The sequence below is a fragment of the Photorhabdus caribbeanensis genome (assembly GCF_018448885.1).
In the GTDB taxonomy this organism is placed as follows: Bacteria; Pseudomonadota; Gammaproteobacteria; order Enterobacterales; family Enterobacteriaceae; genus Photorhabdus; species Photorhabdus caribbeanensis.
The window spans coordinates 115,343-173,013 of the sequence record NZ_RCWB01000005.1; the positions used below are offsets into that span (position 1 = coordinate 115,343).

Sequence of the window (57,671 nt, forward strand, 5' to 3'; positions counted from 1 at the left end):
GCCACTCGATGGATTATTGGCTGGCTGTGTCGGGGTAAAACGGGCGATAAATTGTTGCCCGACGATAATTACCGTGGCAGGGCTGCGGCAAAAATTTGCCTGTTGGCTGGCATCCAATTGAGCAATGGCGACTGTCCCCATGCCGGGTACCGGGTGGCTTGGAGTAATATATTGCGCTTGAAGTTGCACCTTTTTTTCATCACCGACCATAACGATCTTTTTGCCCTGAATTTGGAGGTGTCCGCTACCCCGGATGGTTGCCGGCCCCAGAATGGTGACTTGTCGGTTGCCAAATAACGGCTCAAATAGCAAAGTGTCGCCATCCACCACCAGTTGTTTGCTCATAGATTCACCTGTACCCGGCCTTCATTAACTTCAAGAGCGCCTTCAATCTGCTGGCTAATTTCGCTGCCTCGCAGGGTGTAAGTGACCTGAATATGCAGGGTATTGGGTACGTCCGTTCTCTGGTTCACTTGGATCTCGCTGATATCGGCGCGGGGTTCATAACGCAATACCCGTTCTTCAATCCGAGTCTGAATTTCTGCCATTATTTCGTCACGGATATTGGCAAACAGATAATCACTCAAGCCGCAACCATAATTTTCACGCATAATTCGCTCGCCGGGTTCGGTGAGAAAAAGAATTTTCATATTTTGGCGAACGTTTTCTGCCCCCTCCGCCATTGTGACGCCGGTCGCTATTTCAGAATGCACGCTATCTTTAATAGAAAAATCTTTAATAGAAAATTGCGGCGGAAAGGCCCAACCCCGACCATAAATATCGGCTAATACTTTTTCGGTTAATGCTTTATTGGCTAATGCTTTGTCTGTCATCTCATGACCTTATTATTGGGTTAGATTAATCTTCGCGCCTTTAATATCAACCCCAGATTTCCCGGAGGCGGACAGCGATTTTTGCGCCTCTATTTTAATTTCTTGAGCATGGGTAATGAGATTCTTAGCGGAATTAAGCGTGATATCTTTATCCTGTTGCAGGGATAAGGTATGTTTTCCGCTATTTAATGCGACTGTTTTATCTTTATGATTAAAGACTAATCCTTGCTGATTTTCTCCCTGTTTAATCACTAAGGTTTTCACCGGATTTTTTTCACTCGGTTCTAACGGCGCTTTGTTTTTAGGATTATGCATCGAGCCTAATATCACCGGGAAGCGAGGATCACATTCAAAGAAACCGATAATCACCTCATCCCCTGGCTCCGGGTAAAAGCAGAAACCACTTTCATGGCTGGCGTAAGGTTTACCTAAACGGGCAAAAAGGGTGCCGTTGGTTAAACTTAAAGCCGGTATTTTGACCGGAATACGGCCCAATGATTGGCTATCTCGCTGGTATTTTTCCACGATCCCGACGTGCAGCTCTTTCGTCTGCGGTATAACTTGCTCTGTTTCCGGTAATAGCCCCAGCGTTAGCCGAGTACGCCAGCCTTGCCGTTGATTGATGGTGTGACTGACGCCGGTGATAATCGCCTGACCATCCATCCCTTGACCAAAGCCGTTTAATGCTAGCACATCGCCTGCTTGATAACGGTTATCGCCTTCGACTTCAAAATTACCGGAGACGTTATGACTTCGGCGGTTATTCAGCATGCCTTGAGCAAGCTGTTTGGCCTGTTCATTGTCCAACGGATAGCTGAAAACCCATTGCCATTGTTGGTTGGTCAATGATGTCAGATTGTCTGTGGCGAGTTGATTGCGACCAAGGCCGCTGCTTTTTGCCTGATGGGCTGGAGATAGCTTCTGTTGGGCGATATCCCAGGATTGTACACTCACTGTTTTGGGGCTGCGTTGGTTATCCCATTGTAGATTAGCCTCAAATAACACCACATCCTGATGGTTGGCTTGCTGGTGGATGGTATGCACGGTTGACCGATTAAGGGATTCTGGAGTGACCAGCGTCACGCTATCGTTGCCGGGCAATAACCAAGTATGAGTCGCCAGCAGCCGGTTTTTTAGGAAAGCCCAGTCATTGCAGCGAAATTGCACCATTTGTTCATGCACGGTTTTAAGCTGAGGGCCTGGCTTTATCGTGACAGGAATACCCGCTTGGCTAAACAACTTCTTGATAATCGCCTCATCACTCTGTTTGTTGAACAGTTGCGAGTGGAGGTTGTGAGTTAATTTTTGCAACGCATGTTTGGCGGTCAAAGTAATGATGCTGTCCTGACCTTTAAGCCCCAATGTTTGCCGCACGATGATCCCTTTAAACACCACGGTTTTTTCGATCTGCACGCTAAGTTGATGATTGGGGCGGCAACTTGCCAGTTCAGCTTGTGCCTTGGCATCAAAAATATGACTGGCATCACCGGCGATCCCTAGCGTGATGTTAGCCGAAGGGATGCCATTAATATGATGGTGAACGGTCAGAGTGATAACGGTAAATTGGCTGAGGGCTTTACCATCTATTTTGAGTGTTATCGCAGGTATCTTCATGCTTTCCCCTGTGCTTGCAACGTTTGTCCGGGGGTAAAGTCATCAAGATTATCCAGACCGTTTTGCCAGGCCAGCGAGAGATAATCAATCCCGCCAGCCAAGGATGCTCCGGCGCCTAAGGCGATCAACGGCAGGGAGAGCATATCCGTGACGTTAACCGCAGTAGCCGGGGGAGATTTTAACTGCTGCTCGGTGGCTTGAATCACAAAGCTTTCATCTGCTACCAGAGATAAAGTAGCGCTGGCCCGCAATGGCGTGGCGTCCCGATCAAACAGGGTGTAATGAATGCTGAGGCCACTGGCTCGACAGGCAAAATAACCTTTGTTTTCCCAACGCATTTTCCCCCATTTGATTTTAAGAAAGTGGGGGACGTGAGTACTGGCATCCACGGCACATAAGGCTTTTAGCGTTGCCAATTGGGTTTCTACCGGGGTGTTATTGCCGGGCATGGTGGCGTCAAATAACAGGACTAATGACAGACCCGCCGGTTGAGATAACACATAGCGGCTGCTTTGGTTGGCACTGTTAATGCTTTCATCCTGCTGATAACGGGTTTGATAATCGAGCTGGATGGCATCGGGGTTATACATCGCCTGTAAACTGCCTACCGAGGTTTTCCCCTCGCGGTCCTTGAAGGCGGTGAGGGTAAGTTTGGACAAGCTGCGTTCAATTAAGCTCATAATGACCTCCTGTTTCGCGCAATGCATCTAATACGGCTTGTTTCACTTTCTCGATTATGCGGGCGTCATCCTGCGCTTCCTGCGCCAGTGTTTGCGGCGCGACCGGGTGACTCGCCGAATCGGTGACTTTGGCCTGAATAATCAGCTCCTTAATTTCAACCGTCATGCTTTCACTCCTAACCAGCGCATATCCTGATAACGTAATTCCAGAGCGTTCACCAGCACCGTATTGCTATTGGCATCAAGGTCGCCGGTAGACCAGCGAACCGGCAGGGCGTTACTTAATGTCCAGCTTGCTACCGGAACTGAATGTTCATTCAGTAGCATGATAACCACATCGGCATACACCGCTTTCTCGCCACGCAGGACGCGATCAAACACCCAAGTCAGCGGCGTGACGGTCATAACACCGCGTTCCAAAACCAAATTACCGTGCTGGATCTTCTCCGCTAGCCAAACGTTTCTGGCATTTTCTCCGCCCTGACTGTGTTGAGTGGTTTGCAGTTCCCGGCTTAAGCCCGATATCCGTTGAAAGGCAATGTCGAGTGGACTGGGGATATTGTTAAACAGAAAACTGGCAATAAAACGGTGTGACACCGATGGGGTGTATAAATTGTTCATATTTTGCCCCTGTTTAATGGCTGATCCCGGTACGGGTATCAAATGTCAGATTCAATTCGATAAATTCCGCCGGAATGAGCAGCGCCAGTTTGATCTTCATGATCATTTTCCCCGCTCGTAGATCCGCCTCACTCATCGATTCATCAACTCCCAGCAACACCTCGAAAGCTTGATCTTCCTGCGTACCCCGCAGTCCGCCATTTAGCCATAACTGACGTAACCAGTTGTAAGCCTGACCTTTAAACTTCATCCAGGTGATGGCGTTATTCGGTTCAAAGACAAAGGCCCGGCCCAGTTGAGTCATATGGGCTTCGATATAGGAAACCAGACGGCGAGTCTGGATATAGCGCCAGGGAGAACCGAGAGTGTTGTCCAGCGTGCGGCATCCCCAGATCCTTGTACCTTTACCGGGGAAGCTGCGAACCAGATTCAACGAAGAGCCGTTCTGATTAAACAGGTCATCGGCGTCAATGTAAGAGCTTATTGGGCTTATTACTTTGGCTAACATAACGTTCGAGGGAGCATGCCAGACGACCATTTGGTTATCGTTACGCTGGATGACGGCGGCCACCGCCGCAGTAGGTGAAAGGACAACAGGCTGATCTTGTTCCTGATAGGCGCTTTTTAGTCGCGGCCAGTATACCGCGCCCCATTGCCGATCATTGTCAGAGAGCTGCGTTAAGCATTCAGCGGCCAATTTGGGATCATCGGGAGCATCCAGCAAGCCCATGATGCCGCGTCGGCACTGGCAGAGGCTAAGTACGGATTGCCAAAATTGTAGCCAGAACTGAGTCTTGTCGTATTGATCGATTTCTGAATCGAGAGTATCCATCTGATTCAGATAGGCAATATCGGGGATCACAATCAGCGTGATAGCACTCTGTGCCGAAATCGCTTGTTTAACCCAATCTTGTTGTAAGGTAGAGCTCAATAATTGAAAATTGCTGCGTGGTTCATCAGATCCTAATGACAGTAGATAGGCTTGCTGACCGCCGTTGTCAAAAAAGTGGCGCACGGAGTAGTACATTAATCCTGTTTTTTTAAACGACCGGGTAAAATCGGCCAAGCTATTGAGCTTGATGGCGGTTTTATCACTGATATGGCTATTTTCAATCGGTTGGGTATAGCCGATAAAAACCGGTACACCGATAAACGCCTCATCTTGTTGCTGGGATATCAGGTTCTCCGTGATGGTGACGCCGGGCTGTGTGATTTCCATTCTCATTTCCTTGCCAGAATAGGCGCGGCGAACCGCGCCTCAGTACAGTTACTGTGTTACATTTTGCGAAAATTGCAGGATGATAAATTCAGCTGGACGGACCGCCGCCATGCCAACCTTAACCACCATTTTGCCTTGTTTAATGTCGTCATCGGACATGGTGACACCTTGACCAATTTGCACAAAATAGGCTTCCTGTGGGCTATTACCGGCTAGCGCCCCTTGTTGCCAGAGTTGATGGAGATAGTTGTCAATGGCTGAGCGGACCCGTTCCCAGGTGGGCTGACTGTTGGGTTCAAAAACGGCAAATCGCATTGCCTGTTTGATATCCCGTTCTGCCGCATTAAATAAACGCCGAACCGGAATGTAGCGCCAGTTATCATCATCTTGCAGAGTACGTGCGCCCCAGACGACAAATCCTTTGTTACTGAAATAACGGATAGCATTGATGCCTTTTTGATTCATGGCGCTTTGTTCATTGTTGCTGAGTCGATCCGCTACATCACTAATTCCGCTGAGAACAACATTCGCCGGTGCTTTCCAAACGCCCCGACGAGCATCGGTAGCGCAGTACACGCCTGCCATGATTGCACTGGCGGGAATGAGATTTTTGTTATCTGCAATTCTTTGTTTTATTGCTTTGATAACTCGTGCATAGAGTTCTGAGTTTTGCCTTTTGAGTTCTGCCAGATGGGTAACTTTTTTATCCTGATAACCTGAAACCTCGATGCTACTCTCCTCTATCTGAATAAGTTGTGAGACTTTCACAGCCGGATAATAAGTCGCGGTTTGTGATTGCAGGCTAACGCTAAGTGCGTTTTTTTTATCCTGATTATCAGCGATAAGGAAATAGCCTTCATTTAATAATGAAGATGTCAGACTGTTATATATTTTGCTCTGGTAATTAGAATCTTGTTCAGGGCAGACGATCAAGGTAATTTCTAAAGCCTGCTTAATTAACTCAGGGATTAATGCCAGCGTATTAGAATCTTCTGGATTAGAAATTGGCAGGATATAACAAGGTCCGCCACCATTTTGGAAATAAAGTTTTAAGGCATCACTGCTTGTTGTGTAGGTGCCGACAGTTATATTGTAAGAATCACTGTTATTGTTATCGTCTGTATAAAGCGTCATCTTTTGGGCGGCAAAAGTTTCTATATTGCTTTTGGCTTTTGTATTATTTTCGGTTTCTGCATCGTCCTTATCTTTTATATGATTTTCTGTTTTTTCATTATCTTCGTTTTTCTCAGGAACGGAAGGGGCAGATGGTGGAGTAGATTCCGTTAATTTGATTGTTACCGACCTAATACAACCCACATGAAACTGATTAGTAAAATCCAACCAGCTACTCACGCGCGTCATTTGTGGCGTTGCGCTGATTTTTTTCGGTGAGAAACGGCCAATAAAAACCGGGATTGCCGTGTTCCCTTGGCTAACGGAGAGAGCCAGTGATGCATCTTCTTCAATATAGACGCCGGGATAAGTTGGTGTAGTTGGCATGTTGCCTCCGATTATTGAGCGATGTTCTGCGTAAACTGCAAGATAATAAATTCGGCTGGACGAACTGCCGCCAGACCGACTTTGACAATCATTTTGCCTTGCTTGATATCGTCATCGGTCATGGTGAGACCTTTACCGATCTGGACGAAGTAAGCCTGTTCGGCTTTATTGCCCATCAAGCCGCCTTGTTGCCACAGGGTGTGGAGATAGTTATCGATAGCGCGGTGGACGGCTTTCCACGTAGGTTGGCTGTTGGGTTCAAATACCATAGCACTCATGGCATTTTTAATATTTTGCTCTGCGCTGTTAAACAGGCGGCGAACCGGGATATAGCGCCAGTTATCGCTGTCTTCAAGTGTTCGGGCACCCCAAACCAGCGTACCGCTCTTAGGAAAGGTACGGATCATATTCAGTGCCTTGCCTTGGTTATATTGTGTTTGCAGATCATCGGTTACTGGGTATTTAGGTTGTAAGCCGCCCTGAATAGGAACATTCGCGGGCGCTTTCCAGACCCCTCGGCTGTTATCGACACTGGCATAAATACCGGCCATCACTGCACTAGGCGGAATATCAATGGCGGTTTTATTTTCTCCCCATTCGGCGGTCAGCCAAGGGTAATAAACTGCGCCATAAGGCGTAGGAGAATAAGATTTGAGCAGTTCATCTGGTTTTTGAGCCGAAGTGATTTGATCTTTTGGGCCATCAAAAATAGCAAATAATCCTTTACCGGGCTGACAAAGTGTTCCTGTCACCTCGTTGATCTCTTCTCCGGCAGCAACCAATAATGTCACATCGTCAAGTTTTGGCACTTGTGTTTCTAACTCTTGAGTTTTGATGAGATAGCAATATCCACCGCCGTTAATAAAATAGGCACGTAGCGAAACGTCAAGGATATTCTTGGGATTAAATGGTTCACCTTTTAGTGCTAAATAGTTCATCCAACTATTAACACGAATATAGAGTTTATCTGATCTTAATAAATTGTTGTTTGCAACAGCAAAGACCGGCACTGCCGTTGCACTGGATCGAATAGAGAGTGCTGGTGAAGCATCCTCTTCAATATAAACGCCGGGATAGGTTGGTACCGTTGGCATGTAGCCTCCAATTATTATGTAATATTCTGAGTAAACAGCGTTAAGCCGCCTGAATGGTGACTCGATCCGCTGTCAGGCTAATTTCCTGAACAGCAACTTCATTGCTGGTGGCATCAAAAGAAGGGGCGGTTAATGAAGTTGGAAAGGCATTTGCCACGTTCCAGGTCATTAAAATTTCAGTGCCAGCTTCGTTAGTCAGGCTGATTGAAATATCTTTTTTCTCGACCCGATTAAGTTGAATAGAATTAAGCCAATCAAAAAGTTTAGTATCACCGGAGAAGACACCTTTACGCAGCGTAATATTGATCGCCTGACGTTGACCGGGCATTTTGTAATAATTGCCGGTGCCGTCTTTATATTCGATAACGTCATGAGAAATATCTAGCCCGGAAACACTGTTAAAGGGGACTTTCTCATCACCAATTGAGACAACAAAGCGGTAAGTAGGGATCGGATATTCAACAGCGATTTGTTCTGGAGTTGTAGGCATAATTTTTCCTTGATTAGTTATTTACGTTTAAAAGATAAACAGAGCGTTGTTGCCTTGTTTTGATTAACACTGAGGTTTTGATTAACACTGAGCTATGGGTATAGCTACCGCAGCAACCTGCCTTGTGGCGGTTATTATCTATGCTGAAAAAATTTATTTCGCGATTATTTAGTTCGCATTTAATAAAGCGGCATGATTATAAGTAATGAATCTTTTGAGGGAATATTAATTAATAGTGTGTGATAATCATTAATTGGTATGGAATTGTTTACTCGTTTTAGGTATTTGCGAGGTTTTATTTGGTTTTAGGGGTAGGGAAATTATGAATGGAGGATTATTTTCTATTTCATCGATTAATTTGTGATCAAAAAAATCGATAGGTAAGTATGATTATACAAATCGCTATAGGAGAAAATAATCTTGGTGATATAAGAGGAAAAGCATCTCTTCCGGTTAGTAAAAAAAAGATAGTTTTATTGTGGTGCTAATAAAATAGATTTTTTACGGTGGTAATAAATAGATAAAATGAAATTATGTTTGAAGTTAGATTATTTCTTTAGGGCGACAGATAATACATCTATTATAGTTTGAAGTTTTAAATAAATATTAATTATGTTCAGGGATTGGTACTTTTTTGATTACTTATTGATTATGAGATTTAGTATTAATTCGATTTAATCGATTTTCTATGAAGTTCAGTAAATAGTTAAATAAGATTCCAAAATAGCGCTACATCTTATGTCATCCATAATTCTATGTATAACAATGGGTTGAATAAGGTCATGTGTGGCAGAATTATGAAACGTTATTTAAAATTGATATTTTTTCATTAAGACAATAATTGGTTTATTATAAGATTATAATTTTTGGTTTTTTTATAAACTGTGATTTTGTTTCCGCAAACAACTCACCTAATCGCGTTCCCCGTGCTCTTAAGGTGTCATTTCGCTCCCTATAAATAAGAACAAAAATGCCGATTGTGAATATCGGCATTTTGCTGTGGAAGAGAAGATAAATTTAATGCTTTAACGCTTCAATTTTATCCCGGCTCAGTCCGGTACTGGTGATAATAATATCCAGGTTGACGCCATGCCGTAATAAGGCGCGAGCCGTTTCCACTTTACCTTTCTCTCGGCCTAGTTCAATGCCTTCCTCTCGGCCTCGCTCAAGCCCTTTTTGTTCAAGCTGTTCTGCAATAGTCATCAACATCGTTTCATGCTCCGGAGATTGTTCAATCAGTTGATGGACAAATTGTGAGAGATCCAGCGTATGTCCATTCAGTAAAAATAAGAACAAAAATGCCGATTGTGAATATCGGCATTTTACTGTGAAAGAAGAAGATAAATTTAATGCTTTAACGCTTCAATTTTATCCCGGCTCAGTCCGGTACTGGTGATAATAATATCTAGGTTGACGCCATGCCGTAATAAGGCGCGAGCCGTTTCCACTTTACCTTTCTCTCGGCCTAGTTCAATGCCTTCCTCCCGGCCTAGTTCAATACCTTCCTCTCGGCCTCGCTCAATACCTCGCTCAAGCCCTTTTTGTTCAAGCTGTTCTGCAATAGTCATCAACATCGTTTCATGCTCCGGAGATTGTTCAATCAGTTGATGGACAAATTGTGAGAGATCCAGCGTATGTCCATTCAGTAAAATATAGTATAACACCACATTGCGCTGTTCGGCTGTATTATACCCTGCATTCAAGAGTTCCACCAATTGGGGGACCCATTCCAGCATGTCCCGGCAGCGGATGTGTTTTTGCACCAGCTCCATCAGGGCAACCCCTTTATGCGTCAGGATCTCTTCATCGCTGAGCGCACTGACGTCCACCAACGGAAACGCCTGACGGTATAAGCGGGCAGCCTGTTCGGGGAGCGTAAAACAATCCAGCCACCGGTTTGTGTAAGGATACGGCCGAACCTCCCCATGATAAAACAGCAGCGGCGCCACCAAAGGGAGTTCAGTATGGCCTTTTTTCAGGTGGGCCGCCATTGCTAACATGGCATAATACATCAGCCGCCAGGCCATCAGCGGGTCAGGAGTGGACTGATGTTCAATCAGACAATAGATATAGCCCTGTCCCCTAGCTGTTTCAACCGAGTAGAGCACATCACTGTGCAGTTGACGTAAATGCCGATCCACAAAACTGCCGGGTTCCAGTTTCAATGTGGCTAAATCACACAACAACTGGATCTCTTCGGGCAGATAAAGGGATAAAAATTCCCTGGCCGTTTCGGGCTGCGTTAAAAAATGCTTGAATAACGCGTCATGGTGAGGCCGTTGTTTTTCTTTCTTTGCCACAATCTGTTTCTCTGTCTTATCAGGTAGTCATTACCACTCATTGCCAAGGTATAGTGTTTCTACCAAGTTACAAAAAACATTGTCTCAGATTTCCTCAGGCAAATCTTTACCGAATGAATTAATAGAAGAGCCTAAAGAATAAAATATCAGAAAAGGAAAAACGATAAAAAACATTATATTTACAACAATTAATTTATGAAAGCCATTCATTTCAATCAGTTTTTAACTTGCATTCGCATAATAATAATCCCTCCTCATCAAAATATCGATTACTTATATTTCCGTTAAAGAGGTATGGTTATGAAGATTTAGAGGAGGCAAGCTCCTCTCTGGTTGTTAATTAATAGATGATTTAAATCTATATTTGTGGAATAGAGTTAAAGCTTCATAATAAAGGCCAATAAATAATAAGGTGGAATTACATCAATGTTATGATAATGTTCAGGAGATGATGCTGTTGCTTGGTGATTATGCCCCTGTCCTCCTCCTGTATATGATGTGTAGGCATAATAATTAAGTCCTTGTGAAGGATTCTTCCATATTGGACTATCTGAGATATCGTAGGGATTATTTATTTGATATTTGGTTTTGGTATCACTGGCGTTACCATAGTTCATTCCATACGAGTTCCAATAAGACATACCGCCAATATGTTTGTGACTAGGTATTTGTGACTCTGTTAATACTGTGTCTTGTACCATGACATTGACTGAAACTGTAATTGGTGTTGTGCTTTTGAAAAAGGTTTTTTCATCGAAGCTGCCACTGGCTTTACTACTATATCCTTTATCATAAAAACTATCCCCGCACATTACAAAACGGCTTCTTAAATCTGGTGTTCCATTATTACCATCACAAAAAGCCCATCCAGAAGGAGCGCTATCACCAGAGAACATCACAATTATTCCTCTGGGAAATATTTTGTTGGGGTCAATATTGACATTGTTTGTATCTGTTAAAATATTTTCTGGTTTAATATTAGTGTCTTCTATATCGGATTGGTTATGTTTTCTTTTCATATTTATCACCATATATAGTATTGAGTTATTATATAATAACTTATGGTTAATTTAATAATGAGGTAAGTGTTTATTAACTTTTATAATATATTAATCCGCCAGTTGTTTATAGATAATCTTTCCTCTATATTTGTCATTTATGGATTGCAGTTGAATATCATTAATTCGTGTTTCTTAATTATTATTAAAAAAATATTTTTTTGAGATAACTATCAGTGCATATAATGATCTTTTCATTTTTTTATAATTTGCTGAAAAAGTTTAACTTATTAGTCTAATATGCATAAGGATTTTATGTTGAAATTAAATTATCACTTGGATTCAAATAATAAGTGCAATATCGTTAATCCATAAGTAAATATGTTCGTACTCCCTTAAATAATTCATTCGGTGTTTCTCCTGTGTTTTTCGGGGATATTATTTAATCGGTTTGCCACAAAATTTATTTCCATAGTAGAGGACTCATTAAAATCGGTTTCCTTTGGAAAGTATTGCCTAATTAACCCATTGATATTCTCATAGATCCCTCTTTTCCAAGGCGAGTAAGGATGGAAAAGTATATTTTGGTTGCTAATTTTTTACCAATGATTTCATGATTTGTGAATTCCAAACTATTATCGAATTTTATGATCTTAACCCGTTGTTTTAATAGGTATAATATTTTTACTGCCGTTTTAGATACTTCTAATGCCTGCCTGTTATCAAGTTTAATAATAATTGTATACAACGCCTTGTGGTCAACCAAGGTTAATAAGGCACTTTTTTATTTTATAGTTATCATTAATTGATATGGGATGCAAGATGAATTTATTAACGATGTTACATATCTACATATTTATATTGTTCTTGTAATTCAGACAAGGTAATTAATAGAGTTGTTTTCTATTTATCTGTATTAATGACTTAATTTTATATTTTTATCTGATCAACTTATGATCATTATATGTATTTCGTTCTGTTATTTAAAACATGAGATTGGTATTATTGTGCTTTAATTGAGTAGTAAATTCCCTATTCCTTTTTTACCGATTCTTCTAGCAATAAATAGCGAGCAAAAATTCGCTATCTGCATTTAAAAAACCTTGGTTAATGAAAGGCTTTTTTCTTTAACAAAGAGCACTCAGTGTTGAACACTGTTGTATGTCCCATTTTTACAAAAATGTGATCTGTGACAAGTTCGGTACAACAGTAAGTCTTAACAACAAATTAATTTTATATATAAAAAATATTTCTTTTTTGTTATTTGTAGCTAATTGACTGAATAAAATGAATTGATTTTTTAATGAGCTATAACATCAATTTTAATCGATATTTACGATTGAAATTAAAATATTTGATAGTTTTTGACGATTGTTTGTGTGATTTTTGAACGATTTAAACAATTTTATTTTTCAAATTGTAACTCATAGGATTAATTTCAACATGAAATACTAAAATGTTTTAAATATTTTTATGTATGTTATTATTGTGTTAATGTTTTGTTTCATTTGGTGGGTATGTGAGTGGTAATGCGTCTCTTATTTTGATTTTGGAGTGATTAGCATGAATAAGAAAGTCAATGTATTGCGTGGCGTCAGGCGTCAATCGGGTTTTACGCTGATTGAAGCATTGGTTGTGATGATTGTCGGCATTGTGATATTGGCCGCAGCCGCAGCCGGGATTGGTAAGTTGTTCCGGGCTTCGGAAATCTCAACCGAATCGTCGAATATTACTCAGATGGCCGCGAATTTGAAGTCAATTAAAAATGGCGCCAAAGGCTATGACAGTTTGGATAATAAGATCGCCATTAATTACAAAGTCGTTCCCGCCAATATGACTCAGGATGGTAAGACCGGGATTATTTTTAATAGTTGGAATGGCAAGGTAATCATTTCTCCGGGCGATGCCACCGCTCAAACCTTTAAGATTGAGTATCAAAATGTGCCTGATGAGGCTTGCCAGCAACTTTCGCTGAAATTGCGGGTTGCTGGTTGGTCGAAAATGGCCGTTGGGAGTGGGAAAGGACAACAATCTGGTACAGAAATTAAACCAGATTCGACTTTGGCGCAAATTGAATCGGCATGTAATGCCAATGATGCAAATACCGTGACGCTTGTTTCTGCCAGTTAGGACATGGATTTTAAGACATTGATTGTTTTGATGTGATATGTGGCTTGGCAGGCTTGGTGAAGGCTTTTCAAGCTGCATTTTCTTAGTGATGGAAACAAGCCGGTTTCGCTGGTTTTGTTGTTGTTCTCTTATCCAATGCGGTTCGTTGTGTGCTGAATCTGCCGGGAGATCATCATGATGATAGGGTGGTTGCAATCTTCTACCGGGTGCTTGGTTCTGGCATCCGGGTTGTTAGGGTTGTGTGTCGGAAGTTTTCTTAATGTGGTGATCTGCCGCTTGCCGATGATGATTTTCTCCGAAATCAATAGCGAGTCTGCCGACTTTAATCTCTGTTTTCCCCGTTCCCATTGTCCACATTGCAGCCACGTGTTAGCGGCCCGCGATAACATTCCCCTGCTGAGCTATTTGTACCAGAAAGGGCTTTGTCGATACTGTAACGGTACGATTTCTATACGCTATCCACTGGTTGAAGGCGCGGTAGCGTTACTTTTTTCTTTACTGGCTTTGTATCTGGGGTGGAGTTACGGGTTGTTGGGGTTGTTAGTGTTGAGTTCGATGTTGATCGCACTGGCGATCATTGATTTCGAACATATGTTGCTGCCCGATCAACTGACGCTCTCTTTGCTGTGGCTAGGGTTGCTGTTCAATCTGCATTCTGCCGGATTTGTGGCATTACCTTTGGCCGTCAGTGGCGCGGTTTGTGGATATCTGTTTTTCAGGCTGGTGGCGTGGATTGCCCGGCAATGGGTCCAGCGTGATGCGTTGGGAATGGGAGATGCTAAATTTCTGGCGGCGCTTGGCGCCTGGTTGGGGGTGGAAGCGCTCCCATTAATGATTTTGCTCGCAGCAAGTTTCACATTAATAAGTTATCTGGCGATTTGGCGACTACGCAGCATGAAAACGGCGCCACAGATACCTTTCGGCCCGGGTCTGGCAGTCGCGGGATTGATTATGGCGCTTTTCAATAGGTAGCCAGGCATAAGTGGGTCGCAGTGTCGTTCCCTTGGCGGGATCGCTTTTGGGGTAAATAGTTTATCGGATGGAGTAGATTTTCTTACTTACTATTAAGAAGGACTATTTATGCATGATGATGAGTCTGTATCTATATTGATGATAAGCCGCCATGATGCAGGTTTCACTTTGCTGGAAGTGACTGTTGCACTGATAGTACTGGCATCAATGATGGTGGTTGGTGTGGTTTATCTCAACAGACAGAGTGACATGCTGGTGAATCAGGTTATCGCCGGGCAGATCCAACATCTTGGTGATGCGGTGGTGGATTATGTTAATGATAATTATGTCGCTCTAAGCCGTGGACCCACTCCAGCACCAATTAATTGGGCAGAGCTGCCCTCCTATTTACCTCCGGGGCTTGACCAGAATACGGTCAATCCGCTTGGTCAGAAATATGATGGCGTATTACGCGTTGTCATGTTGCCTAATGGCAAAAAACGTATTGATCCGTTGATTTATACCATTCCAGCAATGGCTAATGGAAAACAGCCAAATGTTGCTAAACATTCGATGAAGATTGCGCAATTGATTGGGGTTGGCGGCCTGTATCTGGATTATAAAAATCGGGATCATCGTAATCCGGCCACTTATTGGAATAGTTATGGTCAGGTCAATGCGCCTGAGTCTTTTACTGGCTTTTTCAATGAACAACCCAAGGAAATTGGCCGTATTTTTTATGCTCCCTTCATGCGGGATGCGTCAATCTATGGTCCAGGAACATTGGCGGGCGACTTGCTTCATCGCCAAAAAATAGGCGGGCATCCAGAGTGGAATAGAATGGAAACCAGCATCAACATGGGCGGTCATGGTCTTGAGCAGGTGAATACGCTGTCGATGCAAAGCCCCGGACTAGTTAATGGTGTGAATAAGATCGCCTTCTCTGCCCGCTCTCAGGGAAAACCCTCCTATATTGAACAAAATAGCGATGGTGAAGTGGTTATCAATCCAGAGCATGGCACGTTGTTTATCCTTGATGGTAATGCTAATCCCGGTAGTAAAGGGACTTTAGCTGCCGGTGATATTCATGCAGATAATAACGTCGTTGTTGGCAATAATTTAGTGATCAACACTCAAACTGGAAATCTTGTCGGTGGCAAGTGCCCTGCGTTAGGTAATTTGTCCATGAGTAAGCAGGGGGAACTGCTGGTGTGTCAGGGAATTAATGTTGATAAGTCAGATTTGGAATGGCGAGATGCTAGTGGAAGCAGGCGGTTATTGGCGAATCCAGCGGTAATCAGCAGTGGCTATTGGCTGGCATCGGGAATGTCGTCAGGGATAACAAGTAAGAGAGATACTTATTATGTTAGCGGTGACGGTAAAGCAAACAGTCGCAGTCAGCCTTTTTTTAACAATTCAAATGCCCCTGTGTTAGTCACCGTCTCTACACCTCCGATTGCTAATAATTATCGTATGCGTTGCGTGTTGGCTGTGTATGAAGCGGATAAAAATGGCAACAACCAGGAATCTGATTTACCGCTTGTTTTTCAACGATCTGGACTAGGGGATTATCCAGAAGTGAGTTCCAAGGTAAATCTAAAGAATACAAAAAATTGCATAGTGTCGTTCATTGCTGGACCACATCGCAAATATAACATTGCCAGCGTGTTCCATTCTTCTAAAAACAGTTCCCATATTTTGAAAATTCATAACTGATAAGCAGCATCTTGTGCATCTGATGATTTGGCGTTAACCAATCTAGAGTAATAGGAGAACATAAATGTGGCCGTTAGCGATTGTTGGGATTGCCGTTGTATTTATCATGCAACTGATTTTTGGTGAGTTGTTATATGAAGTGCGTATGCAGTCAGTGCGCACTAAGACTGATGTTGCCGCGTTGTTTCGTAGCTATGCTTCAGCCGGTGTGCAATTGCTTAATAATCATTCCGTTGGCGTGATTAAGAGTCGCAAGATGCGGCAGGCATTGACCACTCTACATATGACGTGGGTGAATACCGATGCTTGGTGTGACAACGTTGCCAGCCAGTGTCTCTGGGGGGGATTTATTTCAGGGACTCATGTCTATATTTTCCGCAAAAATACCTTCTCCGGCGACAATGGGTTGTTGCATGGCGCTTTCGGAGAATTGCTTAAATGGAGTGCTGAACCTGATCAGATTGGTTTTAAGCAGGGTTCCAGACTTATCGACGGTAGAGGAAAACGGGTAGAGAGCCTGCTTGCCAGACGATTACCGGATGATGTTCGGAAGTTTATATCTGACGGTGCGCTGGTGGAAATACTGTAGTTGTTGGAAATATTAGTTGTTGGAAATACTAGCTGTTGTTTTGCAAGCGGGCTTTCTTTGGGCCACTAGGCTTTGTTAATAGGTTGTTTGGCTTACTTTTTTTCTTTTTGGAAAGATCGATGAACAAAATAATCACATATGTTTTTACGGTACTTGTTTGTATGTCAAGTGTCGCCGTTTATGCAATACCGATGCGTACACCCGTTCCTGTAGCGGCGGTGTGGACAGCAACTCCGGGACAAACTCTGCGTGATGTTACACAAGAATGGGCGAGTAGGTCTGGCTACCAAGTGGTATGGGATGCTTCCTATGATTTTCCTATCCGCGCTAGTCTGCGTTTTAATGGCACGTTTATCCATGCGGTAAGCGAGTTGTTCGAAGCCTACGCGATGGCGAATCGTCCTTTCGTTGTCGATATTTATCAGGAACAGCGGCTTGTTCATGTACAGGCTCAGGGGTAATAACATGCATATCCAGTTTTCGACGTTTTCCAGATTGATATTGTTGCCCTATATAGTGACTGGCCTGGCAGGTTGTGCAGCAATCTCTAATGTTGATCGGCAGGCCGATACTGAGATGGCAAATGCTACCAGTATTATTAAGGAGTTACGCAATACTGCCGCCATGACGGCTGTGCATGTTCACGAGCATGGTTATTGGGTATCGACTAAGGAGATTCCATCGAAGAAGGAGGGGGAAACGGTTTCCTGCATGTTGACTCTGGCGGAGGCTGAGCCGATGACGTTGAGTCAGTTTGCGGAAAAGATCAAGCGTATCTGTGGCGTGCCGGTGCTGATCAGTGCTGATGCACGGTTTGCCGCGTCTCCTAGTCCGGCATCAGAGGTGAAAGAAAATGGTCAGGAGCAGCAGGAGGTTGTTGTCAATTCGAACCCGCAGTCAGTATCTGAAAGCGGCCAACCAGAAGAGATGAAAATAAACGTGCATTGGCATGGCTCCTTGGCTGGTTTACTTGATTCGGTCATTTTGTCATCAGGATTGCATTGGAAAGTACACAATGGAGCAGTGCATATTTTCAAAACAGAGACACGAGTGTTTCAAATATATGCATTGCCGGGTACGGATGCATTATCTTCCAGCGTGACAGCGACGACCAATGCCACGTTCGGCGGCGGCTTAAATGGCAGCGATAGCGGTAACGGCAACAGCGGTAGTTCCCAAACTCTCGCGACTTCTTTGACCCGTTCGGTTATGGATGAGATCCAAAAAGCGGTGTCAAATATGCTAACGCCCGGTGAAGGTAAGTTAACTTTATCGATGGCGACGGCATCATTGGTGGTGACAGATTCACCAGAAGTACTTGATAAAATTAAGGATTATATTGATCAGCAGAACAAATTATTGACAACGCAGGTGGTGCTTAATGTCAAGATCCTTAACCTGACGTTCGACAGGGCTGATCAGTATGGCGTTGATTGGTCACTGGCCTATAAAGACGCTCATATCGGAGTGGGTGGCGCGGGCAGCGGTGTTACCGAGGGGGGGGATATCAGTACCAATATTCATATTCTTAAGGGGCCATTTAGTGACAGTAATTTACTGATCAAGGCATTATCGACCCAAGGTAAAGTCTCTATCGTGACTCAACCTTCGGTGACTACACTGAATTTGCAAGCGGTACCGATGCAGGTTGCAACCCAGACCGGTTATGTTTCATCAACTTCTAGTACTTCAACGCCACAAGTTGGCATTTCAGTAGGGATCGAGCCAGCGACAGTGACGACGGGTTTTAATATGTTGATGCTGCCTTATGCAATGGCCGACAAGCAAATATTGTTGCAGTACAACATTAGTTTGAGCGATTTAAAGAGACTGGAGAAATTTGGCGAGAAAGCGACCGGTCAGGTGCAGTTGCCGACAATAGATTTACGCGCATTCAGTCAGAAGGTGAGACTACATTCAGGTGAAACACTGGTGCTATCAGGATTTGAACAGCAGTCAGATACCAGTGATCGTAGTGGTTTGGGTAGCCCGGATAATCAATTCTTGGGTGGGAGCCGTCAGGGCAAAAGAAACCATAATGTGATCGTAGTTATGATTACTCCTATAGTGGTAGATTGAAAAATGGCCCAGACTGAAACAGGCGCAGAGCGCGCTATGCAAATCAAGCTATATGGTAAGACTTTGGTCGCAGGCATCATCTGGCGGCCGCCTGTCACTGTGTTAACACGTTCTCACATCCGTAGAAATGGGATTGCCGCAGGGTTTACCCTGGCTGTCCGGCATCGTGTTGGACGAAGTATACAGGTCGGATATGTACCAAAGGAGGCAGGAGTACCGGGTTGTTATTCATTGGCGGCTGTTCTTGCTAAAGCGGTGGATAAACCTAACTGGATAGGTGCGTTTCATTTGCCTGATGGACATTATGCATTGGTAGCGGTACATCAGGGCGCGATAATGTCAGGACGTGATTTGATCGGCACTCGTGAAGAAATCGAAGCAAAATTGCGTGATACGGTGCAGCTGGTTGAGGGTGCCAATGGGGTGTGGAATGCGATTTATGCGCCGAAGGAGTTTGAATCGCCGTGGTTGGAGGTACCCTTGGCGCAACTGTTGCCGCAGTCCGCATTGAGAAAATCTGTCGGCCAGCTTGAGAGTTTAACCGGTGAAATGTCGAAGTATCAGATTAAGCTCTTTGCCATGACCGCAGGTACTGTGTTCTTGTTAGCTGGCGGTTGGTGGATGTGGCACATCTATAAGCAGAATACAGAAATAAGGGTACCGGATTTATCCAATGAGGTGGTGGAAGTTCCACCTCCGCATCCGTGGCTTGCGCAGCCAACAATGGAGTCGCAGTTCTCTACATGGAATAAAGTTTTAGCCAAGGTTCCCTTATCGCTCGCGGGTTGGCAGATTGAAGTCATTATGCTGGATGCTAATGCGGTTTCTGTGAGTTATCAGCGTCATGATGGGATGCCGATCAATGTCTTTCAGGTTGCTGCTATCAATATCTTCCGGGCTGGCCCGGTAATTTCCAATGGTGGGGAGCAGGCACAGGTATTGATACCGTTTGAGCAGTCGCAGAGTCATGATCAGGAAAATAACGACGATGTGTTGCAGTCGTCAGATCAGGCGCTGGTTGAGCTGATGTCTTATTTTCAGGCGCTAGGTTTGCCGCCCCCAACTTTAACTGAGGAAGCTTCCGTTTTACCGCCGCCTCCGTCCCCTTTACCGGAAGGCGAAACTCGCGTGTGGGCCAATCCTGATTGGCAGACTTATAACTGGACACTGACTTCTCAATTAGCGCCAGATGCACTGTTTTCAGGTAAACCGCTTCCCGGATTGAGAGTAACCAGTGCCAGGATTGTGTTATCTGATGGTTTTCCTGAGTGGAAGCTGAGTGGAGTTTTCTATGCAAAAAATTAGCCAGCTTATAATCAGTCTATTTGTGGTGTCGGTGTTTTCCCTGACATATGCGCAAACATCATCTACTGAGTTACCGGCAGTTCAGGCGAAGCGCCATGTTGCACAGAAGCCTGAATTGCCAGCGGTAACTACTGACAGCGTTGCTGCGCAACTGGAAAAGTTACAGACGGATTTGATGTTACTTAAAGCTGAAACCGCAAGGGCAAATGCTCAGGCTGAATTCGATAAAATTTCCAGAATGGTGAATAAGAGAGATGCCATTAGTAATGGCCTGCCCTTGGTTAAATCAATCTTCGGGCGCAATGGGATTCTGACTGCTACGCTCCGGCTTCGATCAGGGGGCATCATGGATGTGAAAGCAGGTGAACAGTTGCCGAATGGCTATAAAGTGGTCCGCATTGATACCGGGGGAGTGACTTTCTCCAAACAGGGGCGATTCTATGAGGTAGGTATTACGGCTACCAATGATGCATCGTTGCTGGATAGCCTTGACTTGATGGTTGCGCCGCCGCTGCCGTTAAGCCGTTAATGACTGATGGGGGGAGATATTTATGGAAATAACATGCTCCGATCTGTTGAGTATGGTCAGGCAGGGGGCGAAAGTTTTATCTGCCTTGAGCGGTGCGCTTGAAATAGAGTTATCTAACCGCAGTTTGATATGCCTTGTTGAGTTACCTCAGCAGAAAGGGCAATGCGTACTTGCCGTGTCTGCTTCCCACCGGCTTGATCCCCATGTGCTGGCCTATGAAGAGACGGTCAAAAGACATGGCCTTATCTATCAGACTGTCACTTGTGGCATGGGGAGCATATTGGAATTGTACCGTCTCAGTAAGAGCGAGAGTCATGGACTGGGAGGGACTGAATCGGATGTTCAGCGTTATATCATTCGTTTAATCGGCGAAGCGACTGAGGAACGTGCGTCAGATTTGCATATCGTTGCTCGCCGTAATTATTGTGAAATCCGTTGCCGTATTGATGGTTATTTGCGGTCAATAGGGCAACTGCGGCCGGAAGAAGGGCTGCGATTATGCGCGACTATCTACCAAAGTATGTGTGACGTGGCAGAGCCGACTTTTAAACCGATGCAGGCGCAGCGCGCGCGAATGAAAGATGAGTTTCTCGCCGAGTGCGGACTTTCCGGGGCGCGTATTAATACCCGTCCGCTCGATCGCGGCATGTTGATGGTGTTGCGATTGTTGTATGCGGACAGCCCCGGTACGGTGTGCACCTTAAGCGATCTCGGCTATTTGCCGGAACAGTGTCAGATACTGGAAGAACTAATGGAGCATCGGGCCGGTGTGGTTCTCTTGTCTGGTGCGACCGGTAGCGGAAAGAGCACCACTTTGAAAGTTGTGATGCAGAAGATGATAACCGAGCAAGCTGGCATTCATCTGTTGACCCTTGAAGATCCTCCCGAATATGAAATTGAAGGTGCTAATCAATCGCCTATAACCGGAGATCGAGGTGATAGCATGATTGTCGAACAGGAATGGGCGATGGCAATTGCTGATGCAATGCGGCTCGATCCTGATGTGATTATGGTCGGTGAGATACGCGATGCAGTGACGGCAAAGATGGCATTTCGTGCAGCAATGACCGGACATCTTATTTGGACTACGATACATGCAAATGATGCTTTAGCGATCTTGCCCCGCTTGCAGGATGAAGCGGTGATGGAGTCGCTATTAATGGATTCGCGGCTGGTGATTGGTTTGGTTAGCCAAGCGCTGATTCAGGTGTTATGTCCTCATTGTAAAGTTCCCCTGCGAGGGCATGAGCAAGAAGTCTCCGAGCGTCTGTTGAAACGTCTAAATCTTTATTGTCAGCCGGAGTCGGTTTATCTACAGGGGGAAGGTTGTTACCATTGCAAACAGTGCGGTACCTTGGGCCGAACAGTAGTCGCTGAAGTGATACGCACTTCTCCTGGTTTAATGCAAGCTTATCGAATGGGTCATCATCATGAAGCGACTCGATATTGGATCTCGGAGATGGCGGGATTAAGCAAGATCGACGCACTTATTCGCAAAATAAATGACGGAATAATCGATCCCCGTGCCGCAGAACGTGTGATGGGGCCGATTATTCCTGCGATCCATCAAATAGAGTGAAATGCTATGTCCATGACTGATTTTGTTGAAAGCCTGAACTATCGATTTGCGAAGATCCAGTTTGGTAAGAAAGCGCGAATTCGTTTTTACGGGCATCTGATCATGATGCTGGAAAATCGTATCATGCTGATTGATGCATTACGTGAAATGTATAATATTGCCAGCAACGAAGGCCATAAACCCAACAATGGTTGTGCATTGGTGTTAAGCAGTTGCTATGAATCTGTCAGTCAGGGCAGTACTTTGGCGGAGAGTTTACAGCGATGGATTGGCCCCAATGAAGTCGCGGTTATTGCTGCGGGTGAGCGTTCCGGCGACATACGCAGCGCTTTTATGGATGCGATCGCCATGATCGAAGCGGGTAGCAAGATCCGCAGTGCTGTTATTGGCACATCTATTTATCCACTGATACTCATCGGGATGATATGTGTATTGCTGCATATTGTGGCAGGTAGTTTGGTGCCCAAACTGGCCGCTGTTTCTAAGCCGGAAACCTGGGATGGTGCGGCTTATACCCTTTATTTGATGGGAACATTTGTCAATGATTATGGATTTTATTCGCTGATATTTCTGGTGATATTGATCATTTTATTGTGGTTGTCACTATCCTTTTTGGGGGGGCGATTGCGAACGGTGCTTGACCGGTTTCCGCCGTGGTCACTGTACAGAACCATTCATGGTAGTATGTTCATACTGAATGTGTCATTGCTGATCCGTTCAGGGATGATGTTGCAATCGGCGCTGGAATTGTTGTTGGAACAGGCGGGTTCCCGCTGGCTGTATGTGCGTATCGCGGCGACGCTCGAACATATTTCAATGGGGGCTGGTTTTGGCGAGGCATTGCGCGATACCGGCTACCGTTTCCCGGATGATGAGGCGATTAGTTATCTGAGGTTATTGTCACGATTGCAGGGTTTTGATCAATCAATGGCGAAATTTGCACGGCACTGGTTGGATGAAACGATCGTTAAGGTTCAGATAGTGACACGTGGATTCTTGTTGGCTTCAATTCTTATGATTGGCGGCATGTTGATGCTGGTGGTGACGGCGGTATCAGGCATTGAAAACGCCATTGAACAGTCGTTATCTATGCCATCTGTTTAATATGGGGGTTAGCGATGAAAATCAGGCAGAACATAGAGACTGGAACCAGTGAAATTCAAGGAACAGGCGGTGAATGTCGTGAGAAGGTGTTGAATGAGCTGAGAAAAGCTTGCGGGCCGATTATCCTCCAGCGCTTGATGACAAAGGCGTGATGGAAATAATGATGAGAATATAAGAATAATAATGATAATAAATTTATCTATAATTCATTATTTGATTCTATTAATGGAATGTTTGTTATTTTTAAGATAATGATATTCCAGGTTAAATGATTAAATACTGCTGAACATTGATGTTTGTAGCTAAGAATGATAATTGATTTTTAAGTGTAAAAATACTTTGAATTGTGCACAGGATCTCGGAGAGTTAAATATAATAATATAAAACGAATAAAGGTTCTGTTTTCCTTTATTTTTCTTAAATGATTGATTTATATTTAATTTCATTAATATTATTGATTTTTAATTATTTTCATTAATTGTAAATGAATTATCTGGATATTATAAATGACAGAATTAATAGATTTACAAACGCATAATTCCCTTAAGTTTTTATGGCCCGGATAGTACAGAGTTAAGGCTATGTAAATTTGGAAAAAAAAACCTACCAAATAATCCGGGCATGGATTTTTATTATATTTTTTAGACAAAGATATTCTGGCCGATACGATGGTAAATAATCGATTCTGCCTTATCAAGTCTTTATTTTTCAAAAAGAAGTTCTCACTGGTTTACCAAAACCAAACTCTATTCTTGAATCGACGCAATATTACCGAAAATTCTTTGCTAATCGTTTATTCAAGTTATCTGGCGGTAAAGTGAAAGCCTCTTTATTGCGTACTACTCAAAGAGTGTGTAGTACCTAATTTTATTTTTCCCTGGTGTTGCGCAGATTTTGTTATCGGGAATAGCACTCGCTTTATTGGCGGTAAAGTTTGTGCAACCCGAAGTACAGTTCGAAACAGTATTCGCTTGATCATCGAACGATCGGCTGCATTTAACGCGGTACGTAATGAAATCTCAACGGCTTCATTAGCATATGCCCGCATTTGTTGTTCATAATCTGAAATCGCCTTGATTAAATCTTCATGATCGGATGCTACCCGAGTCAGGGTCTGGGTGAGCAAAAGTGCGTCTCGAAGCGCTGTGTTTGCCCCCATTCCTACCATTGGCGTCATGTTGTGAATAGCGTCGCCAAGCAGTGTGACAGCGCTGGAACGCCAGGGTAAGAGGTGATCCATACTGCGTAACGGAATCACAGAGATGTTTTCCATATCACTTTGTTTAATCAGGGTATGCAGATTTGGGTCCCATGAAGCAATGCGGGAGCAGATCAGGTCACACAGAGATTCCGCAGGAAAATCAGTAATCGTATTCGGATAGCTGTTCGTTGCTGCTGCATAGGCCCACATGACAAAATCGCCAATTTCTGTCGATGTGGCCTTTACCTGGGTATTGATTGGAGCACGCCATAGAGAGACAAACAATCCGCCAGGGCTTTTAGGTACGATGTTGTTGGGAGAACCATCCAGCAAATATGGCGGCAATGTGTCAGCAAGAGCTTGGGTAAGGCGCACACGTCCAACGGTGAGCGTGACGCCAATATCAAGCCTTTTTATCGCCGGGAGGTACTGCTTGCGTACTTTTGAATTGCTTCCATCTGCACCGATAAGAACATCGACATCTTCGTGGCTTTTATCTGTGAAAAAAAGTCTGACTTTACCGTTTTGCATGTGTTCATAACGCTCGAACGTTTTGTTCCATTGAACGGTATCTGAGAGGCCCTCGTTTAGTACTTCTATAAGTTCAGATCTGCTGATTGACATCCGATCCTCGGTAATGATTTCCCCATCCTCTTGGTGAATATCTCTCTGAGCTGCGAGAAGGAGACGCAGATGTTCATCATAAAATCTTGTCTGTCCACCAACAGGCTTTGAAATCTTTTTAAAGGTTAGCCAGTTGGCTTCTGGGAGGCATTCCTGCATTGCTTGCTGGCCGAAAGTATCGACGTAAATTCCATAACCGGGAAGTATGGATGATGTAGCAGAGCCTCGTTCATAAACTTTCACTTTGATTCCGTTTTTGCGCAAGCCATGTGCCAGGCATGCTCCACCAATCCCTGAACCAATTATTCCAACGTTCATTTCTTTTTTCTCCATAAGTAGTACGATGTGATTCTGAAAGAATCATGGTGACTGTAGCTGGCCAGGGCCATTTGATCACAGCCATCGGTTGTGTTACTGCTATAGTCTTAATAATAGTATACCGTACCGTTCGGTACCAATAAAAATTTAGGTTTTTACATGACAAATACACCTAAAGCCCAAACAGATCACAAAAGAACCCGTTCGTACTCTAGAATTTCAGGAGAACGAGTTAACGAGCTGTTAAAGATTGCTGCTCAGGTATTTGCAGAACGGGGTTTTGATGGTGCCAGTATCAATGAGATGGCGAGACGTGCTAATGCTTCGAAGGGAACCTATTATAGTCGATTTCCTTCCAAAGAAGAGCTGTTAGTCGCTGTTGTTAGGCAGAGAATAGAAGAGGTTGAGGGCGGTCTGGACAAGACCATGAATCCTGAACCAGATATTGGGAAAGCGTTAACCATTTTTGCAGAGGAAGTTTTCACGGTAATTCTTTCTGAGGCAATGATTGCAAATTACCGGGTGGTCACTCTGGAGGCCCAACGTTTTCCGCAACTAGGTAAAATCTACTATGAAAAAGGGGTCAAGAAGATAGTAGATTTTCTTGTCGAATATTTGGTACGAAAGGTGAAAGAGGGAAAATTGAACATAGTAGACCCAAAAATCTCCGCCGAGGTGTTTATCGATGGCATCATTGGAACGCCAAGGCTTAAGGCTACTTTGGGCATTGGTTTACCTACTCCAGAGGAAAAATCTCAGAGGATTGCCATCGCTGTTCAGGCATTTCTCGCTGCATATGGTACAGCCTCATGTGATAGCACTTCTTCATCATGATAGTCGCGTTGTTGTAGTGAACAGATGTAGTAAATCAGAAATTATCGTAGGAATGGCGTGAATTGAGGGCCTGCCTGTTATCAGGTGGGTCTCTCAGCTAATTAAGAAAGCGGTTTGCATCCCTTGAATTATAGACGAGACGCTTTGGCGTCTTTTTTGCTCTTTTGTGTTTGGTTAGCTGGCGACGGCTTATTATATTTCCTTTATAGATAAATAGTTTACAATGTAAATAACTTGTTGTTTTTCTTTGATTAGAGTCTGAATTTGTCATAATTAAAATTAACTCATGAGAATGTTTTGAAGGTGGGTATGTTGATATGGTAAAAAGAGCGATAAAGCCACTGTGTATTTCGGTTATTTGTAGCACATCGATAGTAGCTGGATATGCTTTAGCTAATCATCAGAGTAGGCTTATTGAAGGTGATATTCAAAATCTGTCAAAAATGCAGGTTGAAAAGATATCTGAGACAACCACACCTGAACAAGTACAAATTCAAACTGCTACAATTTCAGAAACAGAACGTCGTAAAGTGTTGCGAAGTTGGATACCAGCACAAATTAAGCCTGTTTTCTTTGACCAATTGGTTAGTTTGTACTCTTCCAATCAGATGCAACCTTTGTGGCAAGATAAAATCGCGGTTCAACGTTTTGAACAACAACTTTTAGAACTTGCATTGGCCGGGTTTCAGCCGCAATTTGGTCAATGGCTAGCTGAACTCAATGATGCTCAATTGAGCCAAATGGGACGTGATCTCATCTTATCGGATGCCATGCTAGGTTATTTACAATTTGTCTCAGATGTCGATCATCAGGGCCAAAGCTGGCTCTATCGCGTTACACCATACAAAATTATATTACCTTCACCAGCAGTTATAGGTCAGTGGCAGCAAGCTATTATTGATCACAATGTGGCCGCTTATGTTGCAGCATTGGCGCCTCAACATCCTCAATATGAAAATATGCGTAAGGAGATGATGAAACAACTGGCTGATAGTGAACCGTGGCCACAGCTTTCTGATAAAAGTGCGCTAAAACCGGGGCAGAGTAGCTCTGATGTCGCTGTGTTGAGAGAAATACTTATTCGTCTTGGGATGTTGAGCGAACTGACAGCTCAATCAGATCATATCTATGATCCTGAATTGGTGACTGCGGTAAAAAATTTTCAGCGTTGGCAAGGGTTGGCGCCGGATGGCGTAATTGGTAAACGCACAAGAGATTGGCTAAATACTTCACCTCAAACTAGAGCAGGTTTGATAGCGCTTAATATCCAGCGCTTACGTGTTATCCCAAGCCATGTGTCTACGGGAATTATGGTCAATATTCCAGATTATTCATTGCATTATTATCTTAATGATCAGGAAGTGTTGGGCTCGAAAGTGATCGTTGGTCGTCCAAGCCGTAAGACACCGATTATGAGTAGTGTGCTGAATAATGTGGTGATTAATCCTCCCTGGAGTGTGCCAACTAGTCTGGCAAGAAAAGATATCGCACCTAGAGGGCTTGATGATCCCGGATATTTTCAACGGGGAGGATACGTTATCTTTTCAAATTGGCGTGCTGATGCCAGTGTCATCGATCCTTATGCTATTGATTGGAACGTGATTACGCCTGCTAACTTTCCTTATCGAATATGGCAAGCTCCGGGGCCGACTAACTCATTAGGCCGCTATAAATTTAATATGCCAAATTCGGATGCTATCTATTTGCATGATACGCCGAACCATAGCCTGTTTAACAAAGATATCCGAGCTATCAGCTCTGGTTGTGTACGGATTAACAAGGCTTCAGAATTGGCAAATATGTTATTGGGAGATGTAGGCTGGACTCAAAACAAAGTGACGGATACCGTGAAACAGGGCAATACCGTTTATGTCAACATCCCACAGCGTATTCCTGTTTATTTGTATTATTTAACTGCCTGGGTAGATGAACAGGGAATTCCTCAGTACCGTACCGATATTTATGACTATGATAATAGTGTGAGACAAGGTTCCCAGTTTTTGTCAAAGTTGTCACCTTTACAAAACTAAATGCAACTAATTTTTGTTATTAGTTGTCATACTGACCAGTGACCAGTGACCAGTGACCAGTGACCAGTGACCAGTGACCAGTGACCAGTGACCAGTGACCAGTGACCAGTGACCAGTTGCTTGGTGATTTATTTTTTCCATAATCTGAGTAGATGTTTCTTCATGGATATAATTGATCATAATCGCCGTAAGTGGCTTTGTGTGGGGGCTGCTACTTTAGGCTTGAGTTTTTTGCCGGGGCATGTTTTTGCGACTCTGGCCACGCCGCGCCCACGGATTTTACGTTTTGACAACTTACATACGGGTGAAACGATTAAAGCCGAATTTTTTGACGGCTATCGTTACAACAAAGAAGAGCTGGCCCGTCTGGATCATCTGTTTCGAGATTATCGTCAAAATAGAGTTAAGACTATCGATCCTAAATTATTTGATCAGATTTATTTGCTGCAAATGATGATGGGGATTAATAAACCTGTACAACTCATTTCTGGTTATCGTTCACTGATAACCAACAATCAGTTGCGCAAGCAAAGTAAAGGCGTGGCTAGACAGAGTTACCATACTCGCGGGCGGGCGATGGATTTTCATATTGAAGGTATTGAGCTTAGTCGTATCTGTAAGGCTGCTCTGAAAATGAAAGCGGGAGGGGTAGGATACTATCCACACAGTAATTTCGTTCATATTGATACAGGTCCCGTCAGGACATGGTAATCTGGTAAGTAACTATTTTGTTTTGACTATGGAGTAAATGAAATAATGAAATACCAAATTATTCCTGTTACTGCTTTTATGCAGAATTGTACCCTTATTTGGAATGAAGAGAGTAAGGAGGCGGCAATTGTTGATCCGGGGGGAGAGGCAGAGAAGCTGATCGCCGAGATAGAACGCCGTGGTTTGAAATTGACCCAGATTTTATTGACTCATGGTCATTTTGACCATGTTGGTGCAACCGTGGAAGTCGCTAAACATTTTAATGTGCCGATCTACGGACCTCAGCAGGAAGATGCTTTCTGGATTGAAGGTTTGCAAGCTCAGAGTCGGATGTTTGGCATTGAAGAGTGCTCATCATTTGAACCTGATCGCTGGTTAAATGAAGGCGATAAGCTGCGAGTAGGGGGCGTTGATTTATCTGTATTGCACTGTCCGGGGCATACACCAGGGCATGTTGTGTTTGTAAATCATGAAGATAAGCTGATTTATATGGGAGATGTTCTGTTTAAAGGGGGAGTTGGGCGTAGTGACTTCCCACGCGGTAATCACCAGCAGTTAATTAATTCAATTAAAGATAAACTTCTGCCACTTGGTGATGATTATGAATTTATTCCAGGGCACGGGCCAATGTCGACGCTAGGTTATGAGCGGCAGACTAATCCATTTTTACAGGATGAAGTACCAGGTTGGTGATGTGGCGTAGCGTTTATATTTAATAATAGTGTCAATTTGAGGGCTGGCTGATAGTTGTTTGATGGCAACTATAACTGATTGGAGACTTCAATCAGATTTTGATCCGGATCACGAAAATAAACGGACATAATGGCTCCGTTTGCTCCGGTACGTTTAACCGGCCCTTCAAGGATTTCAACTTCATGTTGTTGCAAATGTTGAATAATCTCATCCATAGACGATAGGCTGATAAAACATAAATCAGCAGAACCGGGCAGCGGCGTTTGAGCTTTAGGTTCAAATTCCTGCCCATATTCATGTAAGTTAATTTTTTGGTTGCCAAATGACAGCGCGATACGGCCTTCACCAAAAGTCACAATAGACATACCAAGAACACGTTGATAAAAGTGGCTACTGCTTTCAAGGTCTTTAACTGTCAACACCAGATGATCAAGCCGCTCTATTTTCATTTTGATTTACTCAATAAGATTAATATCGTAATTGTGTTGGACGTTGAATCTTCTGAATGGTAAAAGCCGCTGAAATGCAGCGACTTTTTCGTAATAAGGAAAATGTTAACTTAGAGTACCGCAACAATGGCTTCACACAGTGGAGCCATGTTTTCCAACGTCAAACCGGCGACGTTAATACGACCGGAACTGACAGCGTATATGCCAAATTCCTCACGCAGACGTTCTACTTGTTCTTTTGTCAGGCCGCTGAATGAGAACATACCATTTTGGCTACTAATAAAGCTGAAATCCTGTTTTGCCCCTTTTTCTTGCAAAGTATTGACAAACAGTTGACGCATACGCTGAATACGTTCGCGCATGGTGGTCAGTTCCTGTTCCCAAGCCGCTTTCAGATCTTCATTTGATAAAATGGTGGTGACAACAGATGCGCCATGAGCCGGTGGGTTGGAATAGTTCGCACGGATGATCGCTTTAGCCTGGCTGAACGCTTTTTCTGCTGTATCGCTGTCACTAGCAACAATGGTACAGGCGCCGACACGTTCATTGTACAGGCCAAAGTTTTTGGAGTAAGAGCTGGCAACAATCAGTTCATTGTGATTTTTCGCAAAAATGCGCAGGCCCTCTGCATCTTCATTCAGGCCCTTGGCAAATCCTTGATAAGCGAAATCAAAAATAGGCAACCAACCTTTTTCCGCAGACATTTCTGCCAGCTTAGCCCATTGTGCCGGGGTTGGATCGATGCCTGTCGGATTGTGGCAGCAACCGTGGAACAGAACAACATCACCAGCCTGAGCTTCGGACAGGCTTGATAGCATGCCTTCGAAATTCAGCGCGTGTTTTTCAGCGTCATAGTATTTATATTCACAGACTTCCAGGCCAGCGGCGGAAAAAACGTTTTTATGGTTTGGCCAGGTTGGGTTGCTGATCCAAACTCGTTTAGCATTAGTCTGTTTGGCAATGAAATCCGCAGCGATACGTAAAGCACCTGTACCGCCAGGGCTTTGTGCTGTGCGGGCGCGTTTATCTGTGACGACTAGGTGATCTTTGCCAAACAGTAATTCTTGAGTTACGCGGCCAAATTCGGTTAAACCGCTAATCGGCAGATAATTCTTTGTTGTTTCGTTTTCCAGTAAATATTGTTCAGCTTTTTTAACACTGGTCAGAACAGGGGTTTCTCCTGTTTCATCTTTATAGACACCGATACCAAGGTTGATTTTATTTGTACGAGGATCAGAACGGAAACTATCGGCTAAGCCAAGAATAGGATCGGCAGGCGCTGCGGTAATTTTCTCAAACATGTTTGTAATTCCAAAGCTCAGAGTTAAGCCCAAAAGGGTAGTCAGGTTAACGCTGCTAAAACGGTTTGCCAACTATTTGTCGCAAAAAGAAGATAATCTTGTGAAGCAGTTTGCGGAGTGAGAAAAAGAAGGAAAACATAAGACTAAAAAAGCAGCACATAAGCGCTGCTTTCTCTTAATGATGTTTAACTTGTTCAGCTAAATCTATTTACCAACGGTAATTAGAATTGGTAAATCATACCTACGCCAACAACGTTGTCAGTGCTGATACCTGTCTCTTTGGTGAATTCATTGCTATCCAGCAGGTTGATTTTGTAATCAACATAGGTAGTCAAGTTTTTGTTGAAGTAGTAGTAACTACCAACGGAGATATATTTTACGAGATCGCGATTGTCGGATTCTTTTCCATCATGATCAAGGTCACCGAACAGATTTTTACCTTTGGACTGAACGTATGCCAGAGATGGACGTAAACCGAAGTCGAACTGATATTGGGCGGTCAATTCGATGTTCTGGGTTTTGTTAGCGACGCTTTCCCAGTTTACACCATCAACTTTTCCACCAAAACGAGTCATGTTACGGGTTTCACCGTACATGGCCGCCAGGTAGATGTTGTTAGCATCGTATTTAACACCAATGTTCCATGCTTCAGCGCGATCACCCAGCGCGGTAGAACCTTTAGGTGTTTCTTTGCCACTTTTTGGATCTATAGAAGTACTATAGGCAGTTTTTTGCGCAGCAGTACGAGCAGAATTAGAGTATGCACCACCGACGCTGATACCGTAACCTACGTCATAGGTTGCAGCGAAACCATAGCCATCACCGTTGTCCTTACGGTTGATACGGCCATTAGCCGTGTTTTCACTGTTTTCACCCTGATATTGCAGAGCAAAATTCAGACCATCAACCAGACCGAAGAAATCGGTATTGCGGTAAGTCAACAAACCAGTAGAACGGCCAGTCATGAAGTTATCAGTCTGCGCCATTGAGTCGCCACCGAATACTGGCAACACGTCGGTCCAAGCGTTGACTTCATAAACCACACCGTAGTTACGGCCATAGTTCATTGAACCGTAGTCGGACAGTTTCAAACCAGCGAAAGCCAGACGAGTTTTAGTTTCTTCGTCAGTACCTTCTGCACGGTTGCCTTTGATATTGTATTCCCAACGGCCAAAACCGGTCAGTTGGTCATTAACTTGAGTTTCGCCTTTAATACCCAGACGAGCGAAGGAGTTATCGCCATCTTCGCCGCTTTTGTTGTTAGCGAATTTGTGCTGGACTTCAACTTTACCATACAGATCCAGTTTGTTGCCGTCTTTGTTATAAATTTCAGCTGCATTTGCTGCGCCAGCAGCTAACAGAGCTGGGATTACTACTGCAAGAACATTGCGTTTCATCATTTATTATTACCCTCATTGGTGTTATTCGGACACCTGCCACTGCCAAAAATAATTCTTTAAAAATTTACGGAACTATTTGTGAGAGTTTAGTGTCGTCTGTTTCGCTGTCAAGTGTTTCATTGGTTGTTATTTTTATCCACTCACAAAATGCGATAAAAAAGAAAATTTTGTAAGAATGTGAAACAAAGTGTTTCAAAATGTAAATGAGTGATTGTTTTTTGAACTCTGGTTGGTCCAGTTGATCAAAAAATTGAAAAATGAATTGTAGTCAGTAACGGAAGAAAATTACCTGTTTATCTTAATAAGATGAGTAAAATATGATGATTATTTCATCAATTATATCTCTTATATGTAACTTACTGATATGCTTGTCGATGTGTTATATGCCATTTTTTAATGGATACCTAATAATGGTTATTCTTGAAAAAAGTGGCGCTCACTTTAAGTGAGCACCATAACATGTTAATTGGCTCTCCTATTAACCTGCCTAATTTGTATCTAATCTGTATCAGACTGTTAGAATTGATATACCAAACCTACACCTACCGCGTTATTTGTGTTGACATCGAGATATTTGGTGTAAAAGTTGTCACGTACTAAGTTGATTTTATAATCAACATAAGTGGATAAATTTTTGTTAAAGTTATAATAAGAACCAATAGAGATATATTTTACCCAGTCCTGATGGGTGAAAAAAGTTGTTCCTCTGGATTGAACATATGCCAGAGATGGACGCAGGCCAGAATCAAACTGATATTGGGCCGTTAATTCAATATTGCGGGTTTTTGCGGAGACGAAATCTTGGTAGCCGAAAGAAGTCATATTGTGAGTTTCGCCATACATGGCGGCCAGATATAGGTTGTTTGCATCATATTTGGCGCCAACGTTCCATGCCTCAGCTCTTTCACCGCGAGCGACAGAGGTAACGAGCCTTTCATGTGTAATAGGTCGGTCAGCATTGGAGTAGGCTCCCCCTACGCTGATACCATTGCCGATATCATAAGTAACAGAGAGGCCGAAGCCGTCGCCGTTGCTACCACCATTGGGCTTAATGAGATCATTACCGCGCTTACGGATTGAATTGCGGCCGTTGTTGCTGTCTTCGTCGTTCTTACCTTGGTATTGCAGGGCGAAGTTCAGGCCGTCAACCAAGCCAAAGAAATCCGTATTGCGATAAGTCAAGACACCGGTAGCTCGGTTAGTCATGTAGGTGTCAGCCTGCGACATGGAATCAGCGCCGAATACTGGCAGTACGTCGGTCCAGGCATTGACGTCATAGAGAACACCGTAATTACGGCCGTAGTCTAGCGAACCATATTTAGCCAATTTTAGACCAGCGAAGCCCAGGCGGGTTTGATTACCTTTGGGATCGTTTGCCTCAGCTTTGTTAGCCTGAATATTGTATTCCCAACGACCATAACCCGTTAGTTGGTCATTGATTTGGGTTTCACCTCTGAAACCCAAACGAATGTAGCTTGTATCACCATCTTCACTATAGATAGGGTATTTATCTGATCTTTGGGTAATTTTAGAGAATTGATGACGCGCATCAACTTTGCCATAGAGATCTAATTTATTACCGTTTTTGTTATAAATTTCAGCGGCATTTGCTACACCAGCAGTCAACAGCACCGGAATGACCACGGAAAAGATACTACCCTTCATTATTGTCACCTTCATTTAGTTACAATTGTTAATTACCATCATTGGCGTTATTCGGACATCTGTTACTGACAGAAATAATTCCTTTAAGAAACTCGTTGAAATTATTTATGAAAATATCGTGTTGTCCGAGTCGGGGCACAGTTTTTCATTAGCTGTGGATTTTATCCATCATTAAAGTGATACAAAGTGATGGTTTTTGTAATAAAGTGAAAATAATATATTGCAAAATGTAAATGAGATGGAGTTTTTGATCGTATGTTGAATTGGAAGCATAAAAAAGGCCAGCTTTTGCTGGCCTTATACATAATTATTTTTTAATATTTTCTTTACGCACTCATTAGAAGTTTGCGCTTCTTGGCGTGCGAGGGAATGGGATAACATCACGTACATTTGGCACACCAGTTACATAAGCAACCAGACGTTCAAAGCCTAGCCCGAACCCAGAGTGAGGTACGGTGCCATAACGACGCAGATCACGGTACCACCAGTAATCTTCTTTATTAAGCCCCATCTCTTCCATACGTTTATCCAGCATATCCAGACGCTCTTCACGCTGTGAGCCGCCGATAATCTCACCAATGCCTGGTGCAAGTACATCCATTGCCGCGACGGTCTTACCATCGTCGTTCATTCGCATATAGAAGGCTTTAATATCTTTTGGATAGTTTTTGACGACAACTGGAGCTTGGAAATGTTTCTCGGCCAGATAACGTTCATGTTCTGAAGAAAGGTCAACTCCCCAGAAAACTGGGTTTTCAAATTTCTGGCCGCAGTTTTGCAGAATTTCAATAGCGTCAGTGTAATCAATCTGAGCAAAGTCAGAATTGATAAATTTTTCCAGGCGGGTGATAACATCTTTATCTACCCGTTCAGCGAAGAATTGTAAATCATCAGCGCGCTCTGCCAATGCGGCTTTGAAAACATATTTCAGCATATTTTCAGCCAGTGAAGCGGCATCGTTGAGGTTGGCAAAGGCGATTTCCGGTTCAAGCATCCAGAATTCTGCCAGATGGCGGCTGGTATTGGAGTTTTCAGCGCGGAAGGTTGGACCGAATGTGTAAACTTTGCTTAATGCACAAGCATATGCTTCACCGTTCAATTGTCCAGATACGGTCAGAAAAGCTTCTCGGCCAAAGAAATCTTGGTTGAAGTCCACTTCACCTTTGTCAGTTAACGGCAGATTTTGCAGATCCAGCGTAGAGACGCGGAACATTTCGCCAGCGCCTTCTGTATCAGCCGCCGTGATCAACGGGGTGGAAACCCAGAAGTAGCCATTTTCATGGAAGAAACGGTGTAGTGCTTGAGCAAGGGTATGGCGCATACGAGCAACGGCGCCAATCAGGTTGGTGCGTGGGCGCAGGTGAGCGACTTCACGCAGGTATTCAATACTGTGGCGTTTAGCGGACATTGGATAGGTATCAGGATCTTCAACCATGCCGATCACCACGACTTGGGTCGCTTGTAGTTCAAAACTCTGCCCTTGACCTGGGGAAGCAACGACTGTCCCTGTCACTTCGACAGAGCAGCCGGTAGTTAAATACAGAATTTCATCCTGATAATTAGGCAAATTATTATTAACGACGGCCTGTAATGGATTAAAGCAGGAACCGTCATAGACGGCGAGGAAAGAGATGCCAGCTTTAGAATCTCTCCTTGTACGTATCCAGCCGCGAACGGTGACTTCACTATCAACCGCAACCCGGCCTTGCAGTACGTCGACTACAGGCGCTACGCTCATAGATTTCTCTCTTCTTTATATATCAGTTCAGGTTTGTGAAATTGAATATCCCCACAAGGGGCAACTTGTTCTATGTTACTTGCCCTGTTTCAGGAAACAAGAGGAAATCATCAATTTAAACGGTGAAATAGGGGGGAAAGGCGCTTTTCAGATGTGCTGCTGCGTTATATGCCAGCAGCACAATGGTATTTTGGCATGAAACTTGGGTTAACAAGCTTGTTTAACCTGAGGTATATCAAAAGCTGCACGTAGCTTGTTAACAAACTCGTTATCTTCACAAATGGTTTTGCCAGGGCTGTCAGAAAGCTTTGCGACTGGTTTGCCATTACATTCAACAAGTTTGATGACGATGTTCAGTGGATTAACCCCTGGAATATTACAGGTGAGCTGCGTACCGATACCGAAAATCAGGTTTATTCTGTTGTGGAAATGACGATAGAGCGCTAGCGCTTTTTGGAAATCCAAGCTGTCAGAGAACACCAGTGTTTTCGTCATTGGGTCGATACCCAGTTTTTGATAGTGGGCGATGGCTTTCTCGCCCCATTGAACGGGATCGCCGGAATCATGGCGTAAGCCTTGATAACTTTTAGCGAACTGGACATCAAAGTCCCGTAAGAAAGCATCCATTGTAATACAGTCGGTTAAGGCGATACCTAACTGGTTAGGATATTCTTTCAGCCAACTTTGTAATGCTTCTCGTTGGCTGTTAGCCAGATCCGGACTGATTTGCTGATGAGCTTGAAACCACTCATGCGCTTGTGTGCCGACCGGAGGGAGCCCAAGCTGTTGTGCAAGTTGATAATTGCTAGTGCCAATCAGGTAAGGGAAATGCTGTTGCAGTTCACTGACGATAGCATGTTGAACACAGTGTGAGAAACGCCGACGTGTACCGAAATCCATCAGTTTGAAACTGGATAGATCGATTCCTTCATTCTCAGCATTTTGATAGAACAGTTTGATCAACTTGCGTAGCTGATTAACTGCATTTTCCACGGAATTATCTGGTGAGCGATAGCGATGAACTAATTCACTAATTAGCGCCAGTAATGGAACTTCCCACATAATGACTTCATGCCATAATCCTGAAATACGAATAGCTAATTGGCCACCCTCTGTAACAGAAATATTGACTTGCTGTGGGTCAAAACGAAAAGTTTTTAACCAATCCAGATAATCAGCCTTGAAAAAAGGCAGACTGGAAAGGTAATTCAATTCAGCATCGGTTAATGCCAAATCAGCCATCATATTAACTTGATAACGTAATTCTGTGGCATATTCACCTAGCCGTTCATCACCGCGGCAGCGAAACTCTGCAACAACAGGCATATGGCTGTAGCGGTGATACACTGCTTGTTGCATATGAAGCTTATAAGCGTCAGTATCAAGCAGTGATTTTATAATTGGAGTAGCGTCTAGTGTCATAGCGCGTTATGCATCCTCACGGAGCGTATTCGTATTAGCTAAATCGATAAAGTGGGAAGAGTATACCGGGATTATTTTGTTATTGAAGTCACATAACATCATATAGTTCACCAAAATATCGAAGCTAAACAGGGCCTTTGGTCAAATGTTATCATGTTATTTGATCATTAGGTGATGACAAGCACCAAAGAATAAACATATTTCTTACACAACATCATACTCGTTCTTAATGAATGTTTAACGTCAGAAGGTGCGTTATTCACTCTTGAAATTCAACCTCTTTCTATGGCAGCGTAGGGCCTAGTATTGAATTAATTCCATCAGGCATGAAACAAAAAGGTTTCTTATGACACAACAGCGACAAGCTAAGTACCGTCGGGATTATCGCGCTCCCGACTATACGATTTCTGATATTGAACTCGATTTTAATCTTGATGCCGATAACACGGAAATCACTGCAATCAGCCAAATAAAACGTCTGAGTCACGAAATAACGCCATTAGTGTTGGATGGTGAAGGCTTGACACTGAAAAGTCTTCATGTGAATGGTCAACCGTGGGCGCATTACCGTGAACAGGAGGGAACGCTGGTCATTGAGCAGTTGCCGGCTCAGTTCACTTTGAAAATTGTCAATGAGATCCATCCATCGAAAAATACGGCGCTGGAAGGTCTGTATGTTTCTGGTGATGCGCTTTGTACCCAGTGTGAAGCGGAAGGGTTCCGCCACATTACTTACTATCTCGATCGCCCTGATGTATTGGCTCGTTTTACCACGCGTATCACAGCCGATAAAGCCAAGTATCCGTATCTGCTTTCAAACGGTAATCGGGTTGAGCGGGGAGAAACCGATGATGGTCGTCATTGGGTGAAATGGCAAGATCCATTCCCGAAACCATGTTATCTGTTTGCTTTGGTCGCGGGTGATTTTGACGTATTGCGCGATAGTTTTACGACACGTAGTGGCCGTGAAGTTGCATTGGAGCTGTTTGTTGATCGTGGCAATCTCGATCGAGCTGATTGGGCAATGACTTCCCTGAAAAATTCTATGAAGTGGGATGAAACCCGTTTTGGCCTTGAGTATGACCTCGATATTTATATGATTGTTGCGGTGGATTTCTTTAATATGGGCGCTATGGAGAATAAAGGGCTGAATGTCTTTAACTCCAAATATGTGCTGGCAAAATCTGAAACTGCGACTGATAGAGATTACCTTAATATAGAAGCTGTGATCGGTCACGAATATTTCCATAACTGGACCGGGAATCGCATTACTTGTCGCGATTGGTTCCAATTGAGTTTAAAAGAGGGGTTGACGGTATTCCGTGATCAGGAATTTAGCTCTGACCTTGGCTCTCGTTCGGTAAATCGTATTAATAATGTGCGTGTTATGCGTTCGGCGCAGTTTGCGGAAGACGCCAGCCCAATGGCCCATCCAATTCGCCCGGATAAAGTGATTGAGATGAATAACTTCTATACCATGACGGTGTATGAGAAGGGCGCGGAAGTTATTCGTATGATTCATACCTTGCTAGGTGAAGAGCAATTCCAGGCAGGAATGCAGCTTTATATTCATCGCCATGATGGTAGCGCTGCAACATGTGATGATTTTGTTCAGGCAATGGAAGATGCGTCAAATGTGGATTTGTCACTTTTCCGTCGTTGGTATAGCCAGTCTGGTACACCGGTACTAACCGTTCGCGATGAATATGATGCAGAAAAGCAGCAATATAAGTTGCATGTCAGTCAGATGACGCCGCCTACCGCCGATCAAAAAGAGAAACAGCCGCTGCATATTCCTCTGGATATTGAGCTCTATGACAATCAAGGTCATGTGATTCCGCTACGTTATGATGGTCAACCGGTTCACCATGTATTGAATGTGACTAATGCAGAGCAGACGTTTGTATTTGATGATGTGCCATCGCTGCCGGTTCCCTCTTTATTACGGGAATTCTCAGCACCAGTGAAACTGGATTACAAATTCAGCGATCAACAATTGGCATTTCTGATGAAACACGCGCGTAATGCGTTTTCACGTTGGGATGCGGCTCAGTCGCTGATGGCAAACTATATCAAATTGAACGTCATCCGTTATCAGCAGAAGCAGCCGATCGAATTGCCAATGCATGTGGTGGATGCTTTCCGTGCGGTGTTATTGGATAAAGATATTGATCCGGCTCTGGCGGCCCATATTCTGACTTTACCATCAGAAAGTGAGATGGCGGAGCTGTTTGCGATTATCGATCCTAAAGCGATTCATGAAGTTCTGGATGCAATTACTCGTACTTTGGCTCAGGAAATGGCTGACGAGTTTGCGGTGGTTTATAACGCTATCAATATCGGTGCATACCGCGTCGTTCATCAGGATATTGCTCAGCGCTCTCTGCGTAATATTTGTCTATATTATCTGGCTTTTGGTCATCAAGAGCAGGCCGATAAAGTGGTATCAAATCAATATCATCAATCTGACAATATGACTGATGCACTGGCGGCATTATCTGGCTCGGTGCTGGCAGAGTTGCCTTGCTGTGATCAACTCATGGCGGAATTTGATGATCGATGGCATCAGGATGGCCTGGTGATGGATAAATGGTTTAGCTTACAGGCAAGTAGCCCGTCGGCAGACGTTCTGGCTAATGTACGTAGTCTTTTGAATCATCGTTCATTTAGTATCAATAACCCAAACCGGGTGCGTGCTTTGATTGGAGCATTTGTTAATAATCCAGTTGCATTCCATGCTGAAGATGGCAGTGGTTATCAATTCTTGGTGGAGATTTTGACTGATCTTAACAGCCGTAACCCACAAGTTGCTTCCCGTTTGATTGAACCGCTGATTCGCCTGAAACGTTATGATGAAAAACGTCAAAACATGATGCGTAGTGCGTTGGAACAGTTGAAAGCATTGGAAAATTTGTCTGGTGATCTGTTTGAAAAAATTATCAAGGCATTAGAAAGCTGATAACTATTTTATTGGATTATCAAGTTATCGGGCTAATGGTTATTTAGCCCGATATTTTTTCCAATTTATTCTCTGGATAATCAATTTCTTGTTGCAAGCATTGGGTTGGAAGTAAAACGCAGTGGTCAGTATTTCATGGTAAAACTGATATGTGGTTAATTTTTATGTCTCTATGGTATTATCGTTAATTAAAGGGCAACTTTAGAGGATAAAAGAATGGCTTTACTTACAATGGATACACATACAGCAGTTAAGGCATTCAAAGCGTCTGGTTTTAACGATGAGCAGTCTGAAAAAATCGTTGAAGTTATTACAGAACTGCAAAACATAAGTGTTGACACCAAAGCAGATCTAACAGTTGCTACTGAGAGCATTAAAACGGATATTGGTACTATAAAAACAGATTTAGATTGGATTAAGAAACTGACATTAGCAGTTGGTATTGCTGTTGTTATTGCGGCATTGAAATACATTTTTATTGGTTGATGCTTGATACCTATAGTATGAAAATTGCTCAAGATATTAAAGAGCATCCATTGGTTTGCTCCCCTTTGTAGTTGTTCGAGAGAAGCTAAGTATCTTGGGCAAAAATGTCAACGATTGTAGTCACCAGTGTATTCTTGTTATACCAATGCATTTTCCAGACTTTCACGCGCAACATCTGGCAGAGATTTGTGCCTGATTAGCATATTTCTGTAGATTCATCCCATGTTATTCGGGTACCCTACCTGCCGAAATATTTTGTGGGGTTGAAAATGGGCGTTTTTAGCTCAGAAACCGCCAAATGGTATCTGAATGTGTCATGTGTAGTTTTATCTTTGTAGTTTAATGTTTATAAATTAATTAATGGGTTTAGAATTATGTGCTACCCACTAGTCAGGAAAGCGTTGTTCCAGCTTGATCCGGAACGGGCACACGAATTAACCTTCCGCCAGCTCAAGCGTATTACCGGTACTCCTTTTGAGTTTCTGATTCGCCAGTCAGTTGCGACAAAGCCTGTTACTTGTATGGGCCTGTCATTTAAAAATCCCCTCGGTCTGGCTGCGGGCCTTGATAAAGATGGAGATTGTATTGATGCATTTGGCGCAATGGGATTTGGTTTTATTGAAATTGGCACCGTAACCCCACGCGCTCAAGCAGGAAATGATAAGCCGAGATTATTCCGTATCGTTGAAGCAGAAGGGTTAATTAACCGTATGGGCTTCAATAATCTTGGTGTTGATAACTTGGTAGAGAATGTCAAAAAGGCAAAATATGGCGGAGTTATTGGGATCAATATTGGCAAAAATAAAGACACGCCAGTAGAGCATGGAAAAGATGATTATTTAATCTGTATGGATAAAGTTTATCCTCACGCGGGTTATATCACAATTAATATCTCTTCACCTAACACACCAGGCTTAAGAACACTGCAATACGGCGAAGCGTTGGATGATCTATTATCTGCGATTAAAAATAAACAGGGTGAACTCCAGCAAAAATACCAAAAATATGTCCCTGTTGCGGTAAAAATTGCACCGGATCTTTCTGAGGAAGAGTTGATTCAAATTGCAGATAGTTTAATTCGTCATAATATCGATGGTGCTATTGCTACTAATACAACGTTAGACAAGAAATTAGTTGAAGGGCTTAACTATTGTCAACAAGCTGGTGGGCTAAGTGGTCGGCCGGTTCAGTTACGTAGTACAGAGATTATTCGTCGGCTCTCTCAGGAATTAAGCGGTAAAATTCCCATTATCGGTGTTGGTGGAATAGATTCACTTGTTTCCGCCAGAGAAAAAATAGCCGCTGGGGCTTCTTTAATACAGATTTTCTCTGGATTTATCTATCATGGTCCAAAATTAATCAAAGATATCGTCAATCATATCTAAATCTTGCTGTTAATTTATCATTGGGGGTTTATTTTTGCCCCCAACTCATCTATATTTGCTCTGAACATCTAAATTTTATCTGTATCTTCACGTGTCTTTTAATTGTGGCAGGGCTTATTTCACTGAATAGCGGGCAAGTTATTTACAATCTGTTTGGCGATGTAAGTTTTTCTGGCATAAAAGGATAACTCATGAACATTAAACCCGATGACCAATGGCGCTGGTATTTTGATACTGACCATGACCGTGTAATGCTCGACCTGTCTAATGGTATGGTTTTTCGTTCCTGTTTTCCGGCGAAGATGCTGACACCCCATGCAATGGGAGAAACTTCGTTTTCTGTAGAAGATGCGACGCTTTATTATTGTTTTGAAGAACAGACACGCCGAATTAATATTTCAGATGAATCCAGGGCTGAATTAATTCTTAATGCGTTAGTGGCTTTTCGCTTTATTAAGCCACAGATGCCAAGAAGCTGGTATTTTTCCCGTTTTGCCATGATAGAAAAGCCGGTACAAGGCGAGTTAATTCAGGTACGGCTCCAGGATTGCGGAACAGATGCTGTATTCTTGGTCGTAGAAGCCGGGGATAGCGCGAGCCTTTGCCTGTTAGCTCAATCGCAATTAACGTTATCCGATCGGGTAATGAATTTTTGCGATCCAATTAAGATTATGAATGATCGATTGATGCCATTTGTGGAGCCTGTTTGTATGCCGATTTATGGCACTGCGGTTTGATTTAGGTTTAAGATCCCATTGTTCCCTGATTGCTAAAAGTAAAACCATTTTTTGAAAATAGAACGGCAAATCAGAAGATAATCGCTATTTTTAATTGAGAAAGTTGTTTTTTATCATCTGAGGAAATTTTATCACATTCACATCTTCCCATCTGATTATGAATAAGTCGCTCTTTTCCTGTTTCCTTATTATCACAGAAACTTACCTATTATAGTAATCGCTATAGCTTACTCGTTTGAAGTTGGTGTGAAGAATAGATAAGAAATATTTTAATAATTCCCTCCCCTCTGGATAGCATTAGCTTCGAGATGGGGAGGAGAGAGAATGAAGTTAATTAGCACGATTTTCGAAGATTAATTGTTCTGCATGATAGGATATTGCGGCCAATGCGTCGTGACTGGCGTAATCATCTTGGACGATTTGTGCCCGTTGTTTAAACAAATTTGTCCGTAGCATATTTTCTACTGTTTGCTTAAGTTGAGATTCTGTCGGTTGTGCTGTATCCAGATTAATACCGCATCCAGCCCATACAACGCGAAACGCTGTTTCCTGTTTACCTTCCCCTGTATCGGCAATGAGTACTGGTGTACCGTGGTTGAGAGCGTAATTAATGGTTCCATAACCCCCGTTGGATATTAGCAATGAAGCTTTTGGCAGCCAGTGCTCAAATGAGATAAATTCTTCGATACGTGCGTTGTCAGGTATGTTCTCTGGCTGTATTTCTATTGAACTACCACCGGTGGTTGCTAATACACGCACAGGTAATGTAGCCAGTGCACGCAATGTGGGGAAAATTAACTGGTTTAGATCAGTATTAGACATGGTGCCCTGAGTGACTATAACCAATGGGCGTGGATCATCTTCTTCCCATAATTGAGGTGATTCTGTTATCGGAGCGGGGTTGGGGAGAGGGCCAATAAAATGGACTGTATCAGGCAATTCTTCTCGTGGGTACTCAAATGCCAGGGTTGAAAGTTGCAAAAAGCGATCAGAACCCAAAATCACTTCATCATTGAAAAATCGGGTTAACGTAGAACATCCCGACTGTGCTAATGCGTCATTGAAGCTATTCTGAACTTCGGTTATTAGTTGTCGTGTTTCCTCACCTACGAGTTGTTCATGTGTCAACTCTGATGGTAGTAATGCGGGTGGAATACGTGGCCCCCAGAAAATTGAATCTTTCGAAGAGTAAGCCAGAGGCGTTATGCCAATGATGATCACGGGAAGGCGATGAGCTTTTTCTTTTTGCAGCAGTGGCAATATGCCATAGAAGCAGTTCTCGGCTATAAGTAGTTCTGCTTGCTGTTCATGGATGATTTGTTGTAGTTGGCGGTCGAGGAATGGGATTGGGGTACAGAAGAAATCTTTAAACGCGAGCGCCATTTGCAGATTTCCCGGAGGAAGGTGTGCTCGGTCAGGAAAACGTTGTTTTAAGTGGCGGTAATCAAAGTCTATCTGTTCATCAAAGGGGATAAATGTTGCGTTTAAATCTTCTACCTGTTGGCGAAATAATGCGCCGGTGAATACAGTTACCTGATGTCCTTGTGCTATCAGTGATTGAGTTACCTTTAACATCGGATAGACATGCCCAGGTGTTGCGACCGCTGCAATGACAATACGTGCCATAACTGACTCCTTTGTACTGTTTTGATTTAATTACGCTAGCTAGCTCCTGATTCAGAGGGTGATCATTTCATAACTACTGTTACAAATTCATTGTAGTAATAATAATTTGTTATGACAATAATCACTATAATTTATTTTTTTATGAAGTTATGAAATAGGTCGATTTCCTTCCCTTTCTAGTCTGTGTTAGCACCAAAACGGGGAGGAAAAACGAAGGTATCTAGGGTTTAGTGACTGCGGCTTTATTCAAGAATTAACTGTTCTACGTGATGGGATATTGCTGCTAATGCATTATGTTTTGCGTAATCTTTTTGGACAATTTGCGCACGTTGTTTAAACAAGTCTGTGCTCAGCATATTTTCCACTGTTTGCTTAAGTTGAGATTCCGTGGGGCGTGCTGTATCCAGATTAGTGCCGCATCCAGCCCATACAACACGAAAAGCTGCTTCCTGCTTGCCTTCTCCTGCATCTGCAATGAGTAACGGTGTCCCGTGGCTGAGAGCATAGTTGATGGTTCCATAACCTCCGTTGGATATTAGCAGTGAAGCTTTTGGCAGCCAGTGCTCAAATGAAATAAATTCTTCAATGCGTACGTTTTCGGGTAGATCTTTACTCAGTGTTTCTACCGATCTGCCGCCGGTGGTTGCCAATATACGTATCGGTAATGTAGCCAGTGCACGCAATGCGGGGAGAATTAACTGATTTAAATCGGTATTGGAGATAGTACCTTGAGTAACTATAACCAATGGACGTGGATCATCTTCTTCCCAAAATTGAGGTGATATTGTTGTCGGTGCAGGATTGGGGAGGGGGCCAATAAAATGGACTGTATCAGGCAATCCTTCTCGTGGGTATTCAAATGCCAGAGTTGAGAGTTGCAAAAAGCGATCAGCGCTGAGAATCACTTCATCGTTGAAAGGTCTGGTTAACGCAGAGCTTCCCGACTGAACTAATGCGTCATTGAAGCTATTCTGCACTTCGGCTATGAGTTGCTGGTTGGTTTCATCTACGAGTTGTTCATGTGTCAGTTCTGGCGGTAATACTGCGGGTGGGATACGTGGCCCCCAGAAAATTGAATCTTTCGAAGAGTAAGCTAAAGGTGTTATGCCAATGACTATCACTGGAAGACGATGGGTTTTTTCTTCTTGCAGCAGGGGTAATATGCCATAAAAGCAGTTCTCGGCTATAAGCAGATCTGCTTGTTGTTCACGGATAATTTGCCGTAATTGACGGTCAAGAACTGGGATTGGAGCTGAGAAGAAATTTTTGAATGCCAGTGCCATTTGTACATTTCCCGGAGGAAGTTGAGCACGGTCAGGGAAATGTTGTTCTAAATGACGATAGTCAAAATCTATCTGTTGATCAAAAGGGACAAATTGCGCGCTTAAAGCTTCTACCTGTTGGCGAAATAACGCACCGGTAAATACAGTTACCTGATGTCCTTGTGCTATTAGAGATTGAGCGATCTTTAACATTGGATAGACATGTCCAGGGGTTGCGACCGCTGCAATGACAATACGTGCCATGACTTACTCCTTTGGTGTTTTGTCTGGGTTACTTAAGCTCCTAAATTAGAGTGTAATCATTTTATGACAGTAGTTATAAATTCATTATGGTAATAATTAATTCATTATTGTAATAATGAATTCGTTATGACAATCACCATTGTGATTGATTTCTTTATGAAATTTATTGATTTCCTCCCCCCCTTTTTAAGCGGTGTTAGTGCCAAAATGGGGAGGAAGGATAGAGGAATTGGCGTTCAACGTGCCAATTTATGGCACGTTAGTTTGATTTTGATTTAAATATCTATTCTTCGCTATTATTAAGAATAAGGTTGCTCTTTGGAATACAAGAGCAAGCTAAAATATGGCCGTCATTTTTAATCGCCGTGGCTTTTAAAGGAGAAACCTCGCCCTTAATTAAAGAAATTTTACAGCATCCACATATTCCTGCCCGACATGAATAGGATACTCTAATTCCTTGTTGTTCCAGTTGTTCTAAAATGATTTGTTGATTGTTACCTGTAAAGGTTTTTCCGTTATATTCAATAGTAACAGACTGCTCATTTATTTTTGGTAAATCAACATCTTCGACTTTTTCGATACTGCCATATTTAAGCGGATCTTTTTTAGCTAATATAGTGACATTATCTCCGATTCTAATAATACCACTTGAACGGGCAATCAGATTCTGACCAAAATCGACATCACCATTTTCTGCTGTACGGAATGATTGTAATGTCGTTAATGGCTCTCCGTTAGGATTTTTAATGCCTTTATCAATGCTGACGGTTGTCAGAATACAGCGGCTACAGGGTTTGGGTAAATCAAAAATAACATCGCCAATTTGAATTGATTGCCAACTGTCTTCTGCAAATGCTTCCGCACCGGTAATAACAATATTTGGGCGAAATTGCTCTAATTTAATACTGGCCGGACAACGTTGTTGTAATAAATGAAATGAAGCTTCATTAATGAGTAGAAATGGATAACCATCAGCAAATGATAATGGAATTTCAGGGTGTTTTTTTACCTTGCGGCTTAATTCATGGCTTAACCAGCGCAATTGCACTGGAATATCAAAGAAACCACTTAACCATTGATTAATTGTGTCTGGTGCAATTAGGGCCGTAAAATGGTTGCCCCATACTTCCGTAGGCTGCTGTTCAGGTAGGAAATCACTGTAAAGTACGGTGGCATTTTCTCCGTTGGGCGCACGCAGATAAATACCGTTATTTAACATAGCCGGAGTAAATAACAACATCTGAGGATATTTACGGGCGGTAATAAAAGTCCCGTCTGTCGTTGTAACCATAAAATTGCGATCAAATATAAGACCGCTTTCACTGACTAATGCATGGGAGAGTTGCAAACCACGCATAGACTTTACCGGGTGGGTATACAGGCGAGACAGAGTGATCATCCGTTAATCTCCATGAAACATTTTTTACATGCTCAACTTTATGACATGTCACTTGGATTAGCTATAATGCGTAACAATTTTCTTTTTGGTGATATGTAACATGAACTCTCTGTTTGCCAGCACGGCGCGTGGATTAGAAGAATTATTGAAGAACGAACTGGAAATGCTGGGAGCGCAATCATGCAAAATTGTGCAAGGCGGAGTTCATTTTCAAGGTGATGGCAAGGTGATGTATAAAAGTCTGATGTGGAGCAGGCTGGCATCACGTATTTTGCTACCGCTAAACGAATTTAATGTTTATAGCGACTTAGATCTCTATCTTGGCGTTCAGTCTATCGATTGGAGCCAGATTTTCTCTGTAGACAGTACTTTCTCTGTGCATTTCAGTGGTACAAATGAAGAGATACGGAATACTCAATATGGCGCACTCAAGGTTAAAGACGCCATTGTCGATAGCTTTATTCGTAAGTTGGATCAACGCCCCAATGTGGCAAAGCAACAGCCGGATATTCGCATTAATGTTTTTTTGAATAAAGAGAAAGCCAGTGTTGCGTTGGATTTGAGTGGTGATGGTTTGCATATTCGAGGTTATCGCGATCTTGCAGGTCAAGCCCCACTGAAAGAAAATCTGGCCGCTGCGATTATTCTACGTTCAGGTTGGCGGATTGGTACTCCAATGGTCGATCCTATGTGTGGTTCCGGCACATTATTGATTGAAGCCGCAATGATGGCGGCTGATCGTGCTCCTGGGCTGCATCGTAACCACTGGGGATTTATTGCCTGGTTGCAACATGATGAAGAGATTTGGCGTGAGGTGACTACAGAAGCGCAGATCCGCTTTCGTAAAGGTCTTCAGGAGACAGCTTCTCGTTTTGTTGGTTCTGATATTGATCGCAGAGTGCTGGATATGGCTCGGTCAAATGCTCGTAGAGCAGGGGTTGCACAGTTGATAACTTTCCAGCAAGGTGATGCCAGTCGTCTGGAAAATCCGTTACCAGAAGGCCCAGTCGGAACAGTGTTAAGTAATCCACCTTATGGTGAGCGCTTGGAAAGTGAACCTGCATTGGTTGCACTACACAGTTTATTTGGGCGGATAATGAAAAGCTGTTTCCCAGGCTGGAGGCTGTCTCTATTCAGTGCATCGCCTGAGTTATTGAGCTGTTTGCAATTACGAGCTGAACGTGAATTTAAAGCTAAAAATGGTCCACTAGATTGCGTACAGAAAAATTATCAGTTGTCAGATAAACCACACTCATCAGAGATGAATGTGGCGGAAGATTACGCCAATCGTCTGCGCAAAAATGAAAAGAAATTAACTCACTGGGCGAAACAGCAAGGGATTGATTGTTATCGTCTGTATGATGCTGATTTGCCAGAATACAATGTGGCTGTTGACCGTTATGCGGATAAAGTGGTGATTCAGGAATATGCTCCGCCGAAAAGTGTTGATGCTAATAAAGCGCGTCAGCGTTTATTCGATGCTATTAGTGCAACGATGCAAGTTCTTGGGCTCTCATCAAATCAGCTAGTACTTAAAACTCGCCAGCGTCAGAAAGGTAAAAACCAGTATGAAAGAATGGCAGAAAAACGGGAATTCTTTCTGGTAAATGAGTATGACGCAAAATTTTGGGTTAATTTAACTGACTATTTGGACACTGGCTTATTCCTTGATCATCGTATTGCCCGGAAAATGTTAGGTGAAATGAGTGAAGGAAAAGATTTTCTGAACCTGTTTGCTTATACCGGCTCGGCGACAGTACATGCTGGATTAGGAGGCGCGCGTTCAACAACGACAGTTGATATGTCTCGCACTTACCTTGAATGGGCTGAGCGGAACTTACAGGCTAATGGATTAACAGGGCGTCAGCATCGGTTGATTCAGGCAGATTGTCTCGCTTGGTTGGCTCGGGCCAATGAACAGTTTGATTTGATTTTTATTGATCCGCCAACTTTCTCCAATTCTAAACGAATGGAAGATGCATTTGATGTACAACGCGATCATATCATATTGATGAAACAGCTTAAGCGCTTGTTGCGTCGTGGGGGAACACTGATGTTCTCCAATAATAAACGAGGTTTTAAAATGGATTTTGTTGAGCTGGAAAAAGTTGGCTTGGTGGCAGAAGAGATCACCAGTAAAACCCAGTCGCAGGATTTTGCCCGTAACCGTCAGATTCACAATTGCTGGCTATTACGCCATGCTGGTGAGGAAAAATAATTACTATGTCGTTGATCAATTTATCTGGTGCGTGGTTGGCGTTCAGTGATGCGCCATTACTTGATAATGCAGAATTGCATATAGAAGAAAATGAAAGGGTTTGTCTGGTTGGTCGTAACGGTGCTGGAAAATCGACTTTGTTACGGGTATTGGCAAAAGAGCAGCCGTTGGATGATGGTCAAGTTATTTACGAACAGGATCTGATTGTTTCTCGTTTACAACAGGACCCTCCTCGCGATGTGGAAGGGACGGTCTTTGATTTTGTTGCTGAAGGTGTTCAGGAGCAGGCCGAATATATTAAATCTTTTCATCAGGTTTCCCGTCTGGTGGAGCAAGAACCGAATCAGAAAAACCTCAACCGCTTGGCAGAATTGCAGGAAGTGCTGGATATCCGCGGGCTATGGTCACTGGATAGCCGGATTAATGACGTATTGAAACAGCTCTCTTTACCTGCGGAAGCGAAGCTCTCTTCTCTTTCAGGTGGTTGGTTGCGTAAGGCGGCATTGGGGAGGGCGTTGGTTAGTTCACCAAAAGTCTTGCTGCTTGATGAACCAACTAACCACCTGGATATCGATACGATTGAATGGCTGGAAAATTTCCTGAAAGATTTTCAGGGTAGTCTGGTTTTCATTTCCCATGACCGTTCATTTATTCGCAATATGGCAACCCGTATTGTCGATTTAGATCGCGGCAAGTTAGTGTCGTGGCCGGGTAATTACGATAAGTTTCTTGAAGGTAAAGAAGAAGCATTGCGTGTGGAAGAGATGCAAAATGCTGAATTCGATCGTAAGTTGGCTCAGGAAGAAGTGTGGATACGTCAGGGGATTAAAGCGCGTCGTACTCGTAATGAAGGGCGCGTCAGGGCATTGAAAGCATTACGTATTGAGCGTTCACAACGTCGTGAAGTAATGGGAACCGCTAAAATACAGATGGAAGAAGCGAGTCGTTCCGGCAAAATTGTCTTTGAGCTGGAAAATGTTAACTACCAAATTGGTGAAAAGAAACTGGTCAATAATTTCAGTGCGCAAATTCAGCGTGGGGATAAAATTGCACTGGTGGGGCCAAATGGTTGTGGCAAAACAACTTTACTGAAACTGATGTTAGGTGAGCTGCAATCTGGTAGTGGCCGTGTTCATTGTGGCACTAAACTAGAAATTGCTTATTTTGATCAGCATCGGATAGCACTTGATCCTGAAAGAACTGTAATGGATAACCTGGCTGAAGGTAAACAGGAAGTGATGGTGAATGGTCGTCCTCGTCATGTTTTGGGTTATTTGCAGGACTTTCTGTTTCATCCAAAACGGGCAATGACACCGGTTAAAGCGCTTTCTGGTGGTGAAAGGAACCGGTTGTTGCTGGCGCGTCTGTTCCTAAAACCCAGTAATTTGTTGGTGCTTGATGAGCCAACCAACGATCTGGATGTGGAAACATTAGAGTTGCTGGAGGAGCTGGTAGACAATTATACAGGTACTGTATTGCTGGTCAGTCATGATCGTCAATTTGTTGATAACTCCGTGACTGAATGTTGGATTTTCGAAGGTAATGGTGTGATCAATAATTATGTTGGCGGTTATTACGATGCTCAACAACAGCGTGAACAAACTATATCGTTGCGCCAGCAAAATGAGAAAAAACCGCAAACGGAAATTAAAGTAGAAAAGGTTAAAGAGTCGCCAAAAAATTCTCGTAACAAAATGAGTTACCATTTATTACGAGAATTAGAGCAATTACCATCATTGCTGGAGAAACTAGAAGAAGAGCTTGAGCAGTTACAATCTCAAGTGAGTGATCCTGAATTTTTTAGTCAGCCTCATGTAGTAACCCAAAAAATACTGACTGAGCTGTCGGAAAAAGAGCAAGCATTAGAAGCTGCTTTTGATCGCTGGCATGAATTGGAAACATTGAAAAATAACCAATAGTTAACATAATGAGCAGAATCATACTGCGGAATTTTTCTGAGTATGATTCTGTGGATATTCCCAATTTCCTTACAGGAGAAAAACCTTGTGTTCCGGTAATCATCACCATGAAATGGTATTGTGCCCTCAATGTGATTTGCTGGTGACATTGCCAGAATGGGTTCAGGGAACGAAGGCGGTCTGTCCTCGTTGTAAGACGACATTAGTCACATGGTGGAAAGAACCTAAACATCAGCCAACAGGTTATGCTGTCAGTGCATTACTTATGCTGTTAATGGCCTGCCTGTTTCCGTTTGTTAGCATGAGCGTGGCGGGAATTGGCAGTGAAATTACCTTATCCCAAATCCCTCTGGTGATGTTTAATGAAAATTACGTCAGTGTGGGAACATTCTTTTTGCTCTGTGTTCAACTGGTGCCTGCGTTTTGTATGGTAGCGATTATTCTCTTGTGCCAGGGTGTTGTTATTTCTCAGAAGGTAAAAATCTGGTTGGCCAGGGTTTTATTTCAGATGAAAAGCTGGTGTATGGTTGAAATCTTTCTGGCAGGGGTATTCGTTAGCTTCGTTAAATTAATGGCTTATGGTGATATTGGGTTAGGTTTAAGTTTTTTGCCATATTGTCTGTTTTGTCTTCTCCAGGTGAGAGCATTTCAATGTTTGGATCGCCACTGGTTATGGAATCAGATAGCGCTCGCACCTAAGGTGAATATATCGTTACAGGCGGGAAGATCGGGGTTAGTGCAGGGGGTTCGATTATGTCAGTGTTGTACGGCTATTTTACCGGCAGACCAGTTAATATGTTCACGTTGTCATACTCGTGGACATGCCCGTCGCCGTAATAGTCTGCAATGGACAATGGCACTGATAGTGACGGCTTTAATGCTTTATATTCCTGCTAATGTCATGCCAATGATGGTGACGGAATCATTAGGTAATCAGAGTGATTCCACTATTATGGCTGGAGTGATACTACTATGGAGTGTAGGTTCATATCCGGTAGCTTTAGTCATTTTTATTGCCAGTATTATGGTGCCATCACTGAAAATGCTGGCAATTGGTTGGTTATGTTGGGATGCCAAAGGTCACGGTAAACGAGATTCCGCGCGAATGCATTTTATTTATGAAATTGTTGAATTTGTTGGCCGTTGGTCAATGATTGATGTATTTGTTATCGCAATATTGTCATCACTGGTACGTATGGGGAAATTTATGAGTGTCTACCCCGCAATGGGGGCAGTTATTTTTGCTTTAGTTGTGATCCTGACCATGTTTGCGGCAATGACATTTGATCCGCGTTTAATTTGGGATAGAACCAACATTAAACATTCGTTATATGGCAATGAAGGAGTGTCAAGATGACGGATAAAGTTGAAGACCAGAGTCAGGCTAAAATCGATAAAATTAAAAGTTGGTCGCCAGTCTGGATTGTACCGATTGTCACTGTGCTTATTGGCGCCTGGATATTGTTTTACCATTTCAACCACCAAGGGCCGGAAGTAACGTTGATTACCTCCAACGCGGAGGGCATTGAAGCCGGAAAAACTAAAATTAAAAGCCGTAGTGTGGATGTCGGCGTGGTTGAGAAGGTCATGCTGAGTGATAATCTCAGTCGAGTTATTATTAAGGCCCGGCTAAATGATGGCATGGAAAATCTATTACGTAGTGATAGTGCTTTTTGGGTAGTGAAACCGCAGATTGGTCGTGATGGAATATCTGGCCTTGGTACTCTTCTGTCCGGGGCTTTTATTGAACTTCAACCGGGAACGAATGGGGATGAAGAAGATAAATTTAATTTGTTGGATTCACCACCATTGGCTTCACCTGATGCGAAAGGTATCCGCGTTATCCTAATCAGTGATAAAGCTGGTCAGCTTAATCCGGGCGATCCAGTATTGTTTCGTGGTTATCGGGTTGGTTCTGTTGAAACCAGCGAGTTTGAACCGAAATCGCATCTGATGAGATATCAGCTATTTATTAATGCGCCTTATGATGGTTTGCTGACAACCAATGTCCGTTTTTGGAAAGAGAGTGGTATTACCCTTGATATGTCTTCCCAAGGGGTGCGTGTTGAAATGGCTTCTTTATCAACGCTATTTGGTGGTGGTGTCAGCTTTGATGTACCTAAAGGTTGGGAATTGGGTGAGTCAATTAAGGAAAAAGCTACTTACAAACTTTTTGATAACCAAAGAAGCATTCAAGATTCTTTATATACCGAACATAAAGATTATCTGTTGCTCTTCTCTGATTCTGTCCGAGGATTACAGCCGGGCGCGCCGGTGGAGTTCCGTGGTATCCGTATGGGAACAGTGGCGAAAGTGCCGTTCTATTCCGAGGGAATGAGACAGCGGTTGGATAACGATTTTCGTATTCCAGTGCTTATCTCCATTGAGCCGGAGCGCTTTGAGAAGGAGTTGGGGGAAGGGTTTGATGTTGAGAAGGAGCTGAATAGCATAACCAAACGTGGTCTGCGGGCGTCTCTCAAGTCAGGTAATTTGCTAACGGGGGCGCTGTTTATTGATTTGGATTTTTATCCAAATGAAAAAGAGTGGGCTGGCCCGTATGAAATTGCAGGCTATCCGCTATTGCCAACAATCAGTGGCGGCCTTGCTCAAATTCAACATAAGGTTATTGCTGCGTTAGACAAAATTAATAATATGCCGGTTGAGCCAATGTTTAATCAGGCTATTCGCACTTTGGAAGAGAGTCAGAAAGCGATCAGAAAAGCACAGCAGACTCTTGATGAATTGAATAAAGTGCTGGCAAATCCTGAAACTAAAGATCTGCCGAAAGATATACAGAAAACATTGCAGGAGTTTAATCGCAGTATGCAAGGCTTCCAGCCTGGTTCACCGGCTTATAACAAGATGTTGGATAATATGCAGCGGTTAGATCAAGTGTTGAGTGAGCTGCGGCCTGTGCTGAGAACGCTGAATAATAAGAGCAATGCGTTAGTTTTTGAGGCTAAGCCAATTGAAGATCCAGAACCGAAAAAGGCTAAAAAATGATGAGAAGACTGGCATTAATTTTAGTGATTTTTATTTCTGCTTGTAGCCGTCAGCCAGAAAAAACTTATTATCAATTACCGGTAGTCACAATAGCATCACAAAAGAGTGCTATTGTGCAGCATGATCGCCAATTATGGGTACAACGGGTTATGTTGTCCGATTACCTGTCATCTCCCGGTGTGGTATATCAAAGTAGTGATGTTAGTTATATCAGTGCGGCGAATCACTTGTGGGCAAGTCCACTTGAACAGCAGTTACAGCAAGTGTTGGTAGCAGAATTAACCATAGCGCTGCCACAGCGTTTAGTGTCGGCCCAACCATTGGTTAATAAACCAGATACTTTGGATGTAACAGTAACCAGCTTTCATGGTCGTTATGATGGTAAGGTGATTTTGCAAGGTTACTGGACATTAACTTGTCAGGGGAGTGAGACGAGTGTCGTTAAACAGCCCTTTAGTATAGAACTAAAACAAGAAGAGGATGGTTATGATGATTTAGTTCGCACATTGGCAAAAGGATGGAGTCAGTTGGCGAAAGCTATTGCCAATCAATTAATGTCCCAATCGTAACCCTCAGCCATTCTCCGGGTGTAAGACCTTTACGCTCGGAGAAAATTGGTATTATCAGCATGATAAAAATTTCTCTTTATTATTAATGCCTTATTGATTTTCTCTGTACTAATATAACAAATATTACATTAATATGAATTTCTTGACTTGATTTTCGAAATTTATAGGGGTATTTCTAAATTGTGGTTGGATAAATGATGACCACTGTTTTCTTTCTACTGATCTAGCTTAATGAGGTAAATAAAAGCATGAAGAGACAGAAACGAGATCGTTTAGCACGTGCGTTATCGAGAGGGTACCACGCAGGTATTTTGGGGCGTCCAAGGGAGCATTGTCCCTATTATTCATTAGATGCTCGTTCTCATTGGTTAGGCGGGTGGCGTCAGGCTATGGAAGACAGGGCGATGATGGCTTAGTCTGCCAAGCTGATGTATAGGTTAGGTGAGAAAAAACCTCCATTCCTTAATCAACGTGTATATATCCCAAATTTAATCTGACAGTGACTGATTGCTTATACAGATATCTGTCAGATTGAATTCTATTAGTAGATTTGTTTAACCTATTTAAAACATCATACGACGGATATGTTGATGCATTGAGTGTAGTAAATAGGGTACGTATAGAAGTTAATGTGAATAATGTGCTGGTTTCCTATTTCTTTGTATTGTTCTTTTTGGGATTCCGTTTGCGAAATTTGATGAGATAGAATTCATGGCCGCCAGCTCATACATCCTATTTAACCTCCAATATGGCTGATATTGCGGCCATCAAGTAATTTATCTACTAATGCGAAGGATAATTGCAGTAAGCAGGGTTTGATAAACATTTGTGACGTAATTGAACCTTATAGAGAGGGCTATATTCCGCATCCCCCTGGACTGCTATGGCTACATTTTCATGACTTGAATAGGCGGTTTGAAGCATTGATAAAAGTATCGACCCGGCACTATAAGTACATACCCACCGAAATCCTTGGGCGCGAGTAGGAGTGACTATTTTTCCAAGGCAATCGCCATTAGTGTTAGATGCTTGTAGCATCTCAATGGTACCTTCAATCTTATTTAGCGCTATGGCAGTTGGTGTAACAGTTAATGCTACGATTATGAGCAGTATTTTTCTGATGTTCATACAAATTACCCTTGGTTGTGTTTATCAATAATAATCAAAAATATTAAGCTTTATTAATGTTAAACCTGATATCAGTATGCTTTTATGAGCTTATTTGATATGTCAGGTTAATTTGAGCATAGCACAATTTGTCAATTGCATGCTAATTAGCCAGCAATAAACTAAATGCTTATATTGCAAGCCATTCAGATGTGGTTTCATGTTATTATTGATCGAGGTAGGTTAGAGTTTGATTTTGAATCTCATACTCTAAGATATAACCGAAATTGTCTTTGAAGGACAAAAACAATATCAAGTATTTTTTCAAGCAAATATTTTTTTCAAATAGTATGCTGTTTGCTTGGTGGTGTGCTTTTAGTGAAAAAGGTGAAAAGCAATTAGCCAGTCACCTTCCTTTTCGATATGTTACTGATTATTGATTAGAAAGAGCTGGTATCTTTAAACAAGCCCACTTTCAAATCCGTTGCTGTATAGATGACTTTACCATCTACTAACACTTCACCGTCAGCCAGCCCCATAATCAATTTACGGTTAATAACGCGTTTAAAGTTGATACGGTAAATGACTTTTTTCGCTGTTGGTAATACTTGGCCGGTGAACTTAACTTCGCCAACGCCAAGGGCACGGCCTTTTCCTTCACCGCCTAACCAGCCAAGGAAGAATCCAACCAATTGCCACATGGCATCAAGGCCAAGGCAGCCAGGCATTACCGGGTCATTAATAAAATGGCAGTCGAAAAACCATAAATCAGGGGTAATATCCAGCTCGGCTTCTATGTAACCTTTATCGTAGGTACCACCGTTTTCTGTCATTTCAATGATGCGATCCATCATTAGCATATTACCAGATGGTAATGGTGGCCCATTTTCTCCGAACAGCTCACTACGTCCAGATGCGACAAGATCTTCTTTTGTGTAGGATTTACGTTTATCAACCATAATTATCAGATAGCCTTATATTTAATGTAGGGTAAATAATAGAGTACACTTGTACGCTGAA

The 57,671-nt window shown here is 43.0% G+C and carries 50 protein-coding genes and 2 pseudogenes (1 of these 52 cut by a window edge); 26 read left to right on the forward strand and 26 right to left on the reverse strand.

The window, feature by feature from the left end; all coding sequences use genetic code 11:
* The 14 genes and pseudogenes from EAE90_RS05490 to EAE90_RS05555 form a co-directional block, all read right to left on the reverse strand.
* Positions 1-345, reverse strand: the 5' portion of a protein-coding gene (locus EAE90_RS05490; RefSeq protein ID WP_214052634.1) for a hypothetical protein. Its footprint begins 72 nt before the window's first position; 345 of the gene's 417 nt are visible here — the first part of the coding sequence; it begins with the start codon at positions 343-345; its stop codon lies off the left edge, out of view.
* Positions 342-833, reverse strand: coding sequence for a GPW/gp25 family protein (locus EAE90_RS05495; protein WP_214052635.1), 492 nt, complete (start codon positions 831-833; stop codon positions 342-344). The genes EAE90_RS05490 and EAE90_RS05495 overlap by 4 nt, the downstream gene beginning before the upstream one ends.
* Positions 834-845: 12 nt before the next feature.
* Positions 846-2,447, reverse strand: coding sequence for a phage baseplate assembly protein V (locus tag EAE90_RS05500; protein ID WP_214052636.1), 1,602 nt, complete (start codon positions 2,445-2,447; stop codon positions 846-848).
* A complete protein-coding gene (locus EAE90_RS05505; RefSeq protein ID WP_214052637.1) occupies positions 2,444-3,127 on the reverse strand; it encodes a CIS tube protein in 684 nt (227 codons plus the stop codon). The genes EAE90_RS05500 and EAE90_RS05505 overlap by 4 nt, the downstream gene beginning before the upstream one ends.
* On the reverse strand, positions 3,114-3,293 hold the full coding sequence (locus tag EAE90_RS05510) for a DUF5908 family protein (protein WP_214052638.1): 180 nt from the start codon (positions 3,291-3,293) through the stop codon (positions 3,114-3,116). Before EAE90_RS05510 ends, EAE90_RS05505 begins: the two co-directional genes overlap by 14 nt.
* On the reverse strand, positions 3,290-3,748 hold the full coding sequence (locus EAE90_RS05515; protein ID WP_214052639.1) for a phage tail protein: 459 nt from the start codon (positions 3,746-3,748) through the stop codon (positions 3,290-3,292). The genes EAE90_RS05510 and EAE90_RS05515 overlap by 4 nt, the downstream gene beginning before the upstream one ends.
* A gap of 13 nt (positions 3,749-3,761) precedes the next feature.
* Positions 3,762-4,967 (reverse strand): phage tail sheath family protein, encoded by a 1,206-nt coding sequence (locus tag EAE90_RS05520; protein WP_214052640.1) that lies wholly within the window; start codon positions 4,965-4,967, stop codon positions 3,762-3,764.
* A gap of 48 nt (positions 4,968-5,015) precedes the next feature.
* Entirely contained in the window at positions 5,016-6,467 is a 1,452-nt protein-coding gene (locus EAE90_RS05525; protein ID WP_214052641.1) for a phage tail sheath family protein, read from the reverse strand.
* 11 nt (positions 6,468-6,478) lie between these two features.
* Positions 6,479-7,561, reverse strand: a complete 1,083-nt coding sequence (locus tag EAE90_RS05530; RefSeq protein ID WP_214052642.1) for a phage tail sheath family protein — start codon at positions 7,559-7,561, stop codon at positions 6,479-6,481.
* Positions 7,562-7,601: 40 nt separating this feature from the next.
* The gene (locus tag EAE90_RS05535; RefSeq protein ID WP_214052643.1) at positions 7,602-8,051 is read right to left on the reverse strand and encodes a phage tail protein; all 450 of its coding nucleotides are present in this window, start codon (positions 8,049-8,051) and stop codon (positions 7,602-7,604) included.
* Between the two features lie 1,017 nt (positions 8,052-9,068).
* A pseudogene (locus EAE90_RS05540) lies at positions 9,069-9,347 on the reverse strand (ISNCY family transposase); the annotation flags it as partial.
* A gap of 50 nt (positions 9,348-9,397) precedes the next feature.
* A complete protein-coding gene (locus EAE90_RS05545; protein WP_214052644.1) occupies positions 9,398-10,351 on the reverse strand; it encodes an Rpn family recombination-promoting nuclease/putative transposase in 954 nt (317 codons plus the stop codon).
* Positions 10,352-10,728: 377 nt separating this feature from the next.
* Positions 10,729-11,370, reverse strand: coding sequence for a tail fiber protein (locus EAE90_RS05550; RefSeq protein WP_229000000.1), 642 nt, complete (start codon positions 11,368-11,370; stop codon positions 10,729-10,731).
* Between the two features lie 343 nt (positions 11,371-11,713).
* Positions 11,714-12,133, reverse strand: a pseudogene (locus tag EAE90_RS05555) (IS30 family transposase); the annotation flags it as partial.
* Between the two features lie 779 nt (positions 12,134-12,912).
* Between EAE90_RS05555 and EAE90_RS05560 the strand changes: the two are divergent.
* The 11 genes from EAE90_RS05560 (at position 12,913) to EAE90_RS05610 (ending at position 23,483) form a co-directional block, all read left to right on the forward strand.
* Complete coding sequence (locus EAE90_RS05560) at positions 12,913-13,479, forward strand: type 4 pilus major pilin (RefSeq protein WP_214052645.1); 567 nt, start codon at positions 12,913-12,915, stop codon at positions 13,477-13,479.
* A 174-nt stretch (positions 13,480-13,653) separates the two neighbouring features.
* Positions 13,654-14,451, forward strand: coding sequence for a prepilin peptidase (locus EAE90_RS05565; RefSeq protein ID WP_214052646.1), 798 nt, complete (start codon positions 13,654-13,656; stop codon positions 14,449-14,451).
* 108 nt (positions 14,452-14,559) lie between these two features.
* Positions 14,560-16,146 (forward strand): prepilin-type N-terminal cleavage/methylation domain-containing protein, encoded by a 1,587-nt coding sequence (locus tag EAE90_RS05570; RefSeq protein ID WP_214052647.1) that lies wholly within the window; start codon positions 14,560-14,562, stop codon positions 16,144-16,146.
* A 64-nt stretch (positions 16,147-16,210) separates the two neighbouring features.
* Positions 16,211-16,735, forward strand: coding sequence for a hypothetical protein (locus EAE90_RS05575; RefSeq protein WP_214052648.1), 525 nt, complete (start codon positions 16,211-16,213; stop codon positions 16,733-16,735).
* Between the two features lie 119 nt (positions 16,736-16,854).
* Positions 16,855-17,196 (forward strand): toxin co-regulated pilus biosynthesis Q family protein, encoded by a 342-nt coding sequence (locus EAE90_RS05580; protein ID WP_214052649.1) that lies wholly within the window; start codon positions 16,855-16,857, stop codon positions 17,194-17,196.
* A 4-nt stretch (positions 17,197-17,200) separates the two neighbouring features.
* Positions 17,201-18,814 (forward strand): PilN family type IVB pilus formation outer membrane protein, encoded by a 1,614-nt coding sequence (gene pilN, locus EAE90_RS05585; RefSeq protein ID WP_214052650.1) that lies wholly within the window; start codon positions 17,201-17,203, stop codon positions 18,812-18,814.
* Positions 18,815-18,817: 3 nt separating this feature from the next.
* Complete coding sequence (gene pilO2, locus EAE90_RS05590; protein WP_214052651.1) at positions 18,818-20,119, forward strand: type 4b pilus protein PilO2; 1,302 nt, start codon at positions 18,818-18,820, stop codon at positions 20,117-20,119.
* Positions 20,106-20,648, forward strand: coding sequence for a type IV pilus biogenesis protein PilP (gene pilP / locus EAE90_RS05595; protein ID WP_214052652.1), 543 nt, complete (start codon positions 20,106-20,108; stop codon positions 20,646-20,648). Before pilO2 ends, pilP begins: the two co-directional genes overlap by 14 nt.
* A gap of 22 nt (positions 20,649-20,670) precedes the next feature.
* Positions 20,671-22,227, forward strand: a complete 1,557-nt coding sequence (locus EAE90_RS05600; RefSeq protein ID WP_214052653.1) for a GspE/PulE family protein — start codon at positions 20,671-20,673, stop codon at positions 22,225-22,227.
* Positions 22,228-22,233: 6 nt separating this feature from the next.
* Positions 22,234-23,331 carry a type II secretion system F family protein gene (locus EAE90_RS05605; protein ID WP_214052654.1) on the forward strand — a complete coding sequence of 366 codons (1,098 nt, stop codon included), beginning with the start codon at positions 22,234-22,236 and terminating at the stop codon, positions 23,329-23,331.
* 14 nt (positions 23,332-23,345) lie between these two features.
* Positions 23,346-23,483 carry a hypothetical protein gene (locus EAE90_RS05610; protein WP_214052655.1) on the forward strand — a complete coding sequence of 46 codons (138 nt, stop codon included), beginning with the start codon at positions 23,346-23,348 and terminating at the stop codon, positions 23,481-23,483.
* A gap of 677 nt (positions 23,484-24,160) precedes the next feature.
* On the opposite strand, the gene EAE90_RS05615 is transcribed toward EAE90_RS05610, so the two are convergent.
* On the reverse strand, positions 24,161-25,474 hold the full coding sequence (locus EAE90_RS05615) for an FAD-dependent oxidoreductase (protein ID WP_214052656.1): 1,314 nt from the start codon (positions 25,472-25,474) through the stop codon (positions 24,161-24,163).
* Between the two features lie 159 nt (positions 25,475-25,633).
* Here EAE90_RS05615 and EAE90_RS05620 point away from each other — a divergent pair, with 159 nt between their 5' ends.
* The gene (locus EAE90_RS05620; protein ID WP_214052657.1) at positions 25,634-26,308 is read left to right on the forward strand and encodes a TetR/AcrR family transcriptional regulator; all 675 of its coding nucleotides are present in this window, start codon (positions 25,634-25,636) and stop codon (positions 26,306-26,308) included.
* Positions 26,309-26,625: 317 nt separating this feature from the next.
* Positions 26,626-28,338, forward strand: a complete 1,713-nt coding sequence (ldtD, locus tag EAE90_RS05625; protein WP_214052658.1) for a L,D-transpeptidase — start codon at positions 26,626-26,628, stop codon at positions 28,336-28,338.
* A 6-nt stretch (positions 28,339-28,344) separates the two neighbouring features.
* Here the strand turns inward: ldtD and EAE90_RS05630 are convergent, their stop codons facing one another.
* Positions 28,345-28,518 carry a hypothetical protein gene (locus tag EAE90_RS05630; RefSeq protein ID WP_214052659.1) on the reverse strand — a complete coding sequence of 58 codons (174 nt, stop codon included), beginning with the start codon at positions 28,516-28,518 and terminating at the stop codon, positions 28,345-28,347.
* Between EAE90_RS05630 and mepK the strand changes: the two genes are divergently transcribed.
* The gene (gene mepK, locus EAE90_RS05635) at positions 28,501-29,049 is read left to right on the forward strand and encodes a peptidoglycan L,D-endopeptidase MepK (RefSeq protein WP_214052660.1); all 549 of its coding nucleotides are present in this window, start codon (positions 28,501-28,503) and stop codon (positions 29,047-29,049) included. The two genes, EAE90_RS05630 and mepK, sit on opposite strands and share 18 nt — an antisense overlap.
* A gap of 45 nt (positions 29,050-29,094) precedes the next feature.
* Positions 29,095-29,742: an MBL fold metallo-hydrolase gene (locus EAE90_RS05640; protein WP_214052661.1), complete on the forward strand. Its 648-nt coding sequence runs from the start codon at positions 29,095-29,097 to the stop codon at positions 29,740-29,742.
* Positions 29,743-29,810: 68 nt separating this feature from the next.
* Here the strand turns inward: EAE90_RS05640 and EAE90_RS05645 are convergent, their stop codons facing one another.
* The 6 genes from EAE90_RS05645 to pncB all read right to left on the reverse strand — a co-directional run bounded on the left by EAE90_RS05645 (position 29,811) and on the right by pncB (position 37,717).
* Positions 29,811-30,191 carry a VOC family protein gene (locus tag EAE90_RS05645; RefSeq protein WP_214052662.1) on the reverse strand — a complete coding sequence of 127 codons (381 nt, stop codon included), beginning with the start codon at positions 30,189-30,191 and terminating at the stop codon, positions 29,811-29,813.
* Positions 30,192-30,301: 110 nt separating this feature from the next.
* Positions 30,302-31,492 (reverse strand): amino acid aminotransferase, encoded by a 1,191-nt coding sequence (locus EAE90_RS05650; protein ID WP_214052663.1) that lies wholly within the window; start codon positions 31,490-31,492, stop codon positions 30,302-30,304.
* A gap of 221 nt (positions 31,493-31,713) precedes the next feature.
* The gene (gene ompC, locus EAE90_RS05655) at positions 31,714-32,892 is read right to left on the reverse strand and encodes a porin OmpC (protein WP_281422318.1); all 1,179 of its coding nucleotides are present in this window, start codon (positions 32,890-32,892) and stop codon (positions 31,714-31,716) included.
* Between the two features lie 516 nt (positions 32,893-33,408).
* Positions 33,409-34,557: a porin gene (locus EAE90_RS05660; RefSeq protein ID WP_214052664.1), complete on the reverse strand. Its 1,149-nt coding sequence runs from the start codon at positions 34,555-34,557 to the stop codon at positions 33,409-33,411.
* Positions 34,558-34,894: 337 nt separating this feature from the next.
* Complete coding sequence (gene asnS, locus EAE90_RS05665; RefSeq protein ID WP_214052665.1) at positions 34,895-36,295, reverse strand: asparagine--tRNA ligase; 1,401 nt, start codon at positions 36,293-36,295, stop codon at positions 34,895-34,897.
* 207 nt (positions 36,296-36,502) lie between these two features.
* The gene (pncB, locus tag EAE90_RS05670) at positions 36,503-37,717 is read right to left on the reverse strand and encodes a nicotinate phosphoribosyltransferase (RefSeq protein ID WP_214052666.1); all 1,215 of its coding nucleotides are present in this window, start codon (positions 37,715-37,717) and stop codon (positions 36,503-36,505) included.
* Positions 37,718-38,063: 346 nt separating this feature from the next.
* On the opposite strand from pncB, the gene pepN reads away from it, so the two are divergent.
* From pepN to EAE90_RS05690, 4 genes are all read left to right on the forward strand, one after another.
* Positions 38,064-40,676, forward strand: coding sequence for an aminopeptidase N (pepN, locus tag EAE90_RS05675; RefSeq protein ID WP_214052667.1), 2,613 nt, complete (start codon positions 38,064-38,066; stop codon positions 40,674-40,676).
* Positions 40,677-40,892: 216 nt separating this feature from the next.
* Entirely contained in the window at positions 40,893-41,162 is a 270-nt protein-coding gene (locus EAE90_RS05680) for a CCDC90 family protein (protein WP_214052668.1), read from the forward strand.
* 374 nt (positions 41,163-41,536) lie between these two features.
* Complete coding sequence (pyrD, locus tag EAE90_RS05685) at positions 41,537-42,547, forward strand: quinone-dependent dihydroorotate dehydrogenase (protein ID WP_214052669.1); 1,011 nt, start codon at positions 41,537-41,539, stop codon at positions 42,545-42,547.
* 191 nt (positions 42,548-42,738) lie between these two features.
* A complete protein-coding gene (locus EAE90_RS05690) occupies positions 42,739-43,284 on the forward strand; it encodes a cell division protein ZapC (protein WP_214052670.1) in 546 nt (181 codons plus the stop codon).
* A 330-nt stretch (positions 43,285-43,614) separates the two neighbouring features.
* Here the strand turns inward: EAE90_RS05690 and EAE90_RS05695 are convergent, their stop codons facing one another.
* Entirely contained in the window at positions 43,615-44,910 is a 1,296-nt protein-coding gene (locus tag EAE90_RS05695; protein WP_214052671.1) for a glycosyltransferase, read from the reverse strand.
* Positions 44,911-45,152: 242 nt separating this feature from the next.
* Positions 45,153-46,436: a glycosyltransferase gene (locus tag EAE90_RS05700; protein WP_214052672.1), complete on the reverse strand. Its 1,284-nt coding sequence runs from the start codon at positions 46,434-46,436 to the stop codon at positions 45,153-45,155.
* Between the two features lie 126 nt (positions 46,437-46,562).
* On the opposite strand from EAE90_RS05700, the gene EAE90_RS05705 reads away from it, so the two are divergent.
* Positions 46,563-46,715 (forward strand): hypothetical protein, encoded by a 153-nt coding sequence (locus tag EAE90_RS05705; RefSeq protein WP_214052673.1) that lies wholly within the window; start codon positions 46,563-46,565, stop codon positions 46,713-46,715.
* A 4-nt stretch (positions 46,716-46,719) separates the two neighbouring features.
* Here EAE90_RS05705 and EAE90_RS05710 read toward each other — a convergent pair whose 3' ends face one another.
* The gene (locus tag EAE90_RS05710; protein ID WP_214052674.1) at positions 46,720-47,835 is read right to left on the reverse strand and encodes a YcbX family protein; all 1,116 of its coding nucleotides are present in this window, start codon (positions 47,833-47,835) and stop codon (positions 46,720-46,722) included.
* A 100-nt stretch (positions 47,836-47,935) separates the two neighbouring features.
* Between EAE90_RS05710 and rlmKL the strand changes: the two genes are divergently transcribed.
* The 6 genes from rlmKL (at position 47,936) to rmf (ending at position 55,960) form a co-directional block, all read left to right on the forward strand.
* Entirely contained in the window at positions 47,936-50,053 is a 2,118-nt protein-coding gene (rlmKL, locus tag EAE90_RS05715) for a bifunctional 23S rRNA (guanine(2069)-N(7))-methyltransferase RlmK/23S rRNA (guanine(2445)-N(2))-methyltransferase RlmL (protein WP_214052675.1), read from the forward strand.
* A 5-nt stretch (positions 50,054-50,058) separates the two neighbouring features.
* Positions 50,059-51,972 carry an ABC transporter ATP-binding protein gene (locus tag EAE90_RS05720; RefSeq protein WP_214052676.1) on the forward strand — a complete coding sequence of 638 codons (1,914 nt, stop codon included), beginning with the start codon at positions 50,059-50,061 and terminating at the stop codon, positions 51,970-51,972.
* A gap of 85 nt (positions 51,973-52,057) precedes the next feature.
* Positions 52,058-53,329: a membrane integrity-associated transporter subunit PqiA gene (gene pqiA, locus EAE90_RS05725; RefSeq protein WP_214052677.1), complete on the forward strand. Its 1,272-nt coding sequence runs from the start codon at positions 52,058-52,060 to the stop codon at positions 53,327-53,329.
* Complete coding sequence (gene pqiB, locus EAE90_RS05730) at positions 53,326-54,975, forward strand: intermembrane transport protein PqiB (protein ID WP_214052678.1); 1,650 nt, start codon at positions 53,326-53,328, stop codon at positions 54,973-54,975. Before pqiA ends, pqiB begins: the two co-directional genes overlap by 4 nt.
* Positions 54,972-55,544, forward strand: coding sequence for a membrane integrity-associated transporter subunit PqiC (pqiC, locus tag EAE90_RS05735; protein WP_214052679.1), 573 nt, complete (start codon positions 54,972-54,974; stop codon positions 55,542-55,544). Before pqiB ends, pqiC begins: the two co-directional genes overlap by 4 nt.
* 248 nt (positions 55,545-55,792) lie before the next feature.
* Positions 55,793-55,960: a ribosome modulation factor gene (gene rmf / locus EAE90_RS05740; RefSeq protein ID WP_011146047.1), complete on the forward strand. Its 168-nt coding sequence runs from the start codon at positions 55,793-55,795 to the stop codon at positions 55,958-55,960.
* 1,131 nt (positions 55,961-57,091) lie between these two features.
* On the opposite strand, the gene fabA is transcribed toward rmf, so the two are convergent.
* The gene (fabA, locus tag EAE90_RS05745; protein WP_214052680.1) at positions 57,092-57,610 is read right to left on the reverse strand and encodes a bifunctional 3-hydroxydecanoyl-ACP dehydratase/trans-2-decenoyl-ACP isomerase; all 519 of its coding nucleotides are present in this window, start codon (positions 57,608-57,610) and stop codon (positions 57,092-57,094) included.
* Positions 57,611-57,671: the final 61 nt, after the last annotated feature.

What these genes read in the sequence shown, in the direction of transcription:
- EAE90_RS05495 (WP_214052635.1), bottom strand. Translation starts at nt 833, where the DNA reads ATGACAGACAAAGCATTAGCCAATAAAGCATTAACCGAAAAAGTATTA.
- EAE90_RS05500 (WP_214052636.1), bottom strand. Translation starts at nt 2,447, where the DNA reads ATGAAGATACCTGCGATAACACTCAAAATAGATGGTAAAGCCCTCAGC.
- EAE90_RS05505 (WP_214052637.1), bottom strand. Translation starts at nt 3,127, where the DNA reads ATGAGCTTAATTGAACGCAGCTTGTCCAAACTTACCCTCACCGCCTTC.
- EAE90_RS05510 (WP_214052638.1), bottom strand. Translation starts at nt 3,293, where the DNA reads ATGACGGTTGAAATTAAGGAGCTGATTATTCAGGCCAAAGTCACCGAT.
- EAE90_RS05515 (WP_214052639.1), bottom strand. Translation starts at nt 3,748, where the DNA reads ATGAACAATTTATACACCCCATCGGTGTCACACCGTTTTATTGCCAGT.
- EAE90_RS05520 (WP_214052640.1), bottom strand. Translation starts at nt 4,967, where the DNA reads ATGGAAATCACACAGCCCGGCGTCACCATCACGGAGAACCTGATATCC.
- EAE90_RS05525 (WP_214052641.1), bottom strand. Translation starts at nt 6,467, where the DNA reads ATGCCAACTACACCAACTTATCCCGGCGTCTATATTGAAGAAGATGCA.
- EAE90_RS05530 (WP_214052642.1), bottom strand. Translation starts at nt 7,561, where the DNA reads ATGCCAACGGTACCAACCTATCCCGGCGTTTATATTGAAGAGGATGCT.
- EAE90_RS05535 (WP_214052643.1), bottom strand. Translation starts at nt 8,051, where the DNA reads ATGCCTACAACTCCAGAACAAATCGCTGTTGAATATCCGATCCCTACT.
- EAE90_RS05550 (WP_229000000.1), bottom strand. Translation starts at nt 11,370, where the DNA reads ATGAAAAGAAAACATAACCAATCCGATATAGAAGACACTAATATTAAA.
- EAE90_RS05560 (WP_214052645.1), top strand. Translation starts at nt 12,913, where the DNA reads ATGAATAAGAAAGTCAATGTATTGCGTGGCGTCAGGCGTCAATCGGGT.
- EAE90_RS05565 (WP_214052646.1), top strand. Translation starts at nt 13,654, where the DNA reads ATGATGATAGGGTGGTTGCAATCTTCTACCGGGTGCTTGGTTCTGGCA.
- EAE90_RS05570 (WP_214052647.1), top strand. Translation starts at nt 14,560, where the DNA reads ATGCATGATGATGAGTCTGTATCTATATTGATGATAAGCCGCCATGAT.
- EAE90_RS05575 (WP_214052648.1), top strand. Translation starts at nt 16,211, where the DNA reads ATGTGGCCGTTAGCGATTGTTGGGATTGCCGTTGTATTTATCATGCAA.
- EAE90_RS05580 (WP_214052649.1), top strand. Translation starts at nt 16,855, where the DNA reads ATGAACAAAATAATCACATATGTTTTTACGGTACTTGTTTGTATGTCA.
- pilN (WP_214052650.1), top strand. Translation starts at nt 17,201, where the DNA reads ATGCATATCCAGTTTTCGACGTTTTCCAGATTGATATTGTTGCCCTAT.
- pilO2 (WP_214052651.1), top strand. Translation starts at nt 18,818, where the DNA reads ATGGCCCAGACTGAAACAGGCGCAGAGCGCGCTATGCAAATCAAGCTA.
- pilP (WP_214052652.1), top strand. Translation starts at nt 20,106, where the DNA reads ATGCAAAAAATTAGCCAGCTTATAATCAGTCTATTTGTGGTGTCGGTG.
- EAE90_RS05600 (WP_214052653.1), top strand. Translation starts at nt 20,671, where the DNA reads ATGGAAATAACATGCTCCGATCTGTTGAGTATGGTCAGGCAGGGGGCG.
- EAE90_RS05605 (WP_214052654.1), top strand. Translation starts at nt 22,234, where the DNA reads ATGTCCATGACTGATTTTGTTGAAAGCCTGAACTATCGATTTGCGAAG.
- EAE90_RS05610 (WP_214052655.1), top strand. Translation starts at nt 23,346, where the DNA reads ATGAAAATCAGGCAGAACATAGAGACTGGAACCAGTGAAATTCAAGGA.
- EAE90_RS05615 (WP_214052656.1), bottom strand. Translation starts at nt 25,474, where the DNA reads ATGAACGTTGGAATAATTGGTTCAGGGATTGGTGGAGCATGCCTGGCA.
- EAE90_RS05620 (WP_214052657.1), top strand. Translation starts at nt 25,634, where the DNA reads ATGACAAATACACCTAAAGCCCAAACAGATCACAAAAGAACCCGTTCG.
- ldtD (WP_214052658.1), top strand. Translation starts at nt 26,626, where the DNA reads ATGGTAAAAAGAGCGATAAAGCCACTGTGTATTTCGGTTATTTGTAGC.
- mepK (WP_214052660.1), top strand. Translation starts at nt 28,501, where the DNA reads ATGGATATAATTGATCATAATCGCCGTAAGTGGCTTTGTGTGGGGGCT.
- EAE90_RS05630 (WP_214052659.1), bottom strand. Translation starts at nt 28,518, where the DNA reads ATGATCAATTATATCCATGAAGAAACATCTACTCAGATTATGGAAAAA.
- EAE90_RS05640 (WP_214052661.1), top strand. Translation starts at nt 29,095, where the DNA reads ATGAAATACCAAATTATTCCTGTTACTGCTTTTATGCAGAATTGTACC.
- EAE90_RS05645 (WP_214052662.1), bottom strand. Translation starts at nt 30,191, where the DNA reads ATGAAAATAGAGCGGCTTGATCATCTGGTGTTGACAGTTAAAGACCTT.
- EAE90_RS05650 (WP_214052663.1), bottom strand. Translation starts at nt 31,492, where the DNA reads ATGTTTGAGAAAATTACCGCAGCGCCTGCCGATCCTATTCTTGGCTTA.
- ompC (WP_281422318.1), bottom strand. Translation starts at nt 32,892, where the DNA reads ATGATGAAACGCAATGTTCTTGCAGTAGTAATCCCAGCTCTGTTAGCT.
- EAE90_RS05660 (WP_214052664.1), bottom strand. Translation starts at nt 34,557, where the DNA reads ATGAAGGGTAGTATCTTTTCCGTGGTCATTCCGGTGCTGTTGACTGCT.
- asnS (WP_214052665.1), bottom strand. Translation starts at nt 36,295, where the DNA reads ATGAGCGTAGCGCCTGTAGTCGACGTACTGCAAGGCCGGGTTGCGGTT.
- pncB (WP_214052666.1), bottom strand. Translation starts at nt 37,717, where the DNA reads ATGACACTAGACGCTACTCCAATTATAAAATCACTGCTTGATACTGAC.
- pepN (WP_214052667.1), top strand. Translation starts at nt 38,064, where the DNA reads ATGACACAACAGCGACAAGCTAAGTACCGTCGGGATTATCGCGCTCCC.
- EAE90_RS05680 (WP_214052668.1), top strand. Translation starts at nt 40,893, where the DNA reads ATGGCTTTACTTACAATGGATACACATACAGCAGTTAAGGCATTCAAA.
- pyrD (WP_214052669.1), top strand. Translation starts at nt 41,537, where the DNA reads ATGTGCTACCCACTAGTCAGGAAAGCGTTGTTCCAGCTTGATCCGGAA.
- EAE90_RS05690 (WP_214052670.1), top strand. Translation starts at nt 42,739, where the DNA reads ATGAACATTAAACCCGATGACCAATGGCGCTGGTATTTTGATACTGAC.
- EAE90_RS05695 (WP_214052671.1), bottom strand. Translation starts at nt 44,910, where the DNA reads ATGGCACGTATTGTCATTGCAGCGGTCGCAACACCTGGGCATGTCTAT.
- EAE90_RS05700 (WP_214052672.1), bottom strand. Translation starts at nt 46,436, where the DNA reads ATGGCACGTATTGTCATTGCAGCGGTCGCAACCCCTGGACATGTCTAT.
- EAE90_RS05705 (WP_214052673.1), top strand. Translation starts at nt 46,563, where the DNA reads ATGACAATCACCATTGTGATTGATTTCTTTATGAAATTTATTGATTTC.
- EAE90_RS05710 (WP_214052674.1), bottom strand. Translation starts at nt 47,835, where the DNA reads ATGATCACTCTGTCTCGCCTGTATACCCACCCGGTAAAGTCTATGCGT.
- rlmKL (WP_214052675.1), top strand. Translation starts at nt 47,936, where the DNA reads ATGAACTCTCTGTTTGCCAGCACGGCGCGTGGATTAGAAGAATTATTG.
- EAE90_RS05720 (WP_214052676.1), top strand. Translation starts at nt 50,059, where the DNA reads ATGTCGTTGATCAATTTATCTGGTGCGTGGTTGGCGTTCAGTGATGCG.
- pqiB (WP_214052678.1), top strand. Translation starts at nt 53,326, where the DNA reads ATGACGGATAAAGTTGAAGACCAGAGTCAGGCTAAAATCGATAAAATT.
- pqiC (WP_214052679.1), top strand. Translation starts at nt 54,972, where the DNA reads ATGATGAGAAGACTGGCATTAATTTTAGTGATTTTTATTTCTGCTTGT.
- rmf (WP_011146047.1), top strand. Translation starts at nt 55,793, where the DNA reads ATGAAGAGACAGAAACGAGATCGTTTAGCACGTGCGTTATCGAGAGGG.
- fabA (WP_214052680.1), bottom strand. Translation starts at nt 57,610, where the DNA reads ATGGTTGATAAACGTAAATCCTACACAAAAGAAGATCTTGTCGCATCT.